Origin of the sequence: Stappia taiwanensis (assembly GCF_014635285.1) — a bacterium.
GTDB lineage: Bacteria > Pseudomonadota > Alphaproteobacteria > Rhizobiales > Stappiaceae > Stappia > Stappia taiwanensis.
Window position 1 is genome coordinate 1 of sequence record NZ_BMCR01000003.1, and the last position, 55755, is coordinate 55755.

Annotated in this window: 59 protein-coding genes and 1 pseudogene (1 of these 60 only partly in view); 32 read left to right on the forward strand and 28 right to left on the reverse strand. The window is 64.0% G+C overall.

Annotated elements, in window-relative coordinates; translation table 11 throughout:
• The 7 genes and pseudogenes from IEV83_RS07390 to IEV83_RS07420 form a co-directional block, all read right to left on the reverse strand.
• Positions 1–290 (reverse strand): annotated as a pseudogene (locus IEV83_RS07390) (alpha/beta hydrolase family protein); the annotation flags it as partial.
• 139 nt (positions 291–429) lie between these two features.
• The gene (locus IEV83_RS07395) at positions 430–888 is read right to left on the reverse strand and encodes a MaoC family dehydratase (RefSeq protein ID WP_181760882.1); all 459 of its coding nucleotides are present in this window, start codon (positions 886–888) and stop codon (positions 430–432) included.
• Between the two features lie 52 nt (positions 889–940).
• Positions 941–1675, reverse strand: a complete 735-nt coding sequence (locus IEV83_RS07400; protein ID WP_181760881.1) for an SDR family NAD(P)-dependent oxidoreductase — start codon at positions 1673–1675, stop codon at positions 941–943.
• On the reverse strand, positions 1672–2373 hold the full coding sequence (locus IEV83_RS07405; RefSeq protein ID WP_181760880.1) for a hypothetical protein: 702 nt from the start codon (positions 2371–2373) through the stop codon (positions 1672–1674). Before IEV83_RS07405 ends, IEV83_RS07400 begins: the two co-directional genes overlap by 4 nt.
• Before the next feature lie 21 nt (positions 2374–2394).
• Positions 2395–2700 carry an acyl carrier protein gene (locus tag IEV83_RS07410; RefSeq protein WP_181760879.1) on the reverse strand — a complete coding sequence of 102 codons (306 nt, stop codon included), beginning with the start codon at positions 2698–2700 and terminating at the stop codon, positions 2395–2397.
• Positions 2701–2802: 102 nt separating this feature from the next.
• Positions 2803–3282 (reverse strand): 3-hydroxyacyl-ACP dehydratase FabZ family protein, encoded by a 480-nt coding sequence (locus tag IEV83_RS07415; protein ID WP_181760878.1) that lies wholly within the window; start codon positions 3280–3282, stop codon positions 2803–2805.
• Between the two features lie 47 nt (positions 3283–3329).
• A complete protein-coding gene (locus IEV83_RS07420) occupies positions 3330–4490 on the reverse strand; it encodes an ABC transporter substrate-binding protein (RefSeq protein ID WP_209003040.1) in 1161 nt (386 codons plus the stop codon).
• A gap of 351 nt (positions 4491–4841) precedes the next feature.
• On the opposite strand from IEV83_RS07420, the gene IEV83_RS07425 reads away from it, so the two are divergent.
• From IEV83_RS07425 to IEV83_RS07460, 8 genes are all read left to right on the forward strand, one after another.
• The gene (locus IEV83_RS07425) at positions 4842–6350 is read left to right on the forward strand and encodes an MFS transporter (protein WP_181760876.1); all 1509 of its coding nucleotides are present in this window, start codon (positions 4842–4844) and stop codon (positions 6348–6350) included.
• Positions 6343–6600 (forward strand): acyl carrier protein, encoded by a 258-nt coding sequence (locus tag IEV83_RS07430; RefSeq protein WP_181760875.1) that lies wholly within the window; start codon positions 6343–6345, stop codon positions 6598–6600. Before IEV83_RS07425 ends, IEV83_RS07430 begins: the two co-directional genes overlap by 8 nt.
• Positions 6597–7787, forward strand: a complete 1191-nt coding sequence (locus tag IEV83_RS07435) for a beta-ketoacyl synthase N-terminal-like domain-containing protein (protein WP_181760874.1) — start codon at positions 6597–6599, stop codon at positions 7785–7787. The genes IEV83_RS07430 and IEV83_RS07435 overlap by 4 nt, the downstream gene beginning before the upstream one ends.
• Entirely contained in the window at positions 7784–8683 is a 900-nt protein-coding gene (locus IEV83_RS07440) for a beta-ketoacyl synthase N-terminal-like domain-containing protein (protein ID WP_181760873.1), read from the forward strand. The genes IEV83_RS07435 and IEV83_RS07440 overlap by 4 nt, the downstream gene beginning before the upstream one ends.
• Positions 8673–9611 carry an alpha/beta fold hydrolase gene (locus tag IEV83_RS07445; protein ID WP_181760872.1) on the forward strand — a complete coding sequence of 313 codons (939 nt, stop codon included), beginning with the start codon at positions 8673–8675 and terminating at the stop codon, positions 9609–9611. Before IEV83_RS07440 ends, IEV83_RS07445 begins: the two co-directional genes overlap by 11 nt.
• A 33-nt stretch (positions 9612–9644) precedes the next feature.
• Positions 9645–10577, forward strand: coding sequence for a diiron oxygenase (locus IEV83_RS07450; RefSeq protein ID WP_181760871.1), 933 nt, complete (start codon positions 9645–9647; stop codon positions 10575–10577).
• A gap of 92 nt (positions 10578–10669) precedes the next feature.
• Positions 10670–11902 carry an MFS transporter gene (locus tag IEV83_RS07455; protein WP_181760870.1) on the forward strand — a complete coding sequence of 411 codons (1233 nt, stop codon included), beginning with the start codon at positions 10670–10672 and terminating at the stop codon, positions 11900–11902.
• The gene (locus IEV83_RS07460; protein ID WP_181760869.1) at positions 11899–12045 is read left to right on the forward strand and encodes a hypothetical protein; all 147 of its coding nucleotides are present in this window, start codon (positions 11899–11901) and stop codon (positions 12043–12045) included. The genes IEV83_RS07455 and IEV83_RS07460 overlap by 4 nt, the downstream gene beginning before the upstream one ends.
• 273 nt (positions 12046–12318) lie before the next feature.
• Here the strand turns inward: IEV83_RS07460 and IEV83_RS20205 are convergent, their stop codons facing one another.
• Entirely contained in the window at positions 12319–12525 is a 207-nt protein-coding gene (locus IEV83_RS20205; RefSeq protein WP_280513992.1) for a helix-turn-helix domain-containing protein, read from the reverse strand.
• Positions 12526–13252: 727 nt separating this feature from the next.
• Here IEV83_RS20205 and IEV83_RS07470 point away from each other — a divergent pair.
• Genes IEV83_RS07470 through IEV83_RS07510 form a run of 9 tightly spaced genes read left to right on the forward strand, consistent with a single transcriptional unit; the run spans position 13253 to position 23168 of the window.
• Entirely contained in the window at positions 13253–14536 is a 1284-nt protein-coding gene (locus IEV83_RS07470; RefSeq protein WP_181760901.1) for a lysine N(6)-hydroxylase/L-ornithine N(5)-oxygenase family protein, read from the forward strand.
• Positions 14533–15612, forward strand: a complete 1080-nt coding sequence (locus IEV83_RS07475; protein ID WP_181760868.1) for an NAD(P)/FAD-dependent oxidoreductase — start codon at positions 14533–14535, stop codon at positions 15610–15612. Before IEV83_RS07470 ends, IEV83_RS07475 begins: the two co-directional genes overlap by 4 nt.
• On the forward strand, positions 15612–17660 hold the full coding sequence (locus IEV83_RS07480) for a class I tRNA ligase family protein (RefSeq protein WP_181760867.1): 2049 nt from the start codon (positions 15612–15614) through the stop codon (positions 17658–17660). The genes IEV83_RS07475 and IEV83_RS07480 overlap by 1 nt, the downstream gene beginning before the upstream one ends.
• Positions 17660–19201, forward strand: coding sequence for an AMP-binding protein (locus IEV83_RS07485; protein ID WP_181760866.1), 1542 nt, complete (start codon positions 17660–17662; stop codon positions 19199–19201). The genes IEV83_RS07480 and IEV83_RS07485 overlap by 1 nt, the downstream gene beginning before the upstream one ends.
• A complete protein-coding gene (locus IEV83_RS07490; protein WP_181760865.1) occupies positions 19198–19464 on the forward strand; it encodes an acyl carrier protein in 267 nt (88 codons plus the stop codon). The genes IEV83_RS07485 and IEV83_RS07490 overlap by 4 nt, the downstream gene beginning before the upstream one ends.
• The gene (locus IEV83_RS07495; RefSeq protein ID WP_181760864.1) at positions 19461–20081 is read left to right on the forward strand and encodes a GNAT family N-acetyltransferase; all 621 of its coding nucleotides are present in this window, start codon (positions 19461–19463) and stop codon (positions 20079–20081) included. The genes IEV83_RS07490 and IEV83_RS07495 overlap by 4 nt, the downstream gene beginning before the upstream one ends.
• The gene (locus tag IEV83_RS07500; protein ID WP_181760863.1) at positions 20065–21141 is read left to right on the forward strand and encodes a C45 family autoproteolytic acyltransferase/hydrolase; all 1077 of its coding nucleotides are present in this window, start codon (positions 20065–20067) and stop codon (positions 21139–21141) included. The genes IEV83_RS07495 and IEV83_RS07500 overlap by 17 nt, the downstream gene beginning before the upstream one ends.
• Entirely contained in the window at positions 21122–22324 is a 1203-nt protein-coding gene (locus tag IEV83_RS07505; protein WP_181760862.1) for an acyl-CoA dehydrogenase family protein, read from the forward strand. The genes IEV83_RS07500 and IEV83_RS07505 overlap by 20 nt, the downstream gene beginning before the upstream one ends.
• Positions 22325–22337: 13 nt before the next feature.
• Entirely contained in the window at positions 22338–23168 is an 831-nt protein-coding gene (locus IEV83_RS07510; RefSeq protein WP_181760861.1) for a 4'-phosphopantetheinyl transferase family protein, read from the forward strand.
• A 90-nt stretch (positions 23169–23258) separates the two neighbouring features.
• Here IEV83_RS07510 and IEV83_RS07515 read toward each other — a convergent pair whose 3' ends face one another.
• The 10 genes from IEV83_RS07515 to IEV83_RS07560 form a co-directional block, all read right to left on the reverse strand.
• Positions 23259–24344 carry an ABC transporter ATP-binding protein gene (locus IEV83_RS07515; protein WP_181760860.1) on the reverse strand — a complete coding sequence of 362 codons (1086 nt, stop codon included), beginning with the start codon at positions 24342–24344 and terminating at the stop codon, positions 23259–23261.
• Positions 24341–25132 (reverse strand): ABC transporter permease, encoded by a 792-nt coding sequence (locus tag IEV83_RS07520; RefSeq protein ID WP_181760859.1) that lies wholly within the window; start codon positions 25130–25132, stop codon positions 24341–24343. Before IEV83_RS07520 ends, IEV83_RS07515 begins: the two co-directional genes overlap by 4 nt.
• Entirely contained in the window at positions 25129–26118 is a 990-nt protein-coding gene (locus IEV83_RS07525; protein WP_181760858.1) for an ABC transporter permease, read from the reverse strand. Before IEV83_RS07525 ends, IEV83_RS07520 begins: the two co-directional genes overlap by 4 nt.
• 80 nt (positions 26119–26198) lie before the next feature.
• Positions 26199–27305, reverse strand: a complete 1107-nt coding sequence (locus IEV83_RS07530; protein ID WP_181760857.1) for an ABC transporter substrate-binding protein — start codon at positions 27303–27305, stop codon at positions 26199–26201.
• 50 nt (positions 27306–27355) lie between these two features.
• Complete coding sequence (locus tag IEV83_RS07535; protein ID WP_181760856.1) at positions 27356–28480, reverse strand: NAD/NADP-dependent octopine/nopaline dehydrogenase family protein; 1125 nt, start codon at positions 28478–28480, stop codon at positions 27356–27358.
• A gap of 226 nt (positions 28481–28706) precedes the next feature.
• A complete protein-coding gene (locus IEV83_RS07540) occupies positions 28707–29294 on the reverse strand; it encodes a peroxidase-related enzyme (RefSeq protein WP_181760855.1) in 588 nt (195 codons plus the stop codon).
• Complete coding sequence (locus IEV83_RS07545) at positions 29291–29773, reverse strand: carboxymuconolactone decarboxylase family protein (protein WP_181760854.1); 483 nt, start codon at positions 29771–29773, stop codon at positions 29291–29293. Before IEV83_RS07545 ends, IEV83_RS07540 begins: the two co-directional genes overlap by 4 nt.
• Positions 29770–31230: an NAD(P)-binding domain-containing protein gene (locus IEV83_RS07550; RefSeq protein ID WP_181760853.1), complete on the reverse strand. Its 1461-nt coding sequence runs from the start codon at positions 31228–31230 to the stop codon at positions 29770–29772. The genes IEV83_RS07545 and IEV83_RS07550 overlap by 4 nt, the downstream gene beginning before the upstream one ends.
• 39 nt (positions 31231–31269) lie before the next feature.
• Positions 31270–32622, reverse strand: coding sequence for an MFS transporter (locus tag IEV83_RS07555; protein WP_181760852.1), 1353 nt, complete (start codon positions 32620–32622; stop codon positions 31270–31272).
• Positions 32619–34079, reverse strand: coding sequence for an aminotransferase class V-fold PLP-dependent enzyme (locus tag IEV83_RS07560; protein ID WP_181760851.1), 1461 nt, complete (start codon positions 34077–34079; stop codon positions 32619–32621). Before IEV83_RS07560 ends, IEV83_RS07555 begins: the two co-directional genes overlap by 4 nt.
• A 105-nt stretch (positions 34080–34184) precedes the next feature.
• Between IEV83_RS07560 and IEV83_RS07565 the strand changes: the two genes are divergently transcribed.
• Together IEV83_RS07565 and IEV83_RS07570 are read left to right on the forward strand one after the other, a co-directional pair.
• Positions 34185–34649, forward strand: coding sequence for an Lrp/AsnC family transcriptional regulator (locus IEV83_RS07565; protein WP_181760850.1), 465 nt, complete (start codon positions 34185–34187; stop codon positions 34647–34649).
• 171 nt (positions 34650–34820) lie between these two features.
• Entirely contained in the window at positions 34821–36143 is a 1323-nt protein-coding gene (locus IEV83_RS07570; protein WP_181760849.1) for an acetamidase/formamidase family protein, read from the forward strand.
• 76 nt (positions 36144–36219) lie between these two features.
• Here the strand turns inward: IEV83_RS07570 and IEV83_RS07575 are convergent, their stop codons facing one another.
• Complete coding sequence (locus IEV83_RS07575) at positions 36220–36741, reverse strand: DUF2938 domain-containing protein (protein WP_244628107.1); 522 nt, start codon at positions 36739–36741, stop codon at positions 36220–36222.
• Positions 36742–36867: 126 nt separating this feature from the next.
• Positions 36868–38034: a glycosyltransferase family 61 protein gene (locus IEV83_RS07580; protein WP_181760848.1), complete on the reverse strand. Its 1167-nt coding sequence runs from the start codon at positions 38032–38034 to the stop codon at positions 36868–36870.
• A gap of 204 nt (positions 38035–38238) precedes the next feature.
• Here IEV83_RS07580 and IEV83_RS07585 point away from each other — a divergent pair, with 204 nt between their 5' ends.
• Complete coding sequence (locus tag IEV83_RS07585; protein ID WP_181760847.1) at positions 38239–39141, forward strand: glycosyltransferase family 2 protein; 903 nt, start codon at positions 38239–38241, stop codon at positions 39139–39141.
• Between the two features lie 48 nt (positions 39142–39189).
• Here the strand turns inward: IEV83_RS07585 and IEV83_RS07590 are convergent, their stop codons facing one another.
• On the reverse strand, positions 39190–40326 hold the full coding sequence (locus tag IEV83_RS07590) for a DegT/DnrJ/EryC1/StrS family aminotransferase (RefSeq protein WP_181760846.1): 1137 nt from the start codon (positions 40324–40326) through the stop codon (positions 39190–39192).
• Between the two features lie 134 nt (positions 40327–40460).
• Between IEV83_RS07590 and IEV83_RS07595 the strand changes: the two genes are divergently transcribed.
• The 10 genes from IEV83_RS07595 (at position 40461) to IEV83_RS07635 (ending at position 48832) form a co-directional block, all read left to right on the forward strand.
• Positions 40461–41204, forward strand: coding sequence for a cephalosporin hydroxylase family protein (locus IEV83_RS07595; RefSeq protein ID WP_181760899.1), 744 nt, complete (start codon positions 40461–40463; stop codon positions 41202–41204).
• A 5-nt stretch (positions 41205–41209) separates the two neighbouring features.
• Positions 41210–41731, forward strand: coding sequence for a GNAT family N-acetyltransferase (locus IEV83_RS07600; RefSeq protein WP_181760845.1), 522 nt, complete (start codon positions 41210–41212; stop codon positions 41729–41731).
• Positions 41728–42453: a WbqC family protein gene (locus IEV83_RS07605; RefSeq protein ID WP_181760844.1), complete on the forward strand. Its 726-nt coding sequence runs from the start codon at positions 41728–41730 to the stop codon at positions 42451–42453. Before IEV83_RS07600 ends, IEV83_RS07605 begins: the two co-directional genes overlap by 4 nt.
• Positions 42450–43286: a phytanoyl-CoA dioxygenase family protein gene (locus tag IEV83_RS07610; RefSeq protein WP_224911277.1), complete on the forward strand. Its 837-nt coding sequence runs from the start codon at positions 42450–42452 to the stop codon at positions 43284–43286. The genes IEV83_RS07605 and IEV83_RS07610 overlap by 4 nt, the downstream gene beginning before the upstream one ends.
• A 62-nt stretch (positions 43287–43348) precedes the next feature.
• On the forward strand, positions 43349–44419 hold the full coding sequence (locus IEV83_RS20210; protein WP_181760843.1) for a class I SAM-dependent methyltransferase: 1071 nt from the start codon (positions 43349–43351) through the stop codon (positions 44417–44419).
• A gap of 119 nt (positions 44420–44538) precedes the next feature.
• On the forward strand, positions 44539–45309 hold the full coding sequence (gene rfbF / locus IEV83_RS07615; protein ID WP_181760842.1) for a glucose-1-phosphate cytidylyltransferase: 771 nt from the start codon (positions 44539–44541) through the stop codon (positions 45307–45309).
• A 3-nt stretch (positions 45310–45312) separates the two neighbouring features.
• Entirely contained in the window at positions 45313–46386 is a 1074-nt protein-coding gene (gene rfbG, locus IEV83_RS07620) for a CDP-glucose 4,6-dehydratase (RefSeq protein WP_181760841.1), read from the forward strand.
• Positions 46383–47624, forward strand: a complete 1242-nt coding sequence (locus IEV83_RS07625; RefSeq protein ID WP_181760840.1) for a class I SAM-dependent methyltransferase — start codon at positions 46383–46385, stop codon at positions 47622–47624. Before rfbG ends, IEV83_RS07625 begins: the two co-directional genes overlap by 4 nt.
• The gene (locus IEV83_RS07630; RefSeq protein ID WP_181760839.1) at positions 47624–48157 is read left to right on the forward strand and encodes a dTDP-4-dehydrorhamnose 3,5-epimerase family protein; all 534 of its coding nucleotides are present in this window, start codon (positions 47624–47626) and stop codon (positions 48155–48157) included. Before IEV83_RS07625 ends, IEV83_RS07630 begins: the two co-directional genes overlap by 1 nt.
• Before the next feature lie 114 nt (positions 48158–48271).
• Positions 48272–48832: an invasion associated locus B family protein gene (locus IEV83_RS07635; protein WP_181760838.1), complete on the forward strand. Its 561-nt coding sequence runs from the start codon at positions 48272–48274 to the stop codon at positions 48830–48832.
• A gap of 98 nt (positions 48833–48930) precedes the next feature.
• Here the strand turns inward: IEV83_RS07635 and IEV83_RS07640 are convergent, their stop codons facing one another.
• On the reverse strand, positions 48931–49707 hold the full coding sequence (locus IEV83_RS07640) for a SapC family protein (RefSeq protein ID WP_181760837.1): 777 nt from the start codon (positions 49705–49707) through the stop codon (positions 48931–48933).
• A 177-nt stretch (positions 49708–49884) separates the two neighbouring features.
• Between IEV83_RS07640 and IEV83_RS07645 the strand changes: the two genes are divergently transcribed.
• Complete coding sequence (locus IEV83_RS07645) at positions 49885–50295, forward strand: hypothetical protein (RefSeq protein WP_181760836.1); 411 nt, start codon at positions 49885–49887, stop codon at positions 50293–50295.
• Between the two features lie 64 nt (positions 50296–50359).
• Positions 50360–50662: a DUF6916 family protein gene (locus tag IEV83_RS07650; protein WP_181760835.1), complete on the forward strand. Its 303-nt coding sequence runs from the start codon at positions 50360–50362 to the stop codon at positions 50660–50662.
• 105 nt (positions 50663–50767) lie between these two features.
• Here the strand turns inward: IEV83_RS07650 and IEV83_RS07655 are convergent, their stop codons facing one another.
• From IEV83_RS07655 to IEV83_RS07680, 6 genes are all read right to left on the reverse strand, one after another.
• The gene (locus IEV83_RS07655) at positions 50768–51319 is read right to left on the reverse strand and encodes a GNAT family N-acetyltransferase (protein ID WP_181760834.1); all 552 of its coding nucleotides are present in this window, start codon (positions 51317–51319) and stop codon (positions 50768–50770) included.
• A 1-nt stretch (position 51320) separates the two neighbouring features.
• The gene (locus IEV83_RS07660) at positions 51321–52598 is read right to left on the reverse strand and encodes a DUF8189 domain-containing protein (RefSeq protein WP_181760833.1); all 1278 of its coding nucleotides are present in this window, start codon (positions 52596–52598) and stop codon (positions 51321–51323) included.
• A 43-nt stretch (positions 52599–52641) separates the two neighbouring features.
• Positions 52642–53169: a phage tail protein gene (locus IEV83_RS07665; RefSeq protein ID WP_181760832.1), complete on the reverse strand. Its 528-nt coding sequence runs from the start codon at positions 53167–53169 to the stop codon at positions 52642–52644.
• Positions 53170–53181: 12 nt separating this feature from the next.
• Entirely contained in the window at positions 53182–53700 is a 519-nt protein-coding gene (locus IEV83_RS07670; protein ID WP_181760831.1) for a phage tail protein, read from the reverse strand.
• Between the two features lie 51 nt (positions 53701–53751).
• On the reverse strand, positions 53752–54273 hold the full coding sequence (locus IEV83_RS07675; protein ID WP_181760830.1) for a phage tail protein: 522 nt from the start codon (positions 54271–54273) through the stop codon (positions 53752–53754).
• Between the two features lie 157 nt (positions 54274–54430).
• On the reverse strand, positions 54431–55755 hold the 3' portion of the coding sequence (locus IEV83_RS07680) for a right-handed parallel beta-helix repeat-containing protein (protein ID WP_181760829.1). 11209 nt of this gene lie beyond the right edge of the window; 1325 of the gene's 12534 nt are visible here — the last part of the coding sequence; the start codon falls outside the window, past its right edge; it ends in the stop codon at positions 54431–54433.

Genomic DNA, 55755 nt, shown 5'->3' on the forward strand with positions numbered 1-55755 from the left:
TCGCCCCAGTCGCGCCACAGGTAATCGCAGGCCTTCAGATCGGCCGGCCGCGACGCGCCAATTCCCCGGTAGTCGTAGGTCAGAACATCGAAGCCCCGCCCGGCCAGGAACTGGGCGTAGCGATGATAGTAGCGGGCCAGCACCCCGGTGGCCGGGTTGATGATCACCTGGCCGCAGCAGCCGTTATCAGTGCCCCGCCACAGATGGCCGCCGAGAACAACCCCGTCCTTGCAGGGAATCGTGATCTCTTCGCAGCCAATCGGTTTCAGGTGAAGGACATTGTCGTGCATGTCGGTCAGGCTACGCCCACCCGCCCCTTTAGTACATTCACTAGTGAGTATACTTTTTCAGCGCGCAACCGGACATGCTGACCGTCCATGACGGTATGCCGCAGCAGGAACGAGCAAGCTCCGCCCGGTGCGCGGCAAGTCAGGGCTGGGTGCGGCGTTGCATCACCAGTTTGGCGACCATCACCTGAACCGGTTCATCGCGCTGATTGAGCGTCTTGATCCGCAACTTGACGATCCCGCGCTTCGGTGCGGATCGGGAGGGGATGGTTTCCAGCGCGGTGATGTCGAGCCTGAGGGTATCGCCAGGCAGGACGGATTGAGGCCAGCGAAACTCCTCAAAGCCGGCGCCGACGATCCCGCCGGCGGGCCGGAAAGCGCTGCCGACGAGAAGGCGCATGGTCAGCGCCGCCGTGTTCCAGCCACTGGCCACCAGCCGTCCGAAGAACGTATCGCGGGCGCGCTCATCGTTGAGATGAAACACTTGCGGATCGTATTGCGCGGCGAAGGTGACGATCTCTTCTTCGGTCACCGTGACGGATGGCGAACCGAAGGTCATGCCGGGGACGATCTCGTCGAGATAAAGCAGGGGTTCGCTCATGCCACCTCCCGTGGTTGCGTGTGTCCTTCGCCAGGTCTGGCCGGGCGCGGTGTCATCTTGCGAAGCCGCCATCGCAGCGGATGGTGGTCGACTGCACATAGCCCGGCTCGAGCAGGAACCGGACGGCTTGTGCGATTTCCTCCGGCTTGCCGATGCGCCTGAGGGCGGAGACATCCAGAAAGGGTTGAATCCGCTCCCGGGCGAGGGCGGCGGTCATGTCCGTTTCGATGAAGCCCGGGGCCACGGCATTGACGCCAATTCCCTTCGGGCCGAGCAATTCGCCAAGCCAGTGCGTGACGCCGATCAGCCCACCCTTGCTGGCGCTGTAGGGAACCTGCCCGTCCGTGCCGTACACGCCCCCAAGCGAGGAGACCAGGACGATACGGCCCGCCGCCGATTGCTCCAGAAAGGGCAATGCGCCGAGGAGCAATCGCAAGGTTCCGGTCAGATTGGTCCGGATGACCGAGGAGATCTGATCCGCCTGCAAGGTGAAAAAGGGGCCATCCTTCGTCATGCCCGCATTGCCGACCACGGCATCGATGCCGCCGAAACGGGCAGCGACGCGGGCCGGCAGCTCTCGCGTTTCCTGCGGGTCGGACATGTCGGCCTGAAACACCTCCGCCTCGGCGCCGGCAGCTTGCACCGTCGCGGCGATCTGGTCGGCAGCACCGCGATCGCTGCGATAGCACAGGGCTAGCCGGTGGCCGCCTGCGGCCAGATGCTCGGCAATGGAGGCGCCAATGCCCCGGGAGGCACCGGTGATGAGAATGGTCGAGGGCGGGGTCAAATGCTCTGCTCCGTCAAACCGATGCCGACAGGAACGACCAGACCGGACATGGGAAGGTCTGCCTGAGCGAGCAGGCCGCACAAAAAGCCGGCAACCGAGGTCGCGGGCGACTTGCGAAACCGCGAGGCATAGACATTCGTGCGGTTGCGCGGGGTGCGCCACTGGTCCGCCGGAACCTGGTCGAATTCCAATTGAACCTCGAGGCAGTTGACGAGGACATCCATCCGGCGGATCTCCCGGGCAAAGCTCTTCACCGCGGCGCGCCGGGCCATCGTGTCGATGGGCGAGGTGGATATGGGAACAAGGTATCTGGCGCTTTGATCGGGGGTGATGACCCAGATCTGCCCGCCGCGATGGCGGGCGAGCAGGCGGCCGGCGGCCTGCAGCTGCATCAGGAACGACAGGAGTGCCGTTTCGTGAGCAAGCGCCAGCCGCTCGATGTCGTCGGCCGTGCGCGGCAGATCGTGCTCGATGGCGACCGGACCGAAGATGATCCGGTCGATGGGGGCTATCGACATGTCCCAGGCATCGAGCACGGCCACGGCAGACCCTTGCCGGTCGCCATCAGGGCGGCCGACAGGGGCTCCAGCGGGGGCGTGATCGCCAAGCTCATGGACGGCGACCGGCAGGCCGGATAGCTTCGCGCGAAGCGCGTCCATCAGGCTGTCGGGCTCGCCAATCAAGAGGACGCCGTTCATGCGCTTCGACACCTGCGAGGTCTATTGTGCCGGGGCGGCGTCTTGCGGCACGCGCCGCGTCACGTAATCGGCAAGCGTGCCGATGGTGGCGCAGGTCTCCCGCAGCTCTTCGGGAGTCAGGTCCTGCCGGGGAAGCGAGAACTGCCGTTCGACGCCCACGACCAGTTCCAGCGTATCGACGGAGTCGAGCGAGAGCGGCGGCTCGCTCAAGGCGGTCGCCTCATTGAGATCCTTGAGTTCGATGCCGCTTGCGCCGAGATCGAGGCGCTCGATCAGAAGGTCCTTGCAGATGAAATCGACGATCTGGTCCCTGGTAATCGCAGTCATATCGGTTGCTCCGTCTTGGTTCGGATCCTGAATGGTGCCGCGCGACGCTCCGTGCTCTGGCAACAATGTCGGCACCAATGTCGAGGCGTACGGCCTGGCTCGTTAGTCCGCCCACCAGAGTGTCAGTTCGGCGCGCATGCACAGAACGGACCCCCGTCGGATCGACGTCTTGAAGGAAAAGAAGCTGCCCGGGCCGGCATTCCCTTGCGGGCCGGGATCACGCGTCAGCCGTGCCTGTGCGACCACGGTTTCACCCGGCAGCACCGGCGCCTTGAAGGCGGCATTGCCGGAGCCGACGAGATAGGCCTTGACCGTCTTGCCGGCGCGCAAGCCCAGCAGCACGTTCGAGGTCTGGGCAGCCATTTCCAGAAGAAGCACCCCCGGGACAATCGGGTCCCCCGGAAAGTGACCGGCAAAGAACCAGTTTCCTTCATCGAACCGGTGGGTTCCGCGTGCGGTCAGGAGTTCGCTGTCGGCCTCCACATGGTCGACGAAGAGAAAAGGGTCCCGGTGGGCAAGCAGGTTTTTCACAGAAGCGGCGGACGCAGTGTCGGTCACGGTCCCGGTCTCGGGGGTAAGCATCTGGCTCTCCGAATGTCTCATGCGTCCGCCGTTCCTCGTCTCGGGCCTCAGTTCTTCGCGGTTTCCTTCTGCTCGATGACCTCCCAGCCGTCGGTCATCGCCTTCACCAGGACAAAGTCCTTGTCGGATTCGCCCTCATTGGTCCGGGCAATGGGGCCGAGAAGGCCGTCGACCAGGTTGAGCTTCTGGATGCCCCGGCGGATCTTCTCGCGATCCTCGGCGACGGTTTCCGGCTTTGCCTCAACGCCCTCGTTTTCGATTGCCTGCTTGATCGCGTACATGTTTTCCCAGGCCGCCATGCTGTGAAGATCCGCATAGCCGCCGAACTGCGCCGTGGCGGCGGCCGCCGCGCGGGCGATATCGTTGATCGGGGCGAAGCTGGTCGGCACGATCATTCCGGCGGCCTGCGCGCCGCAGTCCTCGATCAACTGAGGGGTGGTGAGGCTGGTCAGCCCGATGACCGCAGGCGGGTTATAGTTCTGGCGCTCCATCTCGCGCAGCACGCCGCAGGCGGAGAACGGGTGGGCGGAGATCACGACGATATCCGCATTCACGGCGGCCATTTCCTTGACCTGTTCGACGAAGTCCACATCGTCGACCAGCCACTTGGCCTGACCCTTCACCTCATAGCCGGCGAGCCCGGCGCGCTCCTTGATGATGTTGTACCAGGTCTGGTTGGAGTGAACGAAGTTCTCCTCAACGCCGGCGTAGACGGTCTTCAGCTCGGCGTTCTCCTGGCGCATCCACGCCCAGAGCGCGTCGTACATCTGGATCTCGTCGGGGATGTTGCGGAACGCCCAGTCGGAAATCCCGGCAAGACCCTTGCGCATCGCCACATCGGCGAAAACCGGGATCCGGTGGCCGGTGTCGCTGTCATCGCCGGCCTGTTTCTGCAGACTTTCGAACACCGGCTTCAACACCGAGGAGCAGGTGGTGCCGATGACCGCCAGCCAATCTTCCTCTGCGAAAGACCCCAGCGTCGCAACGCCCAGTTCCGAGTCGCAGCGATCGTCCCGATACTCGATCTCGATGCGCGCCCGTGTGCCATCGGCCAGGCGAACCCCGCCGGCGCGATTGATGAGCGATCCGGCGGCGCGCATGGCGGCTTCACTGTTGTCGCCAAAGGGTTTCAGAACGCCGGACTTCGCGCCGAAGCCGCCGATCTTCACGACCCGATCGGCAGACCAGGCCGGCTGCGCACAAAGCATGGCGGCTGCGAGTCCGACAACTGCCCCCGTACAGGACTTCACTGCAGAGATCGTGATCATTGCTAAGCCTCTATTTTAAGGTTCACCCTTCGGGACTGAAATAGAATCAATGCAAATCAAATAATACATAATCTGATTTGCGTATTTGGTGATGAGTTAAATCGTAATAGCGTAGGTAATGAAGAATCATGTATATGGTAAATTAGATCAACTACCCTTTATGGTAGTAGGGATTGTCAATTAATATAAAGAACTAGTGGATTTGCTACTATTGTTGGTAGTTGTCCGTCCTGTTTCCCTGATCAATTCTCTCAGCGATTTTCTATTTCGCAATTGCACCCTGGAGGGGTCATGCCCGGCGTGCCCAAAGACACGGCCCCTGAACCGGGCGCCAACCACGATGCCCGCTCCGGTCCCGGGACCGGAGCCGTTTCCACGCAAGGGTCGCTCTGGATGCTTGCGGTCATTCTGTGCGGGCAGGCTCTGGCCGCCATGGATACGGCGATCGTCAACGTCGCGGCGCCGACCCTGCAGGCCGAACTCGGCCTGTCCGGCGCCTCCTTGCAACTGACCGTTGCCGGCTATGGCCTGGCCTATGCGTCCTTTCTGATCACGGCGGCGCGGCTTGGGGATCTTTACGGCTACCGCCGCCTGTTCATGCTTGGCGTGACGGTTTTCACGATCTCGTCGCTGGTGTGCGGCACGGCCCAGACCGCTGGCGTCCTGATCGTCGGCCGCATCCTGCAGGGGCTTGGCGCGGCGCTTCTGGTGCCGCAAGTTCTCTCCCTGATCCAGCTGAGCTACAGCGGGGCCGCGAAGGCGCGCGCCGTCGGGCTCTACTCCATGATCCTGGGGCTGGGGGCCGCGGCCGGTCAGCTTCTGGGCGGGGTTATCGTCGACGTCGACCTGTGGTCGCTGAGCTGGCGCCCGGCGTTTTTGGTCAATATTCCCGTTGGCGTCGCGCTCATCGGTCTGGCGCTGTTTTTTCTGCCAAGGATTGTCGAGCGCCGACGGGTCAGGCTCGATCTGGTCGGGGTGCTGGCGATCACCGGCGTTGCCCTCTGCGTGCTGATTCCGCTGACCTTCGGTCGGGAGTTCGGCTGGCCGCTCTGGTCGCTCGCGATGATCGGCGTCGGGCTGCTCGCACTCGTTGCCTTCTGGCGCTACGAGCAGGCGCTGTCGGGCCGGGGCGGCGCGCCGCTTCTCGACCCTGCCTTGCTGACCGTGCGGGGTGTGCCTCAGGGGCTGGGGATCGTCGCTGTCGGCTTCATCGGATACGGCGGCTGGCTTCTCACCGTTGCCCTTTATCTGCAGGTGGGCCTGGGCTTCAGCCCGTTGGTCTCCGGGGTGACCTTCGGTGCCTATGCGGCCGGCTTCGGAGTGTGGAACCTGTTCTGGTCGCGCCTGCCGGACCGGATCGTCGCCCATGCGCCGTCGGTGGCCCTGGCGACCTTGCTGTGTGCCAGTCTGGCATTCGGGTTTCTGGTCTCCGATGGCTGGTGGCATCCGGTCCTGGGGCCGCTTCTTCTGTTTGCCGCCGGCAGCGGTCATGGCCTGAGCTTCGGCACCAGCGTGCACCGCATGACCGCCGTCATCCCGTCTTCGTTCGCGGCGTCGCTGAGCGGCCTCGTCACCAGTTGCTCCCAGTTTTCCATCGTCACCGGAACCGCGCTCCTGGGCAGCGTCTATTTCGCGGTCGCAGCCAGCGTTCCGGACGGCGAAAACGGGTCTGGCGCGGGGATGGGCGCTGTGGCGTTCGCGGTCGCCATTGGCGCGGGGCTCGGCCTCATTCTCTCGGCCCGGCTGCCGTCCACTTCCTTGATTTCACAGATTAAAAGCGCGAGGCCCTCGGATGGTTGAGAACTCAAACGCAGAAATTGTCGATGACCTTCGTCATCTGATAGCACAGATCATCCATCTGGAGCCCGACGCGATGGAAGCGGGGCAGCCGCTGCGCGACTACGGCATCACCTCCATCGAGTTGATCGATTTCATCAGGCGGATCGAGCGTCGCTACTCCATTTCGTTTCAGCCCGATGCGCTGAAAGAGATCACGCTGAATGCGCTCGCCGAGAATGTTCATCTGGCAATGGACGGGCAGATGCAATGACAGCGATTGCGATCACCGGCTCAAGCGTTTTCTCGCCAAATGGATCGACCGATCAGGGGTTCTGGGAAAGCCTGGTGGATGGCGCCGACCGGCGCGGTCCCTGGCCTCATCGGGCGCTCGAGATCTATCCGGTCGACAATGTCATCGCCATTCCGGAAGCGACCTGGGCGACGCTATCGGACGCTCATGGGACGACCCGCTCCAAACGGATGGCTGACTTTCTCGCGCGCGGTGCCTTGCGGGATGCCGGCCTGCCGGTTGACGGGGCCGGGCGTGTCGGATGCGCTCTGGGCACCACAACCGCCTGCGCGGAGCTGATGGAACTGGCAACCCTGGGGGCGGCGGACGAAGGCGCCACCGGCGCGCACCAGAGTGCGGATCTGGTGCCCCGCGAGGGGCTTTCCTGGCAGGGGCCAACCTTGACCCTGTCGACGGCCTGCTCTTCCGGGCTGCTGGCGCCGGCGCTGGCGGCGGACATGATCAAATCCGGCGAGGCCGAGGCCATGGTGGCCGGCGGCATGGACGTTCTGCTGGAATACACAATCTGCGGCTTCAATTCGCTGCGGGTGGCGACGCAGGAGACCTGCCGCCCCTTCAGCAGCGAGCGCAAGGGGGTCATCCTCTCCGAAGGCGGGGCTTGTTTCTGTCTGGAGCCGGTCGAGGCCGCGCAAGTCCGACAGGCCCCGATACAGGCCGTCATTCTTGGCTACGGCATCAGCTGCGATGGCGGCCATCCGACCGCGCCCAGTGTTGCCGGAATCGGGCGCGCCATTCGTCAGGCGCTGGCCTCGGCGCAGGTGTCGCCCGTGGAAATCTCCGGCGTCATCGCCCATGGCACGGGCACGCCGACCAATGACAAGGTCGAGATCGAGGCGATGCGCGATGTCTTCGGCGATGTCCCGCTTCCTCCTGTCACCTCGGTCAAGAGCGCCATCGGCCATGCACAGGGCGGCGCGGGCGCGATCTCCCTTTTGGCGGCGCTGCTCAGCCTGAAACACGGCGAACTTCCCGGCATCACGCATCTGGGCGAGGTCGATCCGGCGCTCGGCGCGGTATCGGTGTCGGCACGGCCGATGCCGCTTGAAGGCACCTGCCTGATGGTCAACGCCTTCGGGTTCGGCGGCAACAACTGCGTGATGATTGTCGCCGATGAACGGTTCCTCGCAACCCGGAGGCAACTGGGATGACCGGCATCGTCATACGCGCGACGGCCGCTGGCAAGGCGGCGAACGACGGCAGCATGCCGGCGGATATGCTGTGCGCCGAGCGTCGCTCGCCGCGTGTCGGCGCGATCAATACCCAGGCGCGGATGGTCGTCCAGGCGCTCAGGCGCTGTCTTGAGGGCAATGATGGACCGCAACAGGAATGGATCGGCCTCAGCCTCGGCACCGCCGATGGTGCGAACGGAATTGTGGAGACCTCCCTGAAGACGGCGCACGGCACGGGCTTCGAGGATGTCATCACCGCCTGGTACGCAACGGGCCTGCCGAACTCCACCGCCGGTGTCGTGGCCAGTCTGGAGCAGTTGCTCGGTCCCAACCTTACCTTGCTCGGCGAGCAATCGGGACTTGAGGCCATCGTCATGGCCTGCCGTCTGATCCGCGCCCGGCATGTGGATGGCATGGTCGCCGGCGGGTTTGACACCCCCGCATCGGACAGTGTGCCGGGGGAGGGGGAGACCGCTCCTTCCGCCCCCGTGAAAACCGCACTCCCCGGCGTCGGCCTGCTCATGCTGGCGGCTGCCGATGACGCCGACAGCGATTTGGTCCGGATCCTCGGCTGGTCCAGCGACATGGCCGGCGGTCGGTCGGATGACGACCTGATCGCCGCCGCGCTCGCCGTCGCCGGACGAACCGCGGACCCGTCCAGCGTGCGCAGGATCGTTCTTGATGGCGATCGGGGCGATGGCGACTACCGGGCGGCGACGGGCCCGATCCACCTGATCGAGGTGATCGGCGCGGCTCCTGCGAGCGGTCTTCATGCGTTCATCGCACATGGCAATGACGGCAAGGCAGTGTGTCTTCTTCTGGACATTCCGTCTTCTGCAAACGGCGAAATCGGGGAGGAGCAGCGTGATCATTGATGCGGACGCGGCCGAGGTACTGGATGTCCTGACCTATCTGCCGGAGGAAGCGCGGACCTGGGAGCTTGCCGATGCCGGCCGGGTCTTCACCCATTCCCTCTGCCGGGCGGACGACGGCCAGCCGCTGCACGTGTTCGAGGCGGGCGACAGGTCCAATCCGACATTGTTGCTTGTCAACGCCGTCGGCATGTCCGTTCTCTTCCTGGCGGCCATCGCCAGGGAGCTGTCGCAGCGGTATCACGTGGTGAGCTGGGAAACGCGCGGGCTTCCCCGCGCCTCGGAAAGCGTAGCGGACTGCGATCTGTCGCTGGAAAGGCTCGCGAAAGACGGCGCCGATGTGCTGTGGCGGCTCGGCATCAGTCAGCCTGAGGGCATTCTGACCTATTGTTCGGGCATCAACGTCGCGCTTTGCGGGCTCGTTCAAGGGCTGTTCACGACACGCCGTCTTTGCATCGTCAGTCCGTCCATCGAGTTGCCGGTTCCCCGGGAGGAGACGGTCTATCAGCGCACCATGCTGCCGATCTGGCGCGATGTGGCGGAGAAGGGAGCCTCGGAAGCGGCTCTTATTCAGCGCCTGCTGCAAACATCCGCATCATCCGCTCCGGCAGGACTTGCGGAGGAGCTCGAAGCGATCGACCGGCTGCCGTTCCTGACGCCGGAGAGCACCCACACCTACGCCCGCCTGCAGGCGGCGTGTCGCGACGAAACCGTTTTCGCCGGCCTCGGCAATGTCGGCATTCCCGCGCTGGTTCTGCATTGCTGCGACGACACGGTCATTCACGCCGATACGGCGACGACACTCGCCGATGCCCTGCCGGCCTGCAGCTACTCTGAAATCCGAAACAGCGGGCATTTCGGCATTTTCACGTCCGACACAATTCACGGCACTGCGGTCGCGTTCTTCAGCCGTGGCCGGCCGGAAGCGTGATCATGACCCCTCATCAGACTGCGGAGGCGTTCAATGTATACGAATATTTCTGAGGATTCGGCCCTGGTGCGCAATGCCCTGGCGACGCTGGGAAAGAGCTGGGATGAGCGCGTTGCCGTGCGCAAGGAGCGCCTGGATCTGACCCAGTATTACGATCCGAGCATTCCCGATTTCCCGGTCTCGCTGGTGCCCTTCTGGGACGATGAGGATTTCGCCAATCTGGATCCGGATTTCAAGCTGCGGTTTCTCGCCGTCGCCTGGCTGGCCTACAATGAAAAGGCGATCTATCTGGAAGAGGCCATCGTTCAGCCCGCCTGCGCGCTGTTGTTCCGCAACGAACTGCCCGGCGTTGGCGCTGCGCAGACCAAGCAGGTCATCGCCCAGATTCAGGTCGACGAGCAGTTCCATATCCTGATGTGCCTGGATATCTGCCGCGTCTCCCGGCTGCGGCACGGGCTGGAAGACTACACCATGCCCGAACCGGCCCTCGGCACGCATCTGAAGGAGCTGGTTCGCAACGCGGCCGACGCGGATGATGCCCGGATTGCCCAGGTGGCCTATGCCTCGGTGGCCGAGATGTCGATCAACGCCTACCTGAACGAGGTGGCGGGCGACATGACCATTCAGCCGCTCAACCGGATCAACACCGACATGCATCGTCAGGACGAGGCCGCGCACGGCATCGGTTTCTCCGAGATCGTCGGCTCGGTTTATCGCAGGATGTCCACGGTCCAGCGGGATCGGTTCCGCGCCTATATCGGTGTGGCCTTGCGCGATTTCACCAAGCCGGATGAGACCTACTGGGCCTCGATGCTCGACTATCTCGACGTCCCCAATCGCGACGCCATCTTGCAGCGGCACGCGAACACCACCCGCGGCCTGGTGCTGAAGCGGAACTACACGACCATCCGCCGATTGTTCGACGAACTCGAGATCACCGACGCAATCGATTTCGACTTCCAGTAAGGCGCGAGGCCGTCCCTTTGCCGATCCGGCGGGGCGCCCGCCGGGGCGGCGTTGCGAGGGGCTGGCTTCCGGCCGGCGTGGGGGGAACGCCAATGAACCTGCCAAACGGAGTGTTGCGCCGCTGGGGCCTGCTTGTTCTTGCCGGCGGCATCGTCATGGGCCTCTCGCTCGGCACACGTCAGTCGCAGGCGCTGTTCATGTTGCCGGTGTCCATGGGGCTGGACTGGGCCATCGAGGACGTGGGCTTCGCCTTCGCGCTGCAGAACCTGATCTGGGGGCTGACGCAGCCGCTGACGGGCATGATCGCGGACCGGTTCGGACCGGCGCGGGTGATCTTCTTCGGCGTGCTGCTCTATGCGGCCGGCCTTTTCGCGATGGCGCAGGCCTCCGACCTGTTGCTGTTCAATCTCAATGCCGGGGTGCTGGCCGGGGTTGGCCTCGGCGGAACCGCCTTCGGCGTCATCTATAGCGCGGTGGGCAAGATCGTCCCGCCCGGCGATCGGGCCTTTGCGATCGGGGCGGTGGGCGCGATCGGCGCCACGGTGCAGTTCCTGGTCGTCCCCTTCGTTCATGAAATGCTGAACACCCAAGCCTGGGATGGGACCTTCCTCGTCCTCGCCGTCCTGCTTCTTGCGGTCTGTCCTCTGGCCTGGCTGCTGCGGACAAGGGGGGCTGAGGAGGGGGGCACTGGCCCGGACGCGCCTACCATGGGCGCGGCGCTTTCCGAAGCGCTCCGCCATCGCGGTTTCTGGCTTCTTCTCTTTGGCTTCACGGCCAGCGGATTTCAACTGGCGTTCCTGTCCGGCAACGTGCCGTCCTATCTGGTCGACCGGGGCGTTCCCCTTCCGGTCGCCGGCACCGCGATTGCGCTGATTTCGCTGACCAATATCGCCGGCGCCTTCGTGTTCGGCTATGTCGGCGGCCCGGTTTTCCGGCGCAAATACACGCTCGCCTTTCTCTACACCTGCCGTACCCTGGCGATGGTGGCCTTCATCTCGGTGCCGTTGACGCCGGTCAGCACCTACCTGTTTGCGGCCATGATCGGCTTCCTGTGGCTCGGCTCCGTACCGCTGACCATCGGGTTGATCGGGCAGATCTTCGGGGGGCGGTATCTCACGACCCTGTTCGGCTTCGCCTTTCTCGGCCACCAGCTCGGCGCCTTCTTCGGCATTTGGCTGGCCGGCTATGTGTTCGACACAACCGGCTCCTACAGTTCCATCTGGTGGCTGTCGATCGGTGCTGGCGCGCTTGCCGCCCTGCTGCACATGCCGATCAATGACCGGGAGCTTGCAAGGCGCAAATCAATCGAGGCGGTGCTCGCATGAGCAAAGACCTGCCGTTCGCTTCTCTTGCCGTGAATGCGGTGCTGGTGATGGCGCTGCTGGCGGTGCTGATCTACGGGTTCCTCACCTATCTCGATCCCGTGTTCGTCTACACCTATGCCTCGTCCATGCGGTTTTGCGGCTAGGCCGCGCGCCGCCGCTGCGTGCAGCGCACATGGCGTCCCGTTGCCCCTTGCGCTGGTTGGTCGGTGCATCAGGTGGCGCGGCCCGCGCGCTCTTTTGTTTGAGACCTATCGCGCTTGCTGCACGGCCTCCCGTCGGAAGGCCGTGCAGCAGGGACCTGCGTTCGCCGCGTTGCACCTCCCGTCCAATGCGGCGCCCGACTGTGTCGTCGGAAGGGGCCATCCCCCAGTTGGGTGGATGGCGCGTGGTGGTGGTGAAGCGAATGCGTTGATCCGCTACTGGAGTTCGAGCAATCCGGACCGGATCGCGGATGCAACCGTTGAGGCCCGATTGGCGGTTCCGAGCTTCGACATCGTGTTCTTGATGTGAAAATTTACAGTGTTGATCGAGATATTCAGGATCATCGACGTCTCGCGCGACGTTTTCCCATGCGCGGCCCACTTGAGGACCTCGATTTCACGGTCTGTAAGCTTGTTCACCATGGAGTCTCCCTCGTTCCTCCGTTGCAACATTTGAATTTTCAAATCTCCCCGGGGGCGCCCTGACCAACGATGGCCACATGACGTGAGGCAGGTTGCTCCCATCAAGAAGGGAAAGCGCAGAAACTGCGTCTGATTTTCAGATCTTTCGCGAGCTGAGAGCAGAGCCAATCCGGTCGCGTGCGGCGGATATGGAAAAAGCTTCGCCCCGCGTCCTCAAAGCGCCGGACCGGGCGAGGCGTCCGCTCTGCACACTCTTTCTTGCGGTGGGGTGCTCTTCCTCATGCCATGTCAGCCTCATTTGCGGGTCCGTACCCTGAAAAAGGGGGCGATGCCGGACTGGCTGCGCCCCAAGGGATTTTCAACCAAAGGTTACATTCACGTGTAATATGCATGTTTGTAGGTATTTTTTCTAATACTTTTTTTGAATTATATGTATTTGTCATTTTTGACAGTGTCTTTTATCGTATATCCTGATTTTTCTTTGTCTAGTTAAAATGAGTATCAATTAGTATTATCGAAACCTACTAATTATGTGAGTTGAGATTGAGAGCGGCGGATTGTTATACGATCTAAGTGAACGACGTAGGTAATTCATGAAATATCAATAGCTGCCATGACTTAAAATAACTTCATTAGGTGTTATTTAAGATAACAAAACCTGTGATTGCATTGGGCCGCTATTGTTTCGATGGGAACGTGCCGAACTTTGGGGAGAGCAGCCGTGAAGATGCAGATCGTCGGTGTCGGTGTGGGGCCGGCCAATCTTAGTTTGGCGTCCCTTGTGTATCCGAAAGGGGTGCGAAGCCAGTTTTTCGAAAAGGACCAGGAATTCACCTGGCATTCGGGCCTCCAGCTTCCCAATGCCAGCCTGCAGGTGTCCTTTCTGAAGGATCTGGTCACTCTGGCCGATCCGACGAACCCGTTCTCTTTCCTGGGGTACCTGCACGAGCATGGTCGTACCTACCAGTTTCTGAACGCCCGGTTCGATGCGGTCACACGCCAGGAATTCACGCAGTATCTGCAATGGGCGGCGCGGAAGAACGAGAACATCCAGTTCGGCGAAGAGGTTGTTGACATCGATTTCGACGGCGACTTCGTGGTCACGACCACTGCAAGGACCGTGCGGGCGGAAAACATCTCGGTTGCGGTTGGGAAGGTTCCCTCGGTTCCGGCCTTCGTTGCCGGGAGCCTGGGCGAGACCACGTTCCACAGCTCCGACTACCTCAGGCACGCGGACAAGCTGGCGAACAAGCGGGTCGCCATCGTCGGCTCGGGCCAGTCTGGCGCCGAGATCTTTCTCGATCTGATGTCGCGGGAGGGGGCGGATGCGCCCGCGCATGTCTCCTGGGTGTCCCGCCGGGCCGGGTTCTGGCCGCTGGACGATTCGCCCTTCACCAATGATCTCTTCATGCCGTGCCACCAGAACTATTTCGCCTCTCTGGGCGAGACGACGCGGCAGCAGTTCCTGAAGGACAATGTCCTGGCCAGCGACGGCATTTCCATGTCGACCCTGAACGAGATCTATCAGGGGCTTTATCTGCGCCGCTTTGTCCGGCCGGCGAAAAACACCGTCGAGCTGTTGCCCAACCGGGCCGTCGAACATGCCGCGCCTGATGGGCCACGGTGGAATCTGCGCACCGTTCACGGCGAGGCCAACACCCGCGAGATGATGAATGTCGACGTGGTCATCTGGGCGACCGGCTACCGGAATGCACCGCTTCACTTCATGGATAACCTTGCCGAAAGGCTGCAGTATTGCGGCGACGAGGTTGCCGTCGACGACAATTTCGCAGCTCTCTGGAATGGGCCACGGAACCGGGCGATCCTCATTCACAACGCCAGCCGAAGCCAGAAGGGGCTCGCCGATCCGAATCTGAGCCTGCTTGCCTGGCGCAGCGCCAAGATGGTGGAGCGGATCACCGGCTTCCCCGCGTCGGTCGAGCCCATTCCGTCGGCGGTGTGCTGGGGGCCGCTCGCCTCGGTTTCCGACGAAGCGCGGAGGTCGGCATGATGACGACCGCTCCGTCCTTCGCCATCGTCGGTGGCGGTATCATCGGCTTCACCGTGGCTCGGGAAGTCTGCCGCGCGTTCCCCGATAGTTCTGTCACCCTGATTGACCGGGATGTTCCGGGATCCGGCGCTTCGGCCCGCTCCGCCGGGCTGCACTTCCCGCTCGGCCGGTATCCGCGCGTGCGCGAGATGAGCCGCTACAGCGAGGAATTCTATCAAGACCTCCGTGCGGAATTTCCAGCCGCGCCGATCCATCCGCTTGGGCTGCGCGTTCATTCGGCGAAGCTGGACCATGCCGGTCTTTCGTCCATGTTCACCAGCACGGTGACGCCTCTGGCGGCGGACGCGCAGCCCGGTTCTCTTGCGTCCGCGGACGCGGACTACCGCGTGTGGACGGTGGACGACGCCCAATATGCCGATGTTCCGGCTTTGATCGCCTTCTACCGCGAGGCGCTGGGGGAGCGACTGAGGACGCTTTTCGGCCTGAAGATCGCGAAGATCGAGGAGACGCCGGAGAAGGCCACCCTGTCGACCCATGACGGCCTCAGCATCGACGCCGACCATCTCATTCTGTGTCCCGGGCCCTGGGCGCTTTCGGACGTGTTCCGGCCCTACACCCGCAATCTCGATATTCGGATCAAGCGGGTCGTTGCCTTTCACATCGATGCGGCTGGCCTCCGGGAGGCGTCCTCCGTGCCGGCCGTGGATCTGTTCTTCGACGAAGACGCGTTCTTCATGCCCTGGGGCAAGGGGGACAAGCGTCTGTTCAGCTTCACCCGCAAGAAGTGGGACGTCACGCCAGAAGACTCCTACGGGGCGATTACCGCCGAGGACCGCGCCGAGGCGCTGGCGGTGCTGGCCCGGATCGCTCCGCAACTGCGCGATTCCGTCGGGGGCGGGCAGGTTTTCTGCGACGCCTATAGCGCAACCGGCGCGCCCGTCGTCGCGTCGGTCACGTCCTCCGGGCGCATTGTGTTCGCCGGGGCGGCAAATGGATCGGGCTACCGTCTCGCGCCGGCCATTGCCCGCAAGACGCTCAAGGCCATTGCGAAAGTACCTGCCCGGGAGATGGTGTGATGAGAGTTTTCAAGCTGAAGGACCAGTCGCTTCTGCCCGCGTTCGGGATCCAGATGGCTTCGGTCGATGCCTTTTCCGGAACGGCCGACGTCGGTGCTGGCTATGGGGTGATCGAACCTGAGGGTGTCACCGCCTTTCACCGCCACGATGAATGCGAATTGTTCGCGATCCTGGAAGGCGATGGCGTGGTGGAGGCCGACGGGGGGGACAGGATTGCCGTCGGTCCGGGCGATCTCGTCGCGATTTCCCCGTTCGACAAGCATGTGTTGCGCAATACCGGATCCGGCAAACTCGTTTTCGCAACCGCCTATTGGCGCGACGCGAAAACCGCAGTGACGGAAGCGGAGAAGGGGGCTTCGGCGCAGGAGGAGGCGACGGATCCGGCCGCCGAGGCGCCGTGTTTCGTCTTTTCCACGCCGCCGACGCCCAATGGCGATCTGCATCTGGGCCACCTGTCCGGACCGTATTTCGGGGCGGATGTCTTTGCCCGGTTCCAGCGATTGCTCGGCAAGACCGCCTTCCACATCACCGGGAGTGACGATTTCCAGAGCTACGTGATCGCCAAGGGGCGGCAGCTGAACAAGACGCCGCAAGAGGTCGCCGACCATTTCAGCCGCGAGATCACCGAGACCCTCGACCTTCTCGACGTTCAGATCGACCAGTTCACGCTGACCTCCCATGCACCGGACTATGAGCGTCAGGTGAAGGCATTTTTCCAGAGCGTGGCCGCATCCGACAGCGTTCAGCGCCGAGCCGACAGCGCGGCCTTCGATCCGACGACGGATGCCTATCTGTATGAGTGTGACATCAAGGGGCGTTGCCCGACCTGCGGATCTGGATCCGGCGGCAACATCTGCGAGGAATGCGGCGAGCCGAACCTGGCCTATGACATGCTGGACCCGGTTTCGACCCAGACAGGGGCAACGCCCGTGGTCCGCCCCTGCGAGCGCTATACGATCACCCTGAATGACTTTGCCGATCATATCCTCGGCGCAATGCGGGAAAGCAAGGCCAGCGCACGCCTTCAGGCTCTGGCCGAGCGGGTGCTTGCGCGTGAGGCGTTCCACGTTCCGATCACCCACCCGCAGACCTGGGGGATTTCGCCGACCGATCCGGACATGGCCGATCAGGTCTTCTGGGTCTGGCCCGAGATGTCTTTCGGCTTTCTCTATGGGATCGAGGCGCTCGGTCAGCGGACCGGACACGACTGGAAGGCGCTGGAGCCGCAGGACAATTGGAAGTTTGTCCATTTCTTCGGCTACGACAACAGCTTCTACCACACGATCCTCTACCCCGCGCTCTACAAGGCCGCCTTCCCCGATTGGCACGCGGACATCGAGTATCACGTCAATGAATTCCTGTGCCTTGAGGGCGATAAATTCTCCACCAGCCGGCAGCGGGCTGTCTGGGGCAAGGAGGTTCTGACCCCCGAGACGGTCGATTGCGTCCGCTTCCACCTTGCGCTGACGCGCGGCGAGGTCGAGCGCACGAATTTCTCGGTGAGCGCCTTGCAGGCCACAAACCGGGAGCTGATCGCGGAGTGGCAGGGCTGGCTTCAGGCCCTTGGAGACGAGGTGCTCGAGCGCCATGACGGCGTGGCGCCGGACGCGGGCGACTGGAGTGTGGATCACCAGGCGTTCCTGCAGCTGCTGGAGCAGCATCGCCAGCAGATCGAAACCTGCTACGGCTCGGCCGGCTTTTCGCTGAACAAGGCCGCCGAGACGATCCGCACCCTGGTGCGCGATACCATCAGGTTTGCCAAGGGCAATCGGCATCTGGCGGGCCACGCCGCCGCTGCGGATCGCCACAGAACGACGCTCGCCCTGCAACTGGCGGCAGCGCGCCTTCTCGCCGATGCCACCGCGCCTTTGACGCCGCGTTTCTCCGAAGCCTTGAGAAAGGGGCTGGGGCTTGATCCGGCCAGCGTCTGGCCGCGGACCATCGAGCTCTTGCCCGCCGGCAATCGGGTCACCTTGAGCGACCAGCGCTTCTTTTCCGAGAAGGTGGGCGAGAACGTCGCGCCGATCAAAGTGACGGATGCAGCCTGATGACGATCAAGGCCTGGCCACATGAGACCGCGCTTCTCAACGCTCTGTTCAAGCGTCGATGGAGCGCGGAGCACAAGCTCAGCGTCTATCGGTTTGGCGCCGAAGCTGAGGCCATCCCCCTGTCGGACCTGCAGGGGATGGTGGAAGGCGTGGCCGCCTGGCTGACATCCCTCGGCCTCGAGCAGCACGATCGGATCGGCATTTTATCGTCCAACCGGCTCGAATATGTCCTTCTCGATCTTGCCGCCCTCCGCTTGGGGCTCGTGACCGCGTGTTTCGACCCCGCGTCCTTTGCGCAAGAGACCGATCTGGCGGAAAAATACGGTCTGAAGCGGTTGTTTCTGGACGCGCGGCTTGCAAGCCCGCAATCGGGCGCAGACCACGTCTTGCCCATCGAGCGGGTGCTGGAGGAAGCGGGCAAGGAGCGGGACGGGGACAGTGCCGAGCCGGTTGCCTATGCCCCGGAGGATATCAGCACCATCAAGTTCACCTCCGGGAGCACGGGGATCGCCAAGGGGCTTGGCGCCACCGTCGGCAGCATTGAGCAATCCCTTCGCTCGACCCAGAAGCTGTTTTCGCACGGGCCGGGCGATACGCTCCTTGTGTTCCTGCCCTTGTCCTTGCTGCAGCAACGCTACTGGGTCTATTCGGCCATTCTCTATTGGCACGATATCGTGATCACCGACTCCCGGCTCGCGCTGGAGGCGATCCAGCGGGAGCATCCCACCGTGATCATGGGGGTGCCCGCCTTCTTCGACACCTTGAAGGAATACATCGAGATGTCGGCGGGCGCTGGCTCGCCGCGTGCTTCGGCGATCGATGTGTTGGGCGACCGCCTGCGCTATCTCTGGACCGGGTCCGCCGCCGCGCGGCCCGACACGCTGGAATTCTTCGAGGTCACCTGCGGGGTGCCGATCTTCGAAGGCTACGGTCTCAACGAGACCTGCATCACCACCAAGAACCACCCCGGCGCCCACAAGCGCGGCAGTGTCGGCAAGCCGCTGGACGGCGTTCGGGTCGAGATCGACGCGGAGGGCCAGATCCGTGTCTTTCGCGATCACCCGGTGAACACCCGCTATCTGTTCGCGCCGGAGGGCGCCTCGGAGAAGGTGTTCATGGCCGATGGATCGGTGGCGACCGGCGATCTCGGCTACATCGATGACGAGGGCTTTCTCTATGTGATGGGCCGCGCCGATGACGTGGTCGTGCTTGCCAACGGCAAGACGGTCTCGGTGCGCCCGCTTGAAGAGGCCATCCTCAGGCTGCCTGAGGTGAAACAGGCGATGGTGTTCGGCACCGGGCGCCCCGTTCTGGCCTGCCTGGTCTGTCCCGTGCCGGGGACCGATCCGGACGTGGTCAAGCGCGCCGTCCAGCAAGCCACGCGCGGCTTCGGATCCGAAGCCGTCGAACTGGTGATCCCCGTCGCCGATGGCTTTTCGGAGAGCGCGGGCCTTCTGACCTCGCAGGGAAAACTGCGCCGCCGGGCCATCACCGAACATTATGATCAGGAAATTCAACAGGCGTATGGAGACCAGTCATGAGCGAGCTTGAAACCACCATACGGCATCACATCGCGGCGACGGCGAAGCCCGCTCAGATCGCGCCGGACAGCATCGACCTTGACGTCGATCTCAAGCAGGAGTTCGGCATTTCGTCCATGAAGATGATCTTGCTGATGACGACCCTTTGCAAGGAGCTCGGGGTCACCTTGTCGAGCTTCGATGAAAGAGATCTGGCAGGCATCAACAGCGCGGGCGATCTGATCCGCGCCTTCGAAAAGGCCCGGGAGGGGGTGGCATCATGACCTGGAAAACCGTGTTCAGTCAAACGCTTGAAAACGAGCGTGTTCTCATGCGGCCCTTGCAGGCTTCGGATCGCGCCGAGCTTGCCAAGATCGTGTTCGATCCGGATATCTGGCGCTATTTCGTCGCCCGGATCGACAGCGAGGAAGACCTCGACCGGTTCGTGGAAACCGGGCTGGCCGACATCGCGGCGGGCCGGCGCGCGGTCTTCATGATCTTCGACAAGAAAACCGGAAAGCTGGCCGGCAGCATGTGTTTCGGCAATCTCGCCGAGGCGGATCTGCGGCTTGAAATCGGCTGGTCCTGGCTGTCCAGGGACTATCGCGGCGCGGGCCTCAACCGCTACGCCAAGCTCGCCCTCCTGACCCATGCCTTCGAGGCGCTGGGCTGCGCCCGTGTCGAGTTCAAGACCGACGTGTTGAACGAGCAGGCCCGCAAGGGGCTGCGCAACATCGGCGCCACCGAGGAAGGCGTGTTGCGCAGTTTCAATTTCATGCCGGGAGGTCGGCGCCGGGATGCGATCTTCTATTCGATTCTCGCGGATGAATGGCCCCGGGTGAAGGCGTTGCTGCTCGGGCAGGACCGTGTCGAGGGTGCCCGCGATGTCCAGCCTGCCTGACGTCATTGCGCTTGATGGCTGCCCTCTGACCCGGGGGCAGCAGCACGGCCGGCAGGCGGCCGGCCGCATCGCTGCGTTCCTTGACGATGGTTTGGCCCGTCTCGACACCTTCCTTGGGCCGGACATTCGGTTGTCGGATCTTGGCCAGGACATCGCCGCCTATGGCGCGGCGATCGAACGGGAGACGCCGGAGCTCTACCGGGAAATCGCCGGGTTGAGCGAAGGCGCCGGGATCTCGATGGACGAGGCCGTGCTCTTGCAGGTCCGCAGGGAACTGGCCGGGTTCAGCCGGTTCAACACCTCCGGCGACTGCACGACCTTCGCCCGCACGGGCGAGGGGGCGGTGATCGGCCAGACGGTGGACCTTGCCGGCGATCTCGACGATCAGGTCACCCTCCTGAAGGTTCGAGACGCGGCAAGCGGGCACCGAGCGCTGGTGATGAGTTTCACCGGGCTGCTCGGCTATCTCGGTGTCAACGATCGCGGTCTGGCCGTTGGCCTCAATCTGGTGCTTGCCGGCGACTGGCGGCCCGGGTTGCCGCCCTATCTGGCGATCCGCCACCTGCTCGATACCTGCGGCTCGGTGGAAGAGGCCATCGCCTGCCTTCAGGAGCTCGATCTTGCCAGCTCGCGCTGCTTCATGCTGTGCGACGGCAAGGCCGCCGCCTTTGTCGAGGCGATGGAGGGGAAGCTGGCGGTGCATCGCGGCGCGGAACTGACCCACACCAATCATTTCCTCGATCCCGCTTTCGCGCCGCATGACGAACTGAACATCTTTGCGCAAAACGGCTCGCGCAAGCGGTTTGAAGCCTGCCGGGACTGGCTGGCCTCTCATGACGCCAATCGGGAGCCGGGAAGTTATTTCGACCTGTTCAGCACGGAACCGGTCCGGGTGAAGGACAGCGGCAACAGGGCCGTTGAAAAAACGGTGGCCTCCGTTGTCCTCGATCCGGTGAACAGGAGCCTTCACGTCCGGGCGGGCGATCCATTCGGCGCACCGACCGCGTCCTTCGACATGGTCGGCTGGGGAGAGAACAGACATGAATGTGCAAACGCCTGATCGCAAGGCCGGCCACGCGCAAGATGGTGACTGGCTCGCGGCGGATCGCGCCGACCTGCCGTTTTTCGGCGACGAGCACCAGGCGCTGACGCGGCGCCTGTCCGACTGGGCAAGAGACGCGGAGCGTGAGATCGCCGAGGCGCTGGATCTGCCGCCGTCCGAGGCGGTCCGCCGGCTCACCCGCCTTCTGGGACAGGGCGGATGGTTTTCGCTGGCGCTCAAAGCCCCGGCGGACACCCGCAGCCTCTGCCTCATTCGCGAGGCCTTTGCCTATCGCCACGATCTTCTCGACTATGCGTTTTCCATTCAGATCCTCGCAGCCCTGCCGTTGGCTCTGTGGGGCAGCGACAGGCACCGCGCCGAGATCCTGCCCCGGTTGTGTTCCGGCGAGGAGATCGGGGCCTTCGCGCTCACCGAGCGTGACAGCGGCTCGGATATCTCCGCCATCGGTCTGCAGGCCGTGGAAACCGAGGGCGGTTACCGCCTGACCGGTCAGAAGAGCTGGATCGCCAACGCGGATATTGCCGATCAGGTCGTCGTCCTGACGCGGACGGGTGCGGGGACGGGGCCGCTTGGCCTGACGCTTTTCGTCGCCGACACCAGGTCCGAGGGCTGCCGGGTTGAGCCGGTTGAGCTGATTGCGCCCCGGCCCTTTGGCGACATTGCATTTGATGATTTCTTCGTTCCCGCCGACCGGCTTGTCGGCGATAAGGGAATGGGGCTTGCGGTTGCCATCGACACGCTGGAGCGCTGCCGGATCACCGTCGGTGCGGCCGCGAACGGCTTTGCCCGCCGGGCGGTGGTCGAAGCCGGCGGCCACGTGCTGGAGCGCCGCGCAACCGGGCGCCGTCTTGCGGATATTCCTGCCGTGCGCGGCATCCTGACGAGAATGACCGCCGCGATGCACCTGTCGCAACTGACCGTGACCGAAGCGGCCTGGGAGATGGACAGGGGCGGCGCGCGCAAGAGCCCGCTGTCCTCACTCGCCAAGCTGCATGCCACCGAGGCGGCCCAGGGTATCGTCGACCAATGTGTGCAATTGCACGGTGCCGCCGGGCTGGTGGCCGGATCCCTACCGGAAAACCTCTATCGTCAGATCCGCTCCCTGCGGCTTTATGAGGGGGCGTCGGAAGTGCAGGAAGACATCCTGAGCGAGGCGGTCATGGCCGGAAGCCTTCGCTAGAAGGCGCTGCCTGATGCAGGATCGCGTCAGCAAGCAGCCCGGCACTGGTGGCCGCGTGAGTGGCGGATGGTCGCTGTCGGGCGGATTTTCGCCGCTCCGGGGGCGGCGCCCATTCGTGCGGGTGGCACTGCTCGATCTGGGCGATCTGGCACCTTTGCTGACTGCACGCATGATGGCCGATCTCGATCCGCAGGAGCGGCGGCGGGCCGGGATGCTGCGGTCTGCCGCCTTGCGCGCCGAGTATGTGCTTGCCCACGGGCTCCTGCGGCATCTGTTGAGCTGGACCTTTCAGGTGCCCGCCCGGTCCTGGGCGATTTCCGCCGACGCCGCCGGCCGGCCGCATATCGTCTCGCCCCACCCGCATCGGGATGTCGCGGTGTCCCTGTCCCATACGCGCGGGTTCGTGGCAGCCGCAATCGCCCGTGGCTTCAGGGTCGGTATCGATGCGGAACGGCGGGACCCGTCGCGGTCCCAGCTCGATATCGCCGACCGCTTCTTCGCGTCGCATGAGGCGGCGCGCTTGCGGTCCTTGCCGCAGCACCGGACGAACTCGGAATTCACCGCCCTGTGGACCTTGAAGGAAGCCTTTGTGAAGGCCATCGGCAAGGGCTTCGCGCAACCGCTGAAGAGCTTCTCCTTCGACGGCGCGACGCCTGCGAGGGTCGCGTTTCACGATGCGGAACTGGGGGCGGCGGAGCGCTGGCGCTTCGTCTCCGGTGCGTTCGGCAGCGTGCATGTCTCGCTTGCCTGCGAGCCGACGACGATGGAGCGACCCCGCCTGCCCATGGAGGCGGTTGCTTTGGCATCCGGACGGCTTCCGCCCATCGGCAGACGCATAGTGTAGCTGGGGCAATGATGGGTTTCGCGGGCCGAGAAGGTTGCCGTCGCGAAAGCGCCGGACCCGATGGGTCCGGCGTCTGGTGTCGATGGCGCGTCAGTCCCTGAGGACCGCCATGCTGTCCGTGTCCCAGCCAATCCACACCGGCGCTTCGCCGACGGACTGGCCGACATCGGTGTCCACATAGGCCTTGAGACGCGCTCCTTCCGCCTCCGCGACCTCCAGATCGACCGCCATGCGGCTGCCAAGGAAGGTCTTGCCGACCACCCGGGCCTGAAGGGCGTTCGGTGTGTCCGGGCGCTGGGCGTGAAAGCCGAGGCGTTCAAGACGGATCGAGGCGGTGATCGCGTCGCCGGTGCGGGGCGCGCCCGCCGGGGCATGGCCGCGCAGGGTCTGGCCGCACCAGTCCATCACCACCGCATCGCTGTCGACGCCGCGCACCTTGCCGGTCAAGAGGTTGGTCTCGCCGATGAACTCGGCGACGAAGCGGGTCGCCGGGTGGAAATAAAGCTCCTCCGGCGTGCCGTCCTGCTCGACCCGGCCATGGTTCATGACGATGATCCGGTCGGACATTGTCAGCGCTTCTTCCTGGTCGTGGGTGACGAAGAAGAAGGTTTTCGAGGTGCGCCGCTGGATCGACTTCAGCTCCTGCTGCACCTGACCGCGCAGCTTGGCGTCGAGCGCCCCGAGCGGTTCGTCGAGCAGAAGCAGGGCCGGATCGGGCGCCAGCGCCCGCGCCAGCGCCACCCGCTGCCGCTGTCCGCCGGAAAGCTGCGCCGGATAGCGCTCGGCGAAGGGCTGCAGCTCCAGGAAGGACATGATCTCGTCCGCCCGCCGCTTGATCGATGCGCGGTCGAGCCCCTGCAATTCCAGACCGAAGCCGATGTTCTGGCGCACGGTCATATGCGGGAACAGAGCGTAGTCCTGGAACACCATGTTCACATGGCGCTTTTCCGGCGGCAGGCGCGTCACGTCCTCGCCGTCGAGCAGGATGCGGCCGCGATCCGGCTGCTGGAAGCCGCCGAGGATGCGCAGCGTCGTCGACTTGCCACAGCCCGACGGGCCGAGGAAGGTGACGAATTCGCCGCGGGCGATGTCGAGATCGAGGTTTTCCAGCGCGACGGCCGCACCGAAGCTTTTGGAAATGCCCTGAATGCGCACGAGAGGATCTTGAACGGTCATCCTTCGGTTTCCTTCTTCAGGCGGCGGGTGAACCGTTCGGCCCAGATCCCGACGACCGCCGTCAGGATGAGCGCCACGGTCGCGATGGCGTTGATTTCAGGGGACATGCCGGAGCGCAGCTTGGCGAAGATCAGAACCGGCAAGGTCGGCTCATAGCCGCCCAGGAAGAAGGAGCGGACGAAATCGTCGAAGCTGAGCAGCAGGCAGAAGATCGAGGCACCGAGAATGGCGGGCACCAGATAGGGCAGGGTGATCCGCAGGAACGCGATCAGCGGATCGGCGCCAAGGTCGCGCGCTGCTTCGATCTGGCTCTTTGGCAAGGTCGACAGGCGCGCCATCACAACCAGCACCACGAAGGGCACGTTGTGGACCGCATGGGCCCAGACGATTGCCCCCATGCCCGGCTCGATGCCAAGGCCCCGCGCGTAGATGCGGAAGGCAATCGCGGAGATGATGCCCGGGACCAGCGCCGGCAACACCGTCAGGCCGAAGATCACCGCCCGGCCCCAGAAGCGCCGGCCTTCGAGAAGCACGGCGATCCAGGTGCCGACGACGACGGAGATCGCCGTCGACAGTACGGCGATCACCACCGAATAGCCGAAGGTGGAGAGCACTTGCGCGTCGGCGAAGACGCCCGTGTACCATTCGAAGGTCCAGGAGCGGATCGGGAAGCCGATGAACTTGCTGTCCTTGAAGCTGACCAGAACCATGAGGATCAGCGGCACGAAGACATAAAGCACGAAGGCCCAGTAGACGCAGGAGAGAAGAACGCGGTTGCCCCGGTTCATTTCACGTCCCCCTTTCGCAAGGCGCTCATCAGCCGCTGGAACACAACGGTGACGATCAGCGCGGAGACGAACATGATGGTGGCGAAGGCCGCGCCCGTCGGCCACTCGTCGCCGGCGACATGAAAGAAGCCGGCGATGGTCTCGGCAAACACCGTCGTGGACGGACCGCCGAGCAGGACCGGTGTGGCGTAAAAGCCCGTGGCGATCAGGAACACTAGCGTGCAGCCGGAGGAAATGCCCTCGATGGTCAGCGGCAGCGTGACCCGGCGAAAGCGGGTCCAGGCGCCGGCGCCGAGATCGGCGGCCGCCTCATTGTAGCTTTTCGGCAGCTTCTCCAGCGCCGAGTAAAGCGGCAGCAGCATGTAGAGCGCGGTCAGGTAGACGATGCCCATGCCCATGGAGAAGCTGGTGTACATGAAGGGAATCGGCCGGTCGATCAGTCCGATGCTGCGCAACAGAAGGTTCACCGCGCCGGTGTTGCCGAGCAGGATCATGATGGCGTAGGTGCGCACGATCTCGCCCACCCAGAACGGGATGAGCAACAGCAAGAGCATCAGCATCTGGTTCTTCCGGCTGACGTGCCGGGCCAGGTAATAGGCCACCGGATAGGTGAGGATCAGCGTGCAGAAGGTGAAGGTGGCGGCGAAGAACAGGGTGCGGAAGAACGGCATCCAGAAGATGCTGTCGCCGAAGAAACGGGCGTAATTGTCGAGCGTCAGATGCTGCTCGGTGCCAGCGGCGACCGGATAGGCGTCGGTGAAGCTGACGCCGACCATCTGGATCATCGGGCCGAGATGCTGGGTCAGCACCCAGAGAATGGGGAAGAGCGCGAGGATCAGAAACTGGCGGCGCGGCGAGGCGGCGACCAGTCCGGCGAAGGCGCGATAGGGCGACCAGTTGACGAGGCGCCCCCAGAAGGTGCGATCGGCCTGCCGCAACGTGCTCGCAGCGCGCTCGTTCCGCGCGGATGCGGCGTCATAACTCATGAGGGTCCCTTTCTCCTCAAGCGGACCGCCCACCCCCGAAAAGGGCCCGGGGGTGGGAATTGGAGCGATAAGCCGGAGGGTCAGGCGGCCTTGATGGCTTCGACGGCCGGGTCGATCAGGCCGTATTTCATCTTGTTGGCCTCGGCCCGGAAGAACTGCAGCGAGGCCAGCTCCTCATCGGTGAAGGACGTGGATTTCTTCTCCAGATCCGTCAGATGGTTGGAGGCGTCCTTGTAGGTGGAGATGTAGCCGGAGGCCTTGGTCATCGCCGCGCCGATTTCCGGCGACGACAGGATCGCGTCGAGGAAAATGTACGCATTGTCCGCATTCGGCGCGTTCTTGGCGATGTTGTAGGTGTAGACGAAGCCGTAGGAGCCTTCCTTCGGAATGGTCATGTCCAGCGGGAAGCCGTCATTGATCAGGGCGGCCGCCGGGCCGTTCCAGGAATGGCCGAGGACGATGTCCTGGTTGACGAACATCTGCTGGATTTCCGCGCCGCCATCGTAGTATTTGCGCACCAGCGGCTTGTGCTTGATGAGGAACTGCTTGGCTTCTTCCACGATCCGCGCTGCTTCCTCGGGCTTGTCGAGGTAGGCCACCATGTTTCCGTCATAGCCCATCTTGAGCATGATGATCGACATCATGTCCTGGATGATATAGGCGGTCTGGTTGGCGTATTTCTCCGAGAACAGCGTGTCCCAGGTGCGGGCTTCCTCCGCCGACACATAGTCGGTGTTGTAGGACAGCACCTCCATGCCGGACAGGATCGGCGCGCCCCACTTGTTGCCCTTGATCGTCGACCAGTCGCTTTCGGAGAAGGTGGGGTTGATGTTGCCCCAGTTCTTCAGCCGGCCGGTGTCGAGCGGCGCCAGCAGGTCGCTGTCGATGAACTGCAGGAAGCGGTGTCCGGCCACCGTCATGATGTCGACGGTCGGGTTCGGCTGTTCGGCCGCCAGAAGGTTGAACTGCTTGCCCTGGTCGTCGACGAGCCGGACGTTGACCTTGATGCCGGTGTCGGCCTCGAACTGCTTCTTGAAGCTCTCCGGCACGAAGTTGTTGTAGGTCCAGATGTTGACCTCGCCGCCCGAGGCATGGGCGCGGCGCAGATAGGCCGGGCTGGCGAGCGCCACCGAGCCGATCGCGGCGGCTTTGAGCAGGTGACGGCGGTTGAGCGAGAGTTTGGTCATGTCGGTTTTTCCTTCTGAACGGTTCTTGTGATTGGCCCTTGCCATCGGGGTCAGCACGCCTCTTGCACGGGCGTCGTGTCGAGCCGGCCGGTCTGCGCGGCCTGCCGGAGCTCTTCCAGGCTGAACCGCGTGAGATCGAGCGCGGTCAGCAATTCGTTTTCGGCGGTAAAGTCGCGGCCATACATGGCCGAGAAGATGCGGATGCCGGCTTCATGCAGCGTTGCCGGACGGCCGACCAGCGCACCGAGCGCCACGGTCAGGGCCAGCCCGTAGGGCACGTCCTCGGTGACGTAGCGGCTGTCGGCGGTTGCCGGGCCGGTGCCGCCGTTGCCTTCGGTGTGCATCTGCTGGTTCATCTCGGAGATCGAGGCCACCGGCACATGGAAGGACAGGTGGAAGTGCTCGAAGATGGTGCGCACTTCGAGGCCGAGCGCCTCGGCGATCGCCAGCCGCTCCGTGTCCAGCGCCTCCAAGAGGCGGCCGACATTGGGCGTCACGTTCTGGCCCTGGCTCCAGGTTTCGCCGCGCTCCATGCGGGTCATGTTGCCAAGGGCGATGCCCATGTGGTTCTGCGGATTGAGGTTCGACAGCGAGATCGCCAGAAGCCCGTCGCGGGCCTGGAAGCGGTCGCCGAACAGGCGCCGGCAGACGGCCTGCGCCTCCTCCGACCGGCTGGCCGGGACCGTGCACAAGTCGATCAGCTTGCGCACGGTGTTGACCGTGACCTCGGTGCCCGACTTGCGCCGGCCGGTGACGGCGGTGGTGCCCCAGGCGGTGACTGGCGCGTCGATGCCCCGTTCGGCGAGCAGCCGCATCAGATAGAGCGCCCCCATCGAGGCGTGCGAGGAAATGATAATGTGCTGGCCGGCGCGGATATGCGGGGCAAGCGCGTCCATCACCGCCTTGTGGCCGTAGCCCGGCACGGCGATGACAAGAACGTCGTTGCCGGCCGCCAACTCGGCCGCGCTCGCGGCAAGGCGCGGGGAGAAGGTGGTCTCCAGCGCACCGGTCGCCACCAGCGGGTCTCCATTGGCGAGCGCGGCGGTGCCCTGACCCGAGGGCGACCAGAGCATCGGCTCATGGCCCCGGTCATGCAACAGCGCGGCGGTGGCGAAGGCGATGGAGCCGGCGCCGGCGATCCCGACTCTGGACGGTGCCGCGTCCTCACTCGTCATGAAATGTTCCTCCCGCTTGGTCGTTCCGTATCCGTCCGGATGTGTCTCAGATGAGGCCCGTTTGTACTTCGCCCGGGCGATTCCGCGGCATAATGACGCCTTTGAAGACGCGATAGAAGCCTTGGAAGCCGTGATTGGCGCGGGAAACGCCCGCATCACCAATCAGGGGTTTTACGTATGCCTCAATGCGTGATGCGCCTGTTGACAGATCGGCCGCCGGCATGGGTTACGCCTTCGCCGTCTTGGCGACCGGGTCGCCGAGAACATGCATCAGGCGGTTGGCCCAGCCGAACAGCGCCGAGGACAGGATCAGGTCGAGGATCTCTTCCTCCGACAGGCCGGCCTCGCGCAGCTTGGACATATCCTCGGCACCTGCCTCCGGCGGCGCCTTGGCCAGCTTGACGGCGAAGTCGAAGATGGCGCGGTCGCGCGGCGACAATCGGGCATTGGGGCCGTTGAGGAAGAGCTGGTCGGTGACCTCGGTGCTCTTTTCCAGCTTGGCATGGCGGTCGGCATGGACGGCAGCGCAGTAGATGCAGCGGTTGACCATGGAGGCGGCGAGGGCGCCGACCTCGCGTTCGGCCCGCGACATGCCGCCCGGATCGTACATGATCGCATTGAACAGCGGCGAGCGGACCTTCAGCGATTCCACGTCATGGGCAAGGGTCAGCACATAGGCTGAGACCTTGGTGTTTGACGGGGTGACCTTGAGCGCGTCGAGCTGCTCGGCGCTCGCCTCCTCCAGCTTGACCGGGGTAACGCGCGGCTGCCAGTCCGGAACGGTGCGGGTGAACTTGTGGACGATGCGCGTCATGCCGCGTCTCCCTGCATCAGGCGCAGACCGGCGATCAGCCGGATTTGATAGGCGAGAAAGGCGTTGAGCTCGCACAGGCGGACGATGTCGGCATCGGAAACGCCGGCGGTCTGAAGCGCGGCGATATCCTCGGCGGCAACCTCGGCGGTGCGGGCCGCGACCTTGTCGAAGAACCCGACGACGACGGCAAGGCCCTCGGCGCTGCCGTCCGTTCCGGTGTCGGCGAGCCCGGCGAAAGTCCCGGCCCGTGCGAGATAACGCTCGGCCAGGCCATCATCGCCGTTGAGCCGGGCCACCCGCGCGGCAAGCGCGGCGCGCAGCTCATGCGGGAAGGCACCGGTGTCCTCCGGGGCGAGGACGGCCTCCTCCGCCGCCTGGGTCATCTCCATGATGTTGGCGCGGGTCGCGGTGGCCGCGCCGGTGGCGGTCTCAGCGGCAATGCCGGCGACGCTCAGCGCCGTCGTCTCGAAAATGCTCATGCAACCTGTCCTTCAGTCGCGGTCTCATGCAGCTCGCTCGGCTGCCATTCATCGCCCTTCAGCTCGGGGGTGTCGTAGTCGAGCATCGCCTGCCAATGGGCATTGACGTCCTCGGCATAAAGGGTGGCGGCCATCGCCCGGGCGAGCCAGGCGGCACCTTCCGAGACGCCGGGAATGTCGCCGCTGACCTTGCCCAGGCTCGCCGAGGAGCCGTAGTTGAAGCAGTAGACATTGCCGAGCCAAGGGGCTGTGCCCGGCTGTTTCTCGCGGAAGGTGAAATCCGGGTTGAGATAGGGGAAACGGCCGAGGTCGGCGGATTCCTCACCCTCCGGCGGGGTGTAGACATCCTCCCACAGCAGGATGTCGCTTGCTGCCGCGCCAAACTCGCGCCGCGACAGCGGATCGACGGTGAAGCCGGTGCCCAGGATCAGGAAATCCGCCTCGTAGGAGGTGCCATCGGTGAAGTCGATCCGCACCGCGCCGTTCACCTCGCGGGTGGCGGCCACCCCCTTGCCGAAGTGGAAATAGGCATTGGGATGGCGGCTGACCCGCTTGGTCGAGCCATGCGGCGGCGGGGTCTGGGTCTTGAACGAATACTGCATGAAGCGCCAGCGCCATTCGTCCGGCAACTCGCCGAACCCGGCGGTGAAGCCGAAGCTGCCGATGCCCATCATCTTGTTGATGGTCGGCATCTGCTTGCGGCGGATGAGGTGACGCACCTCCGCCGCGCCGTGTTCCAGGGCTTCGGCGGCATTGTCCACGGCCGAGGCGCCGACGCCGACGACGGCGACCCGCTTGCCCTTGAGGGCGGCAAAGTCGATGGCATCGGCGCTATGGGCCCAGAGCCGGCGCGGCAGGTCGCGGACGAAGCCGGGAATGTTGGGCTCGCCCGTGCCGTCGCGGCCGGTGGCGAAAACGAGTTTGCGGGTGAGGATCGAGGCTTCCTCAGCCCCCGATAGGTGCAGGCGCAGCAGCTCGCCTTCCGGCTCGACCCGGTCCACCGAGACGCCGTTCTCGACCGGAATGTCGAGCGCCTTGCGGTACCAGCGCAGGTAATCCATCCACATCGGGCGGGGGATCTTGTCCATCTCGCGCCAGGCATCGGTGCCGAACTGCGCCCGGTACCAGGCCTGGAAGGTCAGCGCGCCATGACCGAAGGCCGGGCCGGTCAGCTCCTTCGGCGAGCGCAGCGTTTCCATCCGGGCGTAGTTGAGCCAGGGGCCTTCGAAGCCGGCGGGGCTGCGGTCGAGCACCCGGATGTTGCGGACGCCGCCGGTCATCAGGCCGAGCCAGGCGACCATGCCGCACATGCCGCCGCCGATGATCACGACATCGCTCACCCCGTCCTTGCGCGGGATCCAGTCCTTGCCGGGGTAGCAGAGAAACTCAAGGTCCTCCCGCAGGCGTGCCTCAAGTGCGGAAAGGCCAAGGCCGTCGATCGGAGATGCATTGCTCATGGGCTGGGGACTCGCTCTTGCGATGGGATGGGGATCATGTCAGCCGCGCATCGGTGTCCAGCAGGGGTGGAGATCGTCGATGCGGTAGACATGGCTGTGATGGTGATCGGAGCCTGAGGCCGGCGCCTCGCGCAAATGCGGATGGTCGGGCGGCAACTCCGGATGCGCATGCGGCCGGGTCAGCGGATCATGGGCCGGCCAGACGCGGCTGGCCGCCAGTGCCACCAGCGCGGCGAGGCCGCACAGGATCAGAAGCGTGGTCTCAAGGGCGATCCGGCTGGCCAGCCATCCGGCCAGCGGATAGGCCAGCAGCCAGCCGGCGTGGCTGAGGGAAAACTGCGCGGCGAAGACTGAGGCCCGGTCCTCCCGGTTCGACGAACGGGTGATCACCAGCCCGCCGGGCGTCAGCACCAGCGACGACAGCAGGCCGAATCCCGCCCAGACTGCGAAGGGAAGGGCGGCGAAGGGAAGCGCGGCGGCGACCGGTGGCGACAGCGCGAATCCGGCGCCAAGCGCGGCGAAGCCGAAGACGCCCATCAGCATGCTCGAGCGCTCGGACCGGCGTTCGACCAGACGCGGCACGAGCAGGGCGCCAAGCGCTGCGCCGCCGCCATAACACGCCATCAGCAGCGGATAGAGGGTTTCCGCATCGCCAAAACGGCGGCCGGCGTAGACCACCGTGTTCACCAGAACCCAGGCCATGGCGAGCGACAGGGCAAGGTTCAGCAGAAAGAGACCGCGCAGCCGCGGGGTGCGGCGGTAGATCCGGAGACCCTTCGCGGCGCGCGCCAGAAAGCGGACACCGGGAGCGGCGGCGGCGGTTGCCGGAAAGGCGGTGGTCAGCAGGAAGGCGACCGAGCCGGCAAAGGCAAGGGCGGCGAAGAGAAACAGGGTCTCCGGCGCCACCAGCCGCAGCACCAGTGCGGCGATGACCGGGCTCAGCACCGCCTCCAGCGTATAGGCGATGCGCGACCAGGCAAGCGCCCGGGTATAGGTCTCTTCATCCGGCAGCACGTCCGGAATGACCGACTGGAACAGCGGGGTGAAGCCGGCGGCCAGCACGAAAAAGGCGAAGGCAAGCCCGGCGATCTGCCAGGTCTCGGTGACAAACAGCATCGGCAGCAGAAGCAGCATCCGGCCCGCGTCGAGCCCGACCATCACCTGCTTGCGATTTCGCCCGGCGAACAGGCCCTCGGCCAGCGGGGCGAGCCCGACATAGGCGACCATCTTCAAGGCCAGCAGCATTCCCAGAACGCGCCCGCCCGCCGCATCGCCGCCGATTCGATAGGCGGCGAGGGAGAGCGCGACCGTCAGCAGCCCGACCCCGAGCAGAGAGCAAATCTGCGCGGCGAACAATGTCCGGAAGGCGGGGTGCGACAGGGGACTTTTCAAGAGACGAGGCTCGCTTCTCTCTGGTCGACGGGGGTGAACCGGGCGGTTCGAGGGTCCACCCGATAGCATGGAATGTAATCTTGAGCGACTAAGGCAAGGTCATCCACAGCTTGGATGACCCGGTCGACCTTTTCATCGCTCATCAGGGCGGAAAGATTGAGGCGAACCCAGCCGGGTTTCTCCGTTTCCCGCCCTGCGCGAATGTCCGCGAGCATTGCATCCGAGCGGGTTTGATCGAGGCCAAGCAGACGATGGGCGTAGGCGCCGGCGCAGGCACAGCCGCCGCGTGCCTGGATGCCGTGCACGTCGCTGAGCAGCCGGGTGAAAAGCTGGTGGTGAACCAGCCCACCGGCGCCATCGCGAACGCGGAACGAGAAGATCGGCAGCGCGGTGGCGGGCGCCTTGCCCAGAAGATCGATGCGCGGGTTGCGCGACCAGACGGCGAGCGCGCGGCGGCGCAATGCTTGCTGCCGCTCGGTCAGCCAGTCCTGCCCCACCGCTTCCTTGACCAGCATGGCAAGCGCGGTGCGAATGTCGCCGATGACATTGGGGGTGCCGCCTTCCTCGCGCGCGGCAAGATTGGCGGAATAAGCATGGCCCCAGGGAGAGACGAAGCTGACCGTGCCGCCGCCGGGCAGGGTCGGCCGGGTGCGGCGGGCAATGGCATCGCGCACCACCATGACGCCGGAGCCGCCCGGGCCGCCGGGGAACTTGTGCGGCGAAAAGACGATGGCGTCACGCTCCGCATCGGTGCCGGGCTTCATCTCCATCGGCATGTAGGGTCCGCCGCAGCCGAAATCCCAGATCGCCAGCGCGCCATGGCGCTTCAGGCAACGGGTGACCGCGTCCACATCGGTGAGGATGCCGGTCACATTGGAGGCGGCGGAAAAGGCGCCGACGATCAGCTCCGCACCGGCAGCACTGGTGAGCGCGTCTTCCAGCGCGGCCATGTCCGGCCCGCCCTCCGGGGCTTCCGGGATCTCGATGACCTCGGCGCCGCTTTCGCGCCAGGGCAAGAGATTGGAATGGTGTTCGTAAGGGCCGATCAGCACCACCGCCCGCCCGCCGCCAGCGGTGATCGCGGCGATGTCGAGCAGGCCGACGATCCGGTTGATGCCGGCGGTGGAGCCGGAGCCGGTGAAGACGACGCTCATGCTGTTATCGGCGCCGACCAGCCGGGCGATCTGTGCCCGGGCTTCCTCGCGCAGACGGGTGCAGTAGCTGCCGCAAAAGGACGCCTGGGTGTGGCTGTTGGCGTAATAGGGCAGGACCCGGTCGCGAATGAAATCCTCCACCTGCACCAGCGCCCGCCCCGAGGCGACATAATCGGCATAAAGCAACGGCTTCTCGCCGAACGGGCCGTCGATCGGCACGCCGTCGCCAATCAAACCGTCGCGGATCCGCTCTCGGATATCCGGCTGGCGAAGGGACTGGATGAAATCGGAAAGAGGGGACATTCGAGCTCCGAGGCTGAAACTTTCCGACAGTTTGACATCAAATACGTAGGTATTTTCACATAAATCACTCTTGGTTTTGGAAAGATTCGATCATATGATCGAGGAATGACCCATAAACTCGATCATTTTGACCGCCGCCTTCTGGAAGAGTTGCAGCGGGATTCCGCCCAGTCGCAACGAGCGCTCAGCGAGCGGATCGGTCTGTCGCAAAACGCCTGTTGGCGGCGCCTGAAGGCGCTGGAGGAAGCGGGCGTCATCCGCCACAGGACCGTGGTTCTGGACCGGAACCAGTTGCAGGCGGGGCTGGTGGTGTTCGTCATGGTCAAGACGCGGCACCATTCGGCAAGCTGGCTGCAGCGATTCCGGCGGCATGTCTCCACCATCCCGGAAGTGATCGACTTTTTCCGGATCGGTGGCGAATACGACTACCTTCTGAAGATCATCACCCGCGACATGGTCAGCTATGACGAGGTCTACAAGCGGCTGATCGACGAGGTGGAACTGGAGACCGTGACCTCCTTCTTTGCCATGGAGGCGATCGAGGAGCAGCGGCCGATTCCCCTCGCGTGACGGGGGCGGCGTTCGCCCGCGCCGTGACGACGTGCCGCATGGGGGCGGTTGGCGAAAGGCGCGACGTCAGCCGGCCGCCTTCCCGGTGCGAATTGGCCGGAAGCCTTGGAGGGGCGCGAGGCGCTGCCTAAGTCATTGGTCGGACACTTCTCACGAAACAGGAGTTCGGACATGGCCGATGGAACGAAGATGGCGCCGGCTGCGCGGCGCAGCCTGCTGGTTCAGGGCTTTACCAACAGTGTGCTCGATCCGAACGGCGAGATGCTCGGGCCGGTCGAGAATGGCGGTACCGTCATCGCCAACACCGCGCCGGGCTGCTGGGGGCCGATGATCACGCCGCGCCTGCGCGGTGGCCATGAGGTCACCCGGCCGGTGCGGGTCGAGGGCGCCGAGCCGGGCGATGGGCTGGCGATCCGCATTCGCGACATCACCGTCACCTCGATTGCCACCGCATCTGGCCATGACACCTCGCCGGAAGGCTTTTGCCTCGGCGATCCTTATGTGGCCGCGCGCTGTCCGACCTGCGACACGGTCTGGCCGGAAACCCATGTGGAGGGCATTGGCCAGGACGCGGTGAAATGCGACGTTTGCGGCAATGCGGTAAAGCCCTTTGAGGTGGAGCATGGCTATACGGTCACTTTCGACGACACCCGCACGGTCGGTCTGACCCTGCCGCAGGCGGCGGCGGAGACCATCGCCCACAACGCCAACCACTATGCCGCGCTGCCGGACGAAAGCCGTCAGCACTCGATCCTGACCTATGCGCCCTCCGACATGCCGGGAACGCTGGTGCGCATGCGGCCGTTCCTCGGCCAACTCGGCACCTGCCCGTCTAGGGCCATGCCGGACAGTCACAACGCGGGCGACTTTGGCGCCTTCCTTGTCGGCGCGCCGCATGACTACGCCATCACCGCGGAGGAGCTGGCCGAGCACAAGACCGACGGGCACATGGACATCGATGCGGTGCGTGCCGGGGCGATCCTGGTTGCGCCGGTGAAGGTGTCGGGTGCGGGGCTCTACATGGGCGACATGCACGCCGGGCAGGGGGATGGCGAGATCGCCGGGCACACCATGGATGTCGCCGGCAGCGTGACGCTGCAGGTCGAGGTGGTGAAGAATTACCCGCTCGACGGGCCGGTGCTGTTCCCGCTGCTTGAGGATCTGCTGCCGCTCGCCCGGCCCTTCTCCGAGGAGGAAAAGACCAAGGGGCAGCGCCTGGCCGCGAAATGGGGCGTGTCGGAGATGGAGCCGCTGGCACCGATTTCGGTGATCGGCACGGCAGCCAACCTCAACGATGCCATCGAGAACGGCCTTGCCCGCGCGGCCAAGTTGCTCGGCGTCACCGTGCCCGAGGTGCGCAACCGGGCCACCATCAACGGCGCGATCGAGATCGGCCGGGCGCCCGGCGTCATCCAGGTGACCTTCCTGGCGCCGCTCGCCAAGCTCGATGCGGTCGGGCTCGGCGACTACGCGCGGGAACAATACGGCCTCTGAGCCGGCACGTTCCCTGATCTCTTCCGCTACGGCCCCATCGGGTCGTGGCGGATTTTGTATCCGGGGAGAGGGCTTTCTAGCCCGCGCCTTCCGGCAAGACCCCTGACGCAGCCAGAAGCTGCCCGGCAAGATAGAGCCCGATGCCGAAGGACAGATGCGCAATGAGACTGCGGGAGCGGGCTGTCCAGGGCTTCGGCGTTCGTGACGCGGCGATGCCGGCGCCCAATCCCGGCTGCATCAGCAGGAACGGCGCCAGCACGCTGGCGAGACCGATGATCAGCGCCGGAGCGAGGCTCGGCTGGCTTGCCCATCCCGGCTCCCAGACGAATAGAAGCACGGCGGCGAAGAGAACGCCGATGGCGTAATGCGCCGTCCAGCCCAGGAAGGCCTCGCGGCGGACCGGTGCGGCCTTGCCGATGGCGTCATGGCTGAAGCGCCCCTGCCGGAAATGGCCGATCCAGCGGCCCACCAACCGGTAGTCGAGCGCGGGAATTCCGAACAGGCGTTTTTGCAGGAGTGCCCAAAGGTCCATGAAGGCTGTGGCGCCAACGCCAATCGCCAGAGCTCCGATCATTCCCGGCAGCATGTTTCCCGTCACCCGTCTCTCCTTCAGACTGCGTTGGCTCCTAGTGGAGGTCCTTCGCTTCATCATTCAATAGATTTATTGATTGATGAAGCGATGAAGGACATCTGTCAACGGCGAAGAGAAGTCCGTGCCTGTCAGTCAGTCCCGCAACACGGTGTCGAGCGCCTCGGCGCCTGCCTGAAAGGTCTGGTCGTAGTCGCCCGGTCCGCCGATCACATAGCGGTAGTCGAGCCCAAGCCGCCGACTCAGCCAGAAATAGGTGCTCTTGACGAAATTCTCCGGAAAAATTTCCACCACCTGGGTGCCCGGCCGACAGAACAGCAGGTTGGTGAGCCCAGCCCCGTGCACGGCGACAACCCGGTCCGCAGCATGGAAGGTCTCCACCTGTTCCGCGAAATTGCCGTAGTGGGCGATGAAGGGCGTGTAGCCATGCTGGTCGAGCACCGCGCGAACCGCTTGTTCGTCGGTCATGCGCCTGAGCTTGGCCGTGCCGCGATCGAGAAAGACCCGTTTGGTGCGCGTGCTGTTCTGAGGGGCGTCGTTGCCATCGCGCAGGATCCGGGTCAGCCGGGCGGCAAGGTCCCGGGTCACCGGCATCCATTCGTAGTTGGTGCCGAGTGCGGCAATCCACTCCAGAGTACCGCCGGACAGCCGCTCATCCTTGCCGAACTCCTCGACGCTGAGGCAGGGGTACGCGTCGAGGAGAGCAGCGCAAACCTGTTGCTGCGCCGGATGTCCGCCGGACGGAACCAGTGCCGTCAGCGGCAGCTCCGCCGGGTGGCCCTCGAGCGCGGCGAGGAGCGGCAGAATGTCATTGGCGAAAAGGTGATAATAATGCCCCATATTGGGCAGCAGCACGTATCGCCCGGCGGCGAGCTGGCGGCGTTTCAACCGCGCCGGCTTGCTGAAGTTCCAGTTCGGTCGCGATCCGTCGAGATTGACGAGCGCCTGTTCCTGTGGTCGGAAGATCGTGCCGGTGTGGCCAAGCACCTCACAATTCTCAAGCACGGCCAGTTGCCTTCGCATGAGCGTCTCGCCGGATTCATTGCCCTTTGTGTCGCCAGTGTCGTTGCTGGCCGCAGGGCGCAAGATATCGCGGACTTCCTCGGGTGTAACGTCGACCTGCCAGCGCTCCCGCCGGTCTTCCAGCACCTTGGCGGCACAATCGACCGCCCGAAGGCTGATCAAGGGGAAGGCAAAGGCCCGTCCAAGCGGAGGGCAGAGCCGGACCGCACCGCGCATGAAGGACCAGCGTAGGCGGCGGACGCTCAGGATCTGTCGGAGTTTGGATTTCTTGCGCGCCATCAGCGGCAGCTTGTCCTCTGTGCGGCGGAGTGCGCCGGGTGATATTGCATGCGGCCGACCGCTCAGCGGGGATGGCCTTAATCTGATGGCTTGTCATGCCACAGCGAGGGTGCGAAGAACACCTCCGGCTCACCTGTGGGCAGATCGCATCGCAGGGGCCCCAGCGGTGCGGGCGAATGAAGCAGATCAAGAGGAAGTTTTGGAATGGGCGAGGCGCCGAGAGTAACGATCGGGCTTCCGGTCTATAATGGCGAAGACCTGATGCGTGAGTGCCTGGCCTCGATCGAGGCGCAGACCTATCCGCACTTTATCGTCAATATCCATGACAATGCCTCGACCGACCGGACGGTCGCGATTGCGGAGGAATTTGCCGCCCGGGACGCGCGGTTCCGCATTCATCGCAATCCGGTCAACGTCGGGTCGGAGAAGAACTTCCTTGATGCACTGGATCGCGCCGACACGGAGTTCTTCCTGTGGCGCGCCGACGATGATCTGACCTCGCCGGACTTTCTTGAGCGCATGGTCGCCCGCCTTGACGAGACGCCGGGAGCGGTGCTGGCAGTCGCCCGCGTGGAGTCGCGCAAGCCAAGCAAGGGACGGGTGAAGGAAATCGCCTTTCCGGAAAACTGGCCCGGTCCGCGCGTTCTCAACATCGTGCGGCATATGTTTCTGTCGCACCCCTCCTGGATCTACGGATTGTGGCGCACGGATGCTCTACGGCGCCACTATCGCGAGACCTGGGAAAAATACCCCGTTGGCTGGGCCAATGACCACCTGGTTCTGCTTGGCGTGATCCTTGATGATGCGGTGGTCGGCGACAATCAGGCCTGTTTCATCCAACGGATCGGTGCGCGCAAGGGGCAGCTCAGCGCCCCTAAGCGGCGTCGGCCGCTCGACGAGTTGCTTGCCGACAAGGAGGCCTCACTTACCCGATTCCGGCCCTTGTGCCGGCAGGCGGTCGAGGAGCGGGAATGGAGCCCGCTTGAGCGCTTCGTCCTCAACCGGGTGATCGACCGCTATGCCTATTTCCGTGTTCGGTCCTCGCCTTGGCGGGTCTGGAAGTTGCGCATGCGCAAGAAACTGACAGGAGTCCTTGGCAGGAGCTGAGCCCCGGTCCGCGCATCAGCCGCCGTGGGCTGATGCTCAGTTTTCATGTCAGCGACGCAGGATTTCTTCCAGGGCCGCCGCCACCCGGTTCACCTTGGCCTCGTCCATGTGATAGCCGGACGGCAGGTTGACCCCCACCCGGGCAATCTCGTGACCGACCGGATCTGACGGCAGGAACCGGGCGCTTTCCGGCCGTTCCGCATAGGCGGGAAGGGTCGAAAGCGGCGTGAAGAATGGACGGGAATCGATGCCGCGGGCTTTCAGGCCCTCCATAATGGCGAATTTGTCGAGGCCGTAGTCGGCGTCGGGCACGATGGTGACCATCCAATAGGAATTGCTGGTGCCGGCCGGCTCGGTATTGAGGGCCACGCCTTGCAGGTTGGCGAGCCGGTCCCGGTACCAGGCGAAGATCTGGCGTTTCTGGGCGATCAGCTCGTCGAAACGCTCCATCTGGCCGAGGCCAAGGGCAGCCTGAACCGCACTCATCTTGTACTTGAAGGCCACTTCCGTGTTGAGGAAGAAGCGGTCGCCAGGCGGGCGGCCATGATCGCGCAGGGTCATCACGCGGGCATGCAGCGCGTCGTCGCTGGTCACCAGCATTCCCCCCTCGCCGGTGGCCACCGTCTTTGAGCCGTGAAAGGAGAACACGCCGATATCGCCAAGGCTTCCGGCCTGCTGTCCGGCATAGGTCGATCCCAGGGCTTCGGCGGAATCCTCCAGGAGGAACAGGTCATGCGCGTCGGCGATGGCGCGCAGGCGCTGCCAGTCGGCCATGGAGCCGTAGAGGTCGACAGCGATGATCGCCCGGGTCTTGTCCGTGATCGCCGCAACGACGGCGTCGGGATCGATACACCATGTCTCCTTGAGACTGTCGACGAACACCGGTGTTGCGCCGACATAGCTCACTGGAGCCACTGATGCGATCCAGGTGACGTCCGGAACGATCACCTCGTCTCCCGGGCCGATGCCGCGCGCGGCAAGTGCCAGGTGGATGGCGGCCGTGCAATGGGGCAGGCTGACTGCGTGCTTGGCTCCGACAGTCTCGGCGAACAGGGCTTCGAAACGGGCGTTGAAGGCGTTGTGATTCTGATACCAGGCATTGCGAGCCGCATCAGCTGCATAGGCCACCTCCCGATCTGTGATGGAAGGTCCGGCAACGGGCAGGAAATCGTCTGCGATGGACATATGGGCTTCAAGGCTCCTCGCATATGGGATCCCTGCTTGTGCCATAGGCCACGCATCCCGCGCAATCGACCAATTTTGACCTTGGCCTTGCCTTCGTTCGCGGCTAGGTTCGCGCAAATTTCAGGAAGGACAAGCTGGTGAAAGACGATCGCGCGGAGTTCGAGGAAAACAAGCGTCGCCAGTCCGTGGCGCTGGGCAAGGATACGGCCGTCTTCGAGAAGAGCCTCGATACGATGGTCGCGCTCGATACCTATGACTACTCCTACCTCTGGAGCTGGATGGGGGTGCCGATCATCCAGTTCCCGGCCGATGTGATGGCGACCCAGGAAGTGATCTGGGCGACCAAGCCGGATGTGATCATCGAAACCGGTGTTGCCCGGGGCGGATCGGTGATCTTCATGGCATCGCTGCTCGAGATGCTCGGCAAGGGCAAGGTCATCGGTGTCGATATCGACATTCGTGCGCACAATCGCGACAGCATCGAAAGCCACCCGATGTCGAAGCGGATCGAGCTCGTGGAAGGCTCTTCCGTTGGCGAGGAAACCCTGGCTCGCGTGCGCGATATGATCCCGGAGGGCGCCTCGGTGATGGTGGTGCTCGATTCCGACCATTCCCGCGATCATGTGCTGGCCGAGTTGCGCGCCTATGGTCCGCTTGTCACCAAGGGGTGCTACATGGTCGTCGCCGATACGGCCGTTGGCCACCTTGATGCGGATCGGGCGCCGACGAAGCGTTCAAAGATCTGGTACAAGGGCAACGAGCCGTTGACCGCCCTGCGCATGTACATGAACGAGGCCGACATGTTCGAGATCGATGAAGAGCTGAATGGCAAGCTCGTGATGTCCTCGTCGCCGGGCGGGTACATCGTAAGGCGATAGACGCAATGGTGGATCGTCCTGCGGTCGTGGCACTGCGCTTGCCAGTTCAAGCCGATATCAGCGGTTTCACGGAGATACGGTCGGACGCCGATATCCAGCACAGCCTGCTTGCCTATCCAGATGGCGGGACCTCGACCGACGTACAAAGCTGGCTAGACCGCAAGCGTGAGGATATCGATTGCGTCCTTCTGACCGTTGCCAATTCACGCGATGCGATGGTTGGCTATGTGCAGTTCGCGCAAATTCATCGGCGCGGGCGCCATGCGCATTTTGGCATCGCCATTTCCCGCAAGTGCTGGCGTCATGGGTATGGCCGGGCTGCCGTTGCCGCAGCGCTGGGCCATGCGCGGAGCGAACTTGGACTGTGCAAGGTAATGCTTGAGGTGCGGGCGGATAATGTTGCCGCCTGCAGGATCTATGAGAACGCCGGTTTCCGGACTGTTGGAACTATGCAGCGCCATTATTATGACGGTCTGCGTTGGCATGATGTCAATTTGATGGAAGCCCTGCTGGAGAAGACGGTATGACACGGGTGGTCATTTCCCAGCCGATGTACCTTCCCTGGGCCGGTTTTTTGGCGCAGATGGCTCTCGCAGATGTTTATATCTGGCTGGACGATGCGCAGTTTTCCAAGGGCAGCTTCACCAATCGGGTGCAGGTCAAGACCGACGCCGGCATGAAATGGCTGTCGATTGCGCTCGAGGGAAAGGGAAGCCATCGTGCCATTCACGACCTCGCTCCCGCAAAGGCCGATTGGCACCAAGCCCACCGCGCGCTTCTGTTGCAGGCCTTGCGTGACCGGCCTCACGCGAAGGCGGTGCTGGACCTGTTCGATGGGTTGCCCTTCGACGCTGCTCTTGTCGAGACGCTGATCGCCAGTGCGGAGGCTCCAGCTGCAAAGTTGGATGTGTTGCCGGCGCGGCGATTGCGGTCCTCGAAAATGGGCGTCGATGGTCGCTCGTGGGACCGGGTCCTGCGTCTTGTGCAGGCGGTCGGCGGAACCGAATACATCACCGGGCATGGCGCGTTGTCTTATCTCGACCATGAGACCTTCGAGGCTGCCGGTATTGCCGTGTCCTACATGGACTATGCGCCGCGGCCATGGCCGCAGTCGCCAGCGCCTTTTACGCCCTACGTCACGTGTCTCGATCTGCTTGCCAGTCTTCCCGCTGAGGAGGCGGCTACCCATTTGTGCCCTGCGACGTTAGGCTGGCGTCAGTTCAAGGATCGTAAGGAAACCGGATTGTGACCAAGGATATTGCAGCGCACGCGGACGCCTTCCGCAAGGACGGATATACCATTATCCGTGGTTTCTACGACCCCGCAAAACAGGTCGAGCCGGTCCGGCAGGGCGCTCGCTGGATCATCGAGGCGCTGTGCCGCAAGTATGGCGTCGATGCACCGACCGCGACGGTCGAGGACGCGCTCGGTCCGGGATACCTCGCCCTTGCCGCCGCCAGCCGTGCCTGGGGTGGGGAAGTCTATGATGCGGTGAAGCAGATACCGGCCTTCATGAGCCTTGTCAGCGATCCGCGCAATTCAGAGCTGTTCGCGGCCCTGCGCCCGGGCGCGGTTCCCGGATTGGCGGCAGGCGGCTACGGCATCCGCATCGATGCGCCGGGAGAAGCGAAGTTTCGTGCGCCCTGGCATCAGGAGTTTCCCGCCCAGTTGCGCAGCCCGGATGGCATTGTGTTCTGGTCGCCGCTGATCCCCGTCTTTCCGGAACTGGGACCGGTGGAACTGGCGGTCGGCTCCCACAAGGAAGGCATTGTCCCGGTGTGGGAGGATGACGGCGGCGTGGGCAAGACCGGTGCCTATGCGCTGCGTCTCGACCGGGAAGAGGAACGGCTTGCCCGCTATCAGCACGCTGCGCCGCTGACCGAACCTGGTGACCTCATTTTGATGGATTTCCTCACCTTGCATCAATCCGGGCAAAACCGTTCTGATATTCCGCGTTGGTCGATGCAGTTCCGGTATTTCAACTATGCCGATCCGCTCGGCGAGAAGCTGAGCTGGAAAGGCTCGTTTGCTGCGGGGCAAAGCTTTGCGACAGTCCTGCCGGAACTGGTGGCCTCCCGATGACTCAATGCCGCATTTGCAAAACCGAGATGCGGGCGCCGGCCTATGCCGCGCCGGCACCGGCGATGACGTCGCTGTCAACCCTGATCGCAACGCCTACCGAGGTGTTCGTCTGCGATGCTTGTGCGCATGTGCAATCACCGGATCTGCCGGATGTGCAGGCGTTCTACGATCGCGAGTACCGGATCTCGTTGCAATCCGACGAACACGATCAGCTCTATGAACAGCGCGACGATGGTCCGGTGTTTCGAACCGGACATCAGGCGTCGCTCGTTCTGGGCCTTGATCTGCCGGATGGTGCGAAGGTTCTGGATTTCGGCGCCGCCAAGGCGACCACCCTGCGTGCGGTTCTCAAGCAGAGGCCGGACCTGCATCCTCATGTTTTCGACGTGTCCGAGGACTATCGTGAGCACTGGAATGGCTGGGTCGACGCTGCCGACCAGGCCACCTATCGGTTGCCTGAGGCCTGGACCGGGCGTTTCGACTTGATCACAGCCCATTTCGTGCTGGAGCATGTGACCGATCCGGTCGGCATTCTGGCGGAGCTGCGCGCCTGTCTTGCGCCGGGTGGGCGGTTGTTCTTCACCGTGCCTGATCCGGTCGGCAACTCTGGCGACTTGCTCGTGGCCGACCATCTCAATCATTTCACCACCTCCAGTCTGACGGAAGCTTTGCACCGCGCCGGATTGCGGCCGCTAGCGATCCGCCAGGATCAGTTTCGCGGCGCCCATGTGGTGTTGGCGACACCGGCTCTGAATGGGGAGACGCTTGGTCCGGCGACCGGCGCGGCATCATGCGCTGAAACCGTGCGGGATTTGCTGAAGAATTGGGAGCATGCTCTGTCGAGCATTGATGCAGCTCAGATCGATGGCAAGACATTTGCGATCTATGGCGCAGGCTTCTATGGCACGCTGATCGCCAGCCGCTTGCCGGAGAAACCGGTTTGTTTTCTTGACCGAAATCCGCATTTGCAGGGAACTGAGCATATCGGTTGCCCGGTGTTGACCCCGGAGGCATGCCCGGTCGGGGTCGAGCTGATTTTCGCAGGGCTCAATCCGGATCATGCGCGGCGCATTCTGCCTGCCGACGCCGCCTGGAAGCCGGACGGGGCGCGGATCGTCTATCTCAACGGGTAAGCGACAGTGCCGCCAAGCATTGGTCACGTTGCTCTGCATTGTCATGGGCTGCGCCGGTCCCTATAAGATCGGCGCTGTCATCCTGAACATCCCACAGCGGGCGCGGGGCTCAAGAGTTCATGAAAGCCGTTATTCTCGCCGGAGGTCTCGGAACCCGGATCTCCGAGGAAAGCCATCTTCGGCCAAAACCCATGATCGAGATCGGCGGACGGCCGATCCTCTGGCACGTGATGAAGATCTTCGCGGCCAATGGCATCTCCGATTTCGTGGTTTGCCTCGGCTATCGCGGCTACATGATCAAGGAGTATTTCGCCAATTACGTGCTGCACGCCTCCGATGTCACCATCGACGCGCGCAGCGGCGAGATCATCTATCACCAGACCACCGCCGAACCCTGGCGCGTCACCCTGGTGGAAACCGGCGCCGATACGCTGACCGGCGGCCGGGTCAAGGCGGTTGCCGACTATCTCGATGCCGATGAGCCGTTCTGCCTGACCTATGGCGATGGTGTCGCCGATATAGACATCGCCAGCGAGGTGGCCTTCCACAAATCGCACGGCAAGCGGGCGACCGTTGCCAGCGTCATCCCGCCGGGCCGCTATGGCGCGCTGGAAATGACCGGCAACCGGGTCGACCGTTTCACCGAAAAGCCGCCGGGAGACAACGCCCGGATCAATGGCGGCTTCTTCGTTCTCAACCGCGATGTGATCGATCTGATCGACGGGCCGCAGACTTCTTTCGAGGGCGAGCCGCTGATGGAGCTGGCCAGCTCCGGTGAGCTGATGGCCTGGCGCCACGATGGCTTCTGGCACCCGATGGACACCTTGCGCGACAAGAACCACCTGGAACAGCTCTGGCAGGGTGGTAAGGCGCCCTGGAAGGTCTGGTAGCCCGTGACAGCGCCCAATCCTGAGTTCTGGCGGGGAAAGCGTGTCTTCCTGACCGGCCATACCGGCTTCAAGGGCGCCTGGGCGTCCCTGTTGCTTGCCCGTCTCGGTGCCGAAGTGACCGGATATGCACTCGCGCCGGAAGCTGAGGAAAGCCTCTTCGCCCTGGCCGGTTGCGACAAGGGCATCGACAGCCGGATCGGCGATATTCGCGATCGTGCGGCGCTGGCTGCGGCGGTGGCGGATGCGCGTCCGGACATCGTGCTGCATATGGCGGCACAGGCCCTGGTGCGCCGATCCTATGCCGAGCCGGTGGAAACTTGGCAGACCAATGTGGATGGCACGCTTCATCTGCTGGAAGCGCTGAAGCCGCTTGGCCATCCGCCGGTGGTTCTGGTGATCACTTCCGACAAGGTCTACCGCAACGACGAGACCGGACGTCCCTTCATCGAGGAAGATCCGCTCGGCGGCCATGACCCCTATTCGGCGTCCAAGGCGGCCTGTGAAATTCTGACCGCGAGCTGGCGCGATTGCTTCGCCGCCGACCATGGCATCCGCCTGGCAAGCGCCCGGGCCGGCAATGTGATTGGCGGCGGTGATTTCTCCCTGGACCGGATCGTTCCGGATATCTGGCGCGCGGTGCGGGACGGGCAGGAGCTGCAGTTGCGCAATCCTGGAGCGACCCGGCCCTGGCAGCATGTGCTCGATTGCCTGAACGGTTATCTGCTTTACATTGAGGCGCTGGCGGGTGAGGGCGGTGTGCCGCTGTCGCTCAATTTCGGCCCGGCGGACAGCAAGGGCCGGACCGTGCGCGAGATCGCCGAGGACATTCTCTCCGCGATCCGGCCGGGCAGTGACTGGGCGCAGGCCGCTGACACCGGCCCGCGCGAGATGGCCAAGCTGACCCTTGACACCAGCCGGGCGCGCGCTTTGCTGGGCTGGACGGATCACCTTGCCGGCGCGCGCCTGTCCACCTGGACGGCGGACTGGTATCGCGCCTGTGCGGAAGGGGCGGATATGCGCGCGCAAACCCTGAGCCAGATCGACAGTTTCCTGAACAACGCAGGCCAATCGCAATGACTGCAAAAACTCCCGCCTGCCGGTTCTGCGGCGCGCCCCTCGACACGTTGTTCGCCGATCTCGGCGAAACGCCGCTGTCCAATTCCTATGTCACCGAAGCCGATGTCGCGGCGGGTCGGGACACGGCCCATCCGCTGGTCGTGAGGGTCTGTGGCTCCTGCTTTCTCGTTCAAGCGGATGAGGTGGTGCGCCACGCCGATATCTTCGACGCGGATTACACTTACTTTTCGTCCTATTCGGACAGTTGGGTCGCCCATGCCGGCCGCTACGCCGAGGCCATGCGGGCGCGGTTCGATCTTGGCCCGTCTTCCCGGGTGATCGAGGTTGCCAGCAACGACGGCTATCTGTTGCAGCACTTCAAGGCGGCCGGCGTTCCGGTGCTCGGGGTCGAGCCCACCGCGAGCACCGCAAATGCGGCGATTGCCAAGGGCATCGACACCCGCATCGAGTATTTCGGCAAGGCCTTTGGTCAGAAGCTTGCGGCGGAAGGGATTCGCGCGGATCTGACGGCGGCCAACAACGTGCTCGCCCATGTTCCGGACATCCTCGACTTTGCCTGCGGTTTCACCGAGGTGCTGACGCCGGAGGGCGTGGCGACCTTCGAGTTCCCGCATCTTTTGAACCTGATCAACCTCGTGCAGTTCGACACGATCTATCACGAGCATTTCTCCTACCTCAGCCTGCTGGCGGTGGAGCGGGTGTTCGACAAGGCGGGTTTGCGCGTTTTCGACGCCGAGGAACTGCCGACCCATGGCGGGTCCTTGCGGGTCTTCGCCTGCCGCAAGGCGGCGGGTCATGCGGAGCTGCCGGGCGTTGAGGCCATCCGTGCCGCCGAAAAGGCGGCCGGGCTCGACACGCTGGCCGGCTATGCCGGGTTCCCGGAAAAGATCCGGGCCTGCTGCGACAGCTTCCGGGCCTTTCTCGACACGGCGCGCGCAGAGGGGCGGACGGTTGCCGCCTATGGCGCGGCGGCCAAGGGCAACACCTTCCTCAATGTGTGCGGGGTAACGGCGGAGGAGATCACCATGGTTGCCGACCGCAGCCATGCCAAGCAGGGCAAGCTGCTGCCGGGCAGCCATGTTCCGATTGTCGATCCGGCAGAGCTGATCGCCTCCCGTCCGGACTATGTGGTGATCCTGCCGTGGAACCTGGCGGACGAGATCCGTGCCCAGCTGGGTGAGCTGGAACAGGGTGGAACCCGGTTCGTCACCGCCGTGCCCGAGACCCGGATCTTGTGATGCTGAGCTTCCAGGCAACCGACCTGCAGGATGTGGTGCTGGTGGAAACCGGCGCCCACCGGGACGAGCGCGGCGCCTTTGCCCGGCTCTACTGCCCTGAGGCCTTTGCCGCGGCGGGGATTGCCTTTACTCCCAGCCAGATCAACCTGTCGACCAATACGCTGCGCCACACCTTGCGCGGGCTGCATTTTCAGGCAGCTCCCTGGGCGGAGGCCAAGTTCGTACGGGTGGTCACTGGCGCGATCTATGATGTCGTGCTGGATCTTCGCCCGGACAGCCCGAGCTATCGCCGTTGGCAGGCCTTCGAGCTTTCGGCGGATAATCTGCGCGGCTTGTTCATTCCCGAAGGCTGCGCCCATGGCTTCCTGACCCTGGAGGATGACACCGGCGTTCTCTACCAGATGGGACGGCCCTATGAGCCCGGACATGCCGCCGGCATTCGCTATGACGATCCGGCCTTTGCGATCGACTGGCCGGCGGCGCCGGTCTTGATCTCTCGGGCCGACCGGGAGTGGCCGCTGTTCGCCGGGTGAAACCGGGGGGAAGCCCCATGTGCATTGATCTTGTCCATGCGTTGACCCTGTATCGCCGGGCAACGTACCATCGACCGCAAATTGTATTTTCCCTCAAGATATATGGATAATCCGATGCAGTCAGCGCTTTCGCTCTTTCGTGGATTTGCCCGCTCGCGCCTCACTGCGCTGTTTGCGGCGCCTCTGCTTCTGGCCCTTGCCGGTCCGGCCGTCGCGCAGACGGAAAGCCCGGCCAAGGCTGCCGGCGATGCTGCCCCGAACTGGGTCGTGCAATGCGCGGAGGCCAAGGAAGGCAAGGCGAAACAGTGCCGCGCGCTGCAGAATATCGTCATGCAGAAAACCGGACAGCGGCTGCTGACCGTGGTGGTGGAGCCGCGCGACAAGGCGCCGAACCATGCATTGGTGCTGGCGCTGCCCCATGGCGTGTTCCTGCCCGCCGGTGCCTCCATCCAGGTCGATGATGGCAAGCCGGCGCCGATGGTGATCCAGACCAGCGATGCCAATGGCGCCTATGCGGGCATGGCGATCACCGATGAGCTGCTTGCGTCGATGAAGAAGGGGGAGACCCTGAAGATCGCCTTCAAGACGGCACAGCGTCAGGACCTGGCGGTGCCGGTCACCCTGATCGGCTTCACCGCCGCTTATTCGCAACTGGGCAAGGCGGCGACGAACTGACCCGGCTCGGTTCTTTCGCTCGGCCGGGTTGAGGCCCGGCCACCTGCGAGGGCGATGATTTTCGCCGCCCCCGCAAGGCGTTATGTCGACAGGTTGCCTCAGGCGGCGCTGGCCGCGATCTGGCGCATCAGGTCTGGCCAGTTGCGCATGGAGATCAGATGGCAGTAGATCGCGCTGAGGGCGCCCGCCTTGCGCAGGTCAAGAAACGCCTCGTCCGACAGGGCGTTCAGCCGGTTCTCGTCGACGATCTGGAAATCGGCCACCGTCAGCACCTCGCCTGAGGGCAGGGTAAAGCGGCCCTCGTTCGGCACCAGCAGGTCATGCTCGGCCAGCTTTGCCAGAACCGCCTCGCTTTCCCGTGCTTCGCGCTGATAGGCGCCGCAAAAGTCCAGCGCCTTGCGGGTCGCCTCGGTGGGCTCGCCGTTTTCGAACAGCGCCGTGTCGCCATCCTTGCTCAGCTTGCCGCTCCGCGCATCGATGCACAGCGCGAACTCTGTCGAGGCGTCGTTGCGCGCGAGGATGAAGGGATAGCGGCGCACGTAGGAGGGCACATAGACATCGTCCTTCCAGGCGCCATCGGCATCTACGAAGAGATTTTGATCGCGCCGCAGGCCGAGCACGGCGATGGCCGCCGGCGGGGTGGTGTTGGCGGCAAAAACGATCGGATAGTGGCGCGCGGCCGGGGCGAATTCCACCGCATTGATCGGCACCGCATGGCATCCGCGCGCGAAGTCGAAATTGGGCCGTGTGTCCAGTGACAGATCACCATGCCGATCGGCGCGCACCGGCTCAGGGGCTTGGTAGAACAGTGGCAGCCCGGAGGGACCCGCGCCGTCTGCGCGCGTTGCGCCGTTGTCGGCCGAAGGTTGCGTCATGGTGGTCAAATCCTCATTTGCGAAAAAGGTTTTCTGTTGGCCAATGGGGCATCAAGTTTTTGTACAGTTCCAACGCTAAGTTGCCTAGAGTGACGTGCACAGGCAATGCGCGGTATCGGTACCTTGCGTAGGGGCCGTGCGTCTTGCGCATGTGCAGACGGTGCATCAGGAGCAGGCATGACAGCTGACACGACCGACCAGGCCCCGCATCGGGGGGTAACATTCCAGGATCGGGAAGTCCTGCTGGATGGTGGTGCTTTCCACGGCTGCGTCTTTATCCGCTGTCACATGGTCTACGAAGGCGGCGTGCCGCCGGTGTTGTCGGGGTGCCATTTCGAGGGATGTCGCTGGGGCTTCGCCGGAGCGGCGGCCAACACGCTGCTGATGCTCGGGGCGTTGCGGCAGGGGGGCTTCGAAGGGGTGGTGGACACGACCCTTGCGGCCATTCGCGATGGATCGGTTCTGAACAGCCCCGCGGCGGAGGCGGTGGCGTCGACGATGAACGCATCGTCTTCGGCCACGCGCCGGGGGGGGATCGATCTGGGTTTCGGCACCTTCCCGATCCCCCGGATTCTGCGCCGGCGCTAGCCCGCGACTGACCCCACGGCCACCGAATAGCGTCACGCGCAGACGATTTAAGGGAGCGATTTGCATGAACGACTGGCCTGCCCTTGAGATCCTGACGATGGAGGATTTCGAAACGCGCCGCCACCGCAAGCTGCATCTGGCCGCTGGCGGTGAAACCATGCCGCTTGAGATCACCGAGATCACGAAGATGGGGCAGTCGCAAAGGAATGGCGGCGCGTTCTCGGTGGTGTTTCGCGGCCCTTCCGAGCCGGTCGTTGACCAGGGCGTTCACTGCCTTGAGTTCGAGGGCATGAAGCCGCTGGAGATCTTTCTGGTGCCGGTTGGCGAGGACGATGGTGGCCGGCTCTATGAGGCGGTCTTCGGCTGACGCGGCCGTCGCCCCAAGAGACGCGACCGGCCGTTACGCCTGAGGGTTTGGGCCTGAGGGGAGAGGCGGCCGGTTTTCTTTCTGAGCTGTGCGATCCGCGCGAGATCAGCGCGGCGCCGGATCCCACCGCATCAGGTGGTAGACGCCTTTGTCCTCCCGCTTGGTGAAGCCGAGCCGCAAGTAAAGGCGCATCGCCGGATTGTTGTGCTCCACATGGATGCCGACCCCAAGGTTATCGCGCGTCGCCAGCGCCATCACGTCCCGCATCATCGCTTCGCCAAGACCCTGCCCACGGGCCTCTGGCAGAAGCGCAATGTCGATGACGCGAATTTCCGATGGCCAGCGTTCCAAGTATAGCCGGCCGATCGGCGCCTGCCGCCACTCGACAAGGAGCCAGTCCGCATCCGGGAAATGCGCCATGTAGTGGCTGTGCTGCGCCCGGAACTGCATGTCGAGAAAGGCCGATTTCTCGGCCGCGCTCCAGGGGAGCGGGGCGAGCTCCTCCGCTCGGGTCGATCCGTAAAGCAGGCTGAGGAAGGGAAGATCCGCTTCCTGGATACGGCGAAAGCGCAGGCCGCGCGCCCGCGCACGCGGCAAGGGGGGCAGGCGGCGCCGGCTGGCGGTGCCGTCCGGAATGGTGAGCGTGTCGGCAGGCATCTCAGCCGGTCTTTGGCGGGGTCAGGTCCCGCACCACGCCAAACGTGCCGATGCCGCTCTTTGCCAGCGTGTCCCAGCCGACCTCCCAACTGGTGGAATCGATCGTGTATTGCGAGAGGCACTGCAGATCGGCGTTGGCATCGACCCGCTGGAAGAGCGTCAGCCGGCCATCGGCGTTGTAGTCCATGGCGATCTCGCCGAACCCGGAGGCCACGCCGATCTGTTCCCAACCGATCCACTGCTGAAAGGCCGGGTCGATCTGCACATTGCCATGTACCCCCTTGTTCTCATCAATCGCGACAAGGACGATATGCGATGCGGCATTGAAGGAAGAGGTCAGCGCAACCAGTGGAACGCCGGTCATGCCGAGCCGCGCCCAGGTGGACCAGGTGGTCGCGCCGGCTGGCTGTTGCCGGATCTGAACGACCTGCGCCAGCGCGCCGATCATGAAGATGTTGACCGCGCCCTCGTGGTCGAGAACGACGGTGGGGGCAGAGGCCGCGCCGCCGCTGGCGCTGGTGTCGAGGCGCTGCCAGCCGGTCCAGTCCGCCACCTTCAGGGAGACGTCGGTCTTCTGCTGGTTGACGTAAATCTTCTTGTTCTCCGCCTCGGTGCCAATGGCGGCGATCAGCACGCGCCCATCCGCATTGTTGCCGAGGGTAATGCGGGACACAGGCGTGTCCGTGCCGAGGGATTGCCAGTCGCTCCAGGGCGTCTCCGGCGGCGCGGCTTCATGGACGGTAATGGTGATCGGCTCGGTTTGCCCCGGCGGGACCTGCTCGATGGTCTTCTCGACGATCCGGTCCGGGTTCTGGTAGATCCACCAGACCGCGCCGGTCGCGTCGTCGACGCCGAAGACCGCGACCCGGCCGCCGGCGTTGATGGTCATGGCAAGCTGGGCAAAGCCGCTGCAACCGGCCGGCAGGCCAAGACTGACCGGTGCATTCCACCGTTGCGCCCCATCCGGCGCTGCTGGCGCTTCATCGATGTACTGGACCTCGGCTGAGGCCTTGGCCTGCGCCGCCATGGCGACCCGGCCATCCGAGGTGGCGCCGGTCGCCAGTACGCTGTAGGCGGTGTCGTTGATCCGGGTCCACTGCGTGGTCCATGCCCCGTTCGGGGCCGGTTGGGCGTTCCAGGAGAGCGTATCATCGGCATTCACGTCGATGGCGATCACCATCAGCCGCGAAAGTTCAGCGAAGGGCGTTTCCCCTGGCGCGCCCTGCGGCAGGAACGCTTCCTCTTCCAGCTCGATTTCAGTTCTCTCGGCATCGCTCATGATCGCGCTCCTGTGCGAAAATCGTGTCGTGGCGGGGCCGCGCTCAACCGCGGGAGGGATAGAGCCCCTGCAACGCGATGATGAAATTGATGGCCAGAAAAGGCTGCAGGTTGTTGTGGGGCTGTGACCCGCCGGCGGGCAGCACCGCGGCATCCTCCATGGGGACAAGGTTGCTGCTCGTGTCGGTTTGATAGGCCGGGCCGCCCATCGACTGGGCCGGGACCTGGTTGGCAGAGGGCACCTGAGACGAGGCGCGGAACGTGTCCGCGCGCATCGTGTGCCGGTGCTGGGGCATCTGCGCTTCGGTCAAGGTCACCGTCTCGACGCCGCCGCGCTGGCCCAGGCGCCGGGAGGTCAGCCCGGGGCCCCGGCCGGGATGCATCGGTGCGCGCCCTTCAAGGTTCGGCAAGGCGGTGGTGGTGCGGCCATCGCCGCCATAGGTGGTGCCGATCAGCGAGAACAGCGCCGTATTCTGGGCAATGGGCAACAGTTGGCCGTTGCAGAAGGCCCAGCTTCTGGGAGCGAAATTGCCGGCGAAGATGCGGATTTCCGCGATGAAGGGTTCAGACATGGCGGGTCTCCCTCAATGCCGGCTGGGATAGATGCCGAACAGCGCGATAATGAAATTCACGCACAGATACGGCATCAGGTTGGTATGCGAGCGGCTGCCGCCGGTGTTGGTGATGGCGCTGCTGGCGAACTGATCGGTGGGGGAGGCGTCGGTAAAGATGGCGACGGTGGGGCTTTCACCGATCAGGGTATTTTGCGGCGAACTGACGGTGGCCATGTCGGTCGTCGCATTGTAGGTGTGGCCATGGGAGGGAAGCTGATTGACCGTGAGGGTCACCTTCTCCGCACCGCCCTTGGCTCCGAGGCGGCGCTCCGACAGGCCCGGCCCGTGGCCGGCGTGGATCGGAATGCGCCCGCGCAGGTCCGGAAGCCCGAAGGTGGTGCGCCCGTCGCCGCCGTAGATGGTGCCAAGCAGGGAGAACAGGGCGTCGTTCTGTGAGACAGCGAGCAGTTGCCCGTCGCAAAAGGCCCATCCGCGAGGGGCGAAATTCCCCGCGAACATACGAATTTCACCGACAAAGGGTTCGGACATTCAGGTGGCCCTCCCAAGCCTTCAAAGGAAGCGGTCGTTCTGTCGTGGGGATCAGTTGCGTGAGGGGAACAGGCCCTGGAGGGCGATGCAGAAATTGACGGCCAGATACGGCTGCATGTTCTCATGCGCCTGGCTGCCGCCGACATGGGTCAGTGTTGCGGAACTGAGGGGCTGGCGCGATGCTGCCGATGAGGACGGGGTGTAAAGGTCTGGCGTCGCCGCCAGGATGTGACCGCCTGGCAGAATGTGATTGGCCGGGGTATTGGAGGCATAGGCGATATGATCGTGCTGCGGCATCTCATTGGCACTGAGCGTGTGGGTTTCCTCGCCGCTCTTCTGGCCCAGCCGATGTTCGCTTCCTCCGTCACTGCGCCCCACATGGATCGGGGTGCGTCCGCGCAGGTCGGGGAGGGCGAAAGTGGTGCGCCCGTCGCCGCCATAGGTCGTCCCCAGCAGGGAATAAAGCGACTGGTTCTGGTTTATGGGCAGGATCTGCCCATCGCAAAAGCCCCAGCCACGTGGTGGGAAATTAAAACCCACCATCCGGACTTCGGCGAGGAATGGCTCGGACATACGGTGTTCCCCAATTTGGTCAGCGAGAGGCTTATGCAATTATAGATTGCTTAATTTGTAAAAACCCCTCATGCGAGTATGCTGTCCTTCCGCTACGCAATCAAGGGTATTCGCGCCTCCGCCAATGATAAATTTCCGGATCTCGCACCATCGTTGATCAGGGCAGCGGGCAAGCCCCGCCGCCCTGGATCACACCGCCGCTAGCCAGGGACGTGGCGACGACTGGAGTGCCGGTGTTGCGGCCCTGCAGATACGCCTCGATCGCGGCGCCGTCATTCGCAGCTCCACCATAGCCATTGAGGTTGAGAGTCCCGTTCGACATTGCGCGAACGGCGATTTCCTGGGCAGTGGGTGTGGTGGTCGTCAGGTTGTTCTCAAAGCCGGCGCCGCCAAGATCGAGGCAAAGCTGATTGCCGTCACGGCTGTCGGCGAAGACTGCCGCGAAGGCGAAGGCGGAACCGGTCTCCGTCACGGTGTTGTTGCGGACCGTTGCGTTCAGGATTGCCTGATTGGAGGTGCCGTCCTTCGCTGTGAGGACGATGCCCGCACCGCCGAAGTCATGGATCGTGTTGTTCTGGATCAGCGCGGTCATCGTGCCGGCGCTCGCGGACGTGGCATGTCCAAGGATCGTGAGGGAGATGCTATCGTAGCCGGCGGAGCCGATGACCCCCGCAGTGCCAATCGCGTTGCCGGTGATTGTGATCGCGTTACTGGAATTGCTGTTTGCGTGGTGAACCGCGATCCCGCCGCCGGAGAAGCCACCACCGACGGAGGTCATGGTATTGCCGCTGATCGTCGTTGAGGTGACAGTGGCGGTTCCGTCCAGGGTCAGGTGGATGTTGTAATCAGCGTTATTGCTGAAGCTGCTGTTCTGCACGGTGATCGTGCCGACGGAAGCGCCGGTCTGCAGATCGATGGAGATGCCATCCCGCAACGAGCCGGTGGTGACATTCCGCAGGGTGCTGTCATCGAGCAGGAACGAGGTCATCCCCGTTGCGCCCGTTTGCTGAAGCACGCGGATATTGGAGTCGAAATTGCCCTCAGCCAGGACTTGCGACAGGTCGTAGGTGCCGCTGCCGTCAATAATACTCAGGCCATGCTCTGCATTTGCATTGCCGTTCGACGACAGGGTCATTCCGTTCAGTGTCAGGTTGTTCACGCGCAAGGCATCGATGCCTTGGTCGGCGGACCCCGTGACCGTCATGTGCGACAGGTTTACGTCGACCGTATTGTTCAGCCAGATGCCCGTCCTTGTGCTGTTCTGGATCGTGCCGCCCGAGCCGTTGCCGCCCCGCGCCGGAGCGGTTCCGTCGCCGGTCACGGTAAGGCCGCCCGCACCGCCGGTGGTGTCGAGGAAGATGCCGTAGCTCGTACCATTCGACGAGATCGACTGGAAGGTCAGTCCGGCGGCGTCGATGGTGGTGTCGGTGACACGGAGCGCTGTGCCGGTGGTGGTTGTCAGGGAGTTGCCCGCTCCCTGGA

Coding starts and splice junctions, on each gene's coding strand:
- rfbF (WP_181760842.1), top strand. CDS start 44,539: ATGAAAGCCGTTATTCTCGCCGGAGGTCTCGGAACCCGGATCTCCGAG.
- IEV83_RS07415 (WP_181760878.1), bottom strand. CDS start 3,282: ATGCTTACCCCCGAGACCGGGACCGTGACCGACACTGCGTCCGCCGCT.
- IEV83_RS07490 (WP_181760865.1), top strand. CDS start 19,198: ATGAGCGAGCTTGAAACCACCATACGGCATCACATCGCGGCGACGGCG.
- IEV83_RS07460 (WP_181760869.1), top strand. CDS start 11,899: ATGAGCAAAGACCTGCCGTTCGCTTCTCTTGCCGTGAATGCGGTGCTG.
- IEV83_RS07630 (WP_181760839.1), top strand. CDS start 47,624: ATGCTGAGCTTCCAGGCAACCGACCTGCAGGATGTGGTGCTGGTGGAA.
- IEV83_RS07475 (WP_181760868.1), top strand. CDS start 14,533: ATGATGACGACCGCTCCGTCCTTCGCCATCGTCGGTGGCGGTATCATC.
- IEV83_RS07625 (WP_181760840.1), top strand. CDS start 46,383: ATGACTGCAAAAACTCCCGCCTGCCGGTTCTGCGGCGCGCCCCTCGAC.
- IEV83_RS07430 (WP_181760875.1), top strand. CDS start 6,343: ATGGTTGAGAACTCAAACGCAGAAATTGTCGATGACCTTCGTCATCTG.
- IEV83_RS07495 (WP_181760864.1), top strand. CDS start 19,461: ATGACCTGGAAAACCGTGTTCAGTCAAACGCTTGAAAACGAGCGTGTT.
- IEV83_RS07570 (WP_181760849.1), top strand. CDS start 34,821: ATGGCCGATGGAACGAAGATGGCGCCGGCTGCGCGGCGCAGCCTGCTG.
- IEV83_RS07535 (WP_181760856.1), bottom strand. CDS start 28,480: ATGACGAGTGAGGACGCGGCACCGTCCAGAGTCGGGATCGCCGGCGCC.
- IEV83_RS07670 (WP_181760831.1), bottom strand. CDS start 53,700: ATGTCCGAACCCTTTGTCGGTGAAATTCGTATGTTCGCGGGGAATTTC.
- IEV83_RS07650 (WP_181760835.1), top strand. CDS start 50,360: ATGAACGACTGGCCTGCCCTTGAGATCCTGACGATGGAGGATTTCGAA.
- IEV83_RS07600 (WP_181760845.1), top strand. CDS start 41,210: ATGGTGGATCGTCCTGCGGTCGTGGCACTGCGCTTGCCAGTTCAAGCC.
- IEV83_RS07590 (WP_181760846.1), bottom strand. CDS start 40,326: ATGTCCATCGCAGACGATTTCCTGCCCGTTGCCGGACCTTCCATCACA.
- IEV83_RS07435 (WP_181760874.1), top strand. CDS start 6,597: ATGACAGCGATTGCGATCACCGGCTCAAGCGTTTTCTCGCCAAATGGA.
- IEV83_RS07405 (WP_181760880.1), bottom strand. CDS start 2,373: ATGAACGGCGTCCTCTTGATTGGCGAGCCCGACAGCCTGATGGACGCG.
- IEV83_RS07520 (WP_181760859.1), bottom strand. CDS start 25,132: ATGAACCGGGGCAACCGCGTTCTTCTCTCCTGCGTCTACTGGGCCTTC.
- IEV83_RS07655 (WP_181760834.1), bottom strand. CDS start 51,319: ATGCCTGCCGACACGCTCACCATTCCGGACGGCACCGCCAGCCGGCGC.
- IEV83_RS07515 (WP_181760860.1), bottom strand. CDS start 24,344: ATGACCGTTCAAGATCCTCTCGTGCGCATTCAGGGCATTTCCAAAAGC.
- IEV83_RS07585 (WP_181760847.1), top strand. CDS start 38,239: ATGGGCGAGGCGCCGAGAGTAACGATCGGGCTTCCGGTCTATAATGGC.
- IEV83_RS07455 (WP_181760870.1), top strand. CDS start 10,670: ATGAACCTGCCAAACGGAGTGTTGCGCCGCTGGGGCCTGCTTGTTCTT.
- IEV83_RS07500 (WP_181760863.1), top strand. CDS start 20,065: ATGTCCAGCCTGCCTGACGTCATTGCGCTTGATGGCTGCCCTCTGACC.
- IEV83_RS07675 (WP_181760830.1), bottom strand. CDS start 54,273: ATGTCCGAGCCATTCCTCGCCGAAGTCCGGATGGTGGGTTTTAATTTC.
- IEV83_RS07565 (WP_181760850.1), top strand. CDS start 34,185: ATGACCCATAAACTCGATCATTTTGACCGCCGCCTTCTGGAAGAGTTG.
- IEV83_RS07470 (WP_181760901.1), top strand. CDS start 13,253: ATGCAGATCGTCGGTGTCGGTGTGGGGCCGGCCAATCTTAGTTTGGCG.
- IEV83_RS07580 (WP_181760848.1), bottom strand. CDS start 38,034: ATGGCGCGCAAGAAATCCAAACTCCGACAGATCCTGAGCGTCCGCCGC.
- IEV83_RS07540 (WP_181760855.1), bottom strand. CDS start 29,294: ATGACGCGCATCGTCCACAAGTTCACCCGCACCGTTCCGGACTGGCAG.
- IEV83_RS07450 (WP_181760871.1), top strand. CDS start 9,645: ATGTATACGAATATTTCTGAGGATTCGGCCCTGGTGCGCAATGCCCTG.
- IEV83_RS07560 (WP_181760851.1), bottom strand. CDS start 34,079: ATGTCCCCTCTTTCCGATTTCATCCAGTCCCTTCGCCAGCCGGATATC.
- IEV83_RS20210 (WP_181760843.1), top strand. CDS start 43,349: ATGACGTCGCTGTCAACCCTGATCGCAACGCCTACCGAGGTGTTCGTC.
- IEV83_RS07640 (WP_181760837.1), bottom strand. CDS start 49,707: ATGACGCAACCTTCGGCCGACAACGGCGCAACGCGCGCAGACGGCGCG.
- IEV83_RS07440 (WP_181760873.1), top strand. CDS start 7,784: ATGACCGGCATCGTCATACGCGCGACGGCCGCTGGCAAGGCGGCGAAC.
- IEV83_RS07635 (WP_181760838.1), top strand. CDS start 48,272: ATGCAGTCAGCGCTTTCGCTCTTTCGTGGATTTGCCCGCTCGCGCCTC.
- IEV83_RS07525 (WP_181760858.1), bottom strand. CDS start 26,118: ATGAGTTATGACGCCGCATCCGCGCGGAACGAGCGCGCTGCGAGCACG.
- IEV83_RS07530 (WP_181760857.1), bottom strand. CDS start 27,305: ATGACCAAACTCTCGCTCAACCGCCGTCACCTGCTCAAAGCCGCCGCG.
- IEV83_RS07395 (WP_181760882.1), bottom strand. CDS start 888: ATGAGCGAACCCCTGCTTTATCTCGACGAGATCGTCCCCGGCATGACC.
- IEV83_RS07425 (WP_181760876.1), top strand. CDS start 4,842: ATGCCCGGCGTGCCCAAAGACACGGCCCCTGAACCGGGCGCCAACCAC.
- IEV83_RS07550 (WP_181760853.1), bottom strand. CDS start 31,230: ATGAGCAATGCATCTCCGATCGACGGCCTTGGCCTTTCCGCACTTGAG.
- IEV83_RS07545 (WP_181760854.1), bottom strand. CDS start 29,773: ATGAGCATTTTCGAGACGACGGCGCTGAGCGTCGCCGGCATTGCCGCT.
- IEV83_RS07485 (WP_181760866.1), top strand. CDS start 17,660: ATGACGATCAAGGCCTGGCCACATGAGACCGCGCTTCTCAACGCTCTG.
- IEV83_RS07410 (WP_181760879.1), bottom strand. CDS start 2,700: ATGACTGCGATTACCAGGGACCAGATCGTCGATTTCATCTGCAAGGAC.
- IEV83_RS07665 (WP_181760832.1), bottom strand. CDS start 53,169: ATGTCTGAACCCTTCATCGCGGAAATCCGCATCTTCGCCGGCAATTTC.
- IEV83_RS07660 (WP_181760833.1), bottom strand. CDS start 52,598: ATGAGCGATGCCGAGAGAACTGAAATCGAGCTGGAAGAGGAAGCGTTC.
- IEV83_RS07505 (WP_181760862.1), top strand. CDS start 21,122: ATGAATGTGCAAACGCCTGATCGCAAGGCCGGCCACGCGCAAGATGGT.
- IEV83_RS07510 (WP_181760861.1), top strand. CDS start 22,338: ATGCAGGATCGCGTCAGCAAGCAGCCCGGCACTGGTGGCCGCGTGAGT.
- IEV83_RS07420 (WP_209003040.1), bottom strand. CDS start 4,490: ATGCTTTGTGCGCAGCCGGCCTGGTCTGCCGATCGGGTCGTGAAGATC.
- IEV83_RS07480 (WP_181760867.1), top strand. CDS start 15,612: ATGAGAGTTTTCAAGCTGAAGGACCAGTCGCTTCTGCCCGCGTTCGGG.
- IEV83_RS07645 (WP_181760836.1), top strand. CDS start 49,885: ATGACAGCTGACACGACCGACCAGGCCCCGCATCGGGGGGTAACATTC.
- IEV83_RS07605 (WP_181760844.1), top strand. CDS start 41,728: ATGACACGGGTGGTCATTTCCCAGCCGATGTACCTTCCCTGGGCCGGT.
- IEV83_RS20205 (WP_280513992.1), bottom strand. CDS start 12,525: ATGGTGAACAAGCTTACAGACCGTGAAATCGAGGTCCTCAAGTGGGCC.